General features: G+C 66.4%; 59 protein-coding genes (2 of these 59 only partly in view). 41 read left to right on the plus strand and 18 right to left on the minus strand.

Annotation, left to right across the window (positions count from 1 at the left end; genetic code table 11):
• The 17 genes from BLW48_RS23910 to BLW48_RS23990 all read left to right on the plus strand — a co-directional run.
• Positions 1–65, plus strand: partial view of a transporter substrate-binding domain-containing protein gene (locus BLW48_RS23910; protein ID WP_093177854.1) — the end only. 736 nt of this gene lie to the left of the window's left edge; the window shows 65 of its 801 coding nt (coding positions 737–801); the start codon falls outside the window, past its left edge; the stop codon is at positions 63–65.
• 15 nt (positions 66–80) lie between these two features.
• Positions 81–743 carry an amino acid ABC transporter permease gene (locus BLW48_RS23915; protein WP_093058300.1) on the plus strand — a complete coding sequence of 221 codons (663 nt, stop codon included), beginning with the start codon at positions 81–83 and terminating at the stop codon, positions 741–743.
• A gap of 24 nt (positions 744–767) precedes the next feature.
• Complete coding sequence (locus tag BLW48_RS23920; protein ID WP_093058299.1) at positions 768–1,421, plus strand: amino acid ABC transporter permease; 654 nt, start codon at positions 768–770, stop codon at positions 1,419–1,421.
• The gene (locus tag BLW48_RS23925) at positions 1,405–2,184 is read left to right on the plus strand and encodes an amino acid ABC transporter ATP-binding protein (protein ID WP_093058298.1); all 780 of its coding nucleotides are present in this window, start codon (positions 1,405–1,407) and stop codon (positions 2,182–2,184) included. The genes BLW48_RS23920 and BLW48_RS23925 overlap by 17 nt, the downstream gene beginning before the upstream one ends.
• Positions 2,185–2,234: 50 nt before the next feature.
• On the plus strand, positions 2,235–2,723 hold the full coding sequence (locus tag BLW48_RS23930; RefSeq protein ID WP_093177855.1) for a GNAT family N-acetyltransferase: 489 nt from the start codon (positions 2,235–2,237) through the stop codon (positions 2,721–2,723).
• An 18-nt stretch (positions 2,724–2,741) separates the two neighbouring features.
• Positions 2,742–3,635 carry a LysR family transcriptional regulator gene (locus tag BLW48_RS23935; RefSeq protein ID WP_093177857.1) on the plus strand — a complete coding sequence of 298 codons (894 nt, stop codon included), beginning with the start codon at positions 2,742–2,744 and terminating at the stop codon, positions 3,633–3,635.
• Positions 3,636–3,726: 91 nt separating this feature from the next.
• On the plus strand, positions 3,727–4,707 hold the full coding sequence (locus BLW48_RS23940; protein ID WP_093177858.1) for a Bug family tripartite tricarboxylate transporter substrate binding protein: 981 nt from the start codon (positions 3,727–3,729) through the stop codon (positions 4,705–4,707).
• 2 nt (positions 4,708–4,709) lie between these two features.
• Positions 4,710–5,678, plus strand: a complete 969-nt coding sequence (locus BLW48_RS23945) for a M14 family metallopeptidase (RefSeq protein WP_371127407.1) — start codon at positions 4,710–4,712, stop codon at positions 5,676–5,678.
• A gap of 59 nt (positions 5,679–5,737) precedes the next feature.
• The gene (locus BLW48_RS23950; RefSeq protein ID WP_093078789.1) at positions 5,738–6,319 is read left to right on the plus strand and encodes a DUF1439 domain-containing protein; all 582 of its coding nucleotides are present in this window, start codon (positions 5,738–5,740) and stop codon (positions 6,317–6,319) included.
• Positions 6,316–7,320 (plus strand): glycerophosphodiester phosphodiesterase, encoded by a 1,005-nt coding sequence (locus tag BLW48_RS23955; RefSeq protein WP_093177860.1) that lies wholly within the window; start codon positions 6,316–6,318, stop codon positions 7,318–7,320. Before BLW48_RS23950 ends, BLW48_RS23955 begins: the two co-directional genes overlap by 4 nt.
• Positions 7,317–7,595, plus strand: a complete 279-nt coding sequence (locus tag BLW48_RS23960) for a hypothetical protein (protein ID WP_093177862.1) — start codon at positions 7,317–7,319, stop codon at positions 7,593–7,595. Before BLW48_RS23955 ends, BLW48_RS23960 begins: the two co-directional genes overlap by 4 nt.
• Positions 7,596–7,631: 36 nt before the next feature.
• Positions 7,632–8,048, plus strand: coding sequence for a hypothetical protein (locus BLW48_RS23965; RefSeq protein WP_093078793.1), 417 nt, complete (start codon positions 7,632–7,634; stop codon positions 8,046–8,048).
• Between the two features lie 77 nt (positions 8,049–8,125).
• A complete protein-coding gene (locus BLW48_RS23970) occupies positions 8,126–9,601 on the plus strand; it encodes a TolC family protein (RefSeq protein WP_093177863.1) in 1,476 nt (491 codons plus the stop codon).
• A gap of 1 nt (position 9,602) precedes the next feature.
• A complete protein-coding gene (locus BLW48_RS23975; RefSeq protein WP_093177865.1) occupies positions 9,603–10,994 on the plus strand; it encodes a multicopper oxidase family protein in 1,392 nt (463 codons plus the stop codon).
• Between the two features lie 33 nt (positions 10,995–11,027).
• Positions 11,028–11,546 carry a cupredoxin domain-containing protein gene (locus BLW48_RS23980; RefSeq protein ID WP_093177866.1) on the plus strand — a complete coding sequence of 173 codons (519 nt, stop codon included), beginning with the start codon at positions 11,028–11,030 and terminating at the stop codon, positions 11,544–11,546.
• Positions 11,547–11,556: 10 nt separating this feature from the next.
• Positions 11,557–12,003, plus strand: coding sequence for a DUF411 domain-containing protein (locus tag BLW48_RS23985; protein ID WP_093177868.1), 447 nt, complete (start codon positions 11,557–11,559; stop codon positions 12,001–12,003).
• A 32-nt stretch (positions 12,004–12,035) separates the two neighbouring features.
• Positions 12,036–12,326 (plus strand): copper-binding protein, encoded by a 291-nt coding sequence (locus tag BLW48_RS23990; protein ID WP_093177869.1) that lies wholly within the window; start codon positions 12,036–12,038, stop codon positions 12,324–12,326.
• On the opposite strand, the gene BLW48_RS23995 is transcribed toward BLW48_RS23990, so the two are convergent.
• The gene (locus BLW48_RS23995; protein WP_218137517.1) at positions 12,295–13,284 is read right to left on the minus strand and encodes an isocitrate lyase/PEP mutase family protein; all 990 of its coding nucleotides are present in this window, start codon (positions 13,282–13,284) and stop codon (positions 12,295–12,297) included. The genes BLW48_RS23990 and BLW48_RS23995 overlap by 32 nt on opposite strands.
• Positions 13,285–13,296: 12 nt before the next feature.
• Here BLW48_RS23995 and BLW48_RS24000 point away from each other — a divergent pair, with 12 nt between their 5' ends.
• Complete coding sequence (locus tag BLW48_RS24000) at positions 13,297–14,193, plus strand: LysR family transcriptional regulator (RefSeq protein ID WP_093177872.1); 897 nt, start codon at positions 13,297–13,299, stop codon at positions 14,191–14,193.
• Here BLW48_RS24000 and BLW48_RS24005 read toward each other — a convergent pair.
• Entirely contained in the window at positions 14,190–15,491 is a 1,302-nt protein-coding gene (locus tag BLW48_RS24005; protein WP_093177993.1) for an NAD(P)/FAD-dependent oxidoreductase, read from the minus strand. The two genes, BLW48_RS24000 and BLW48_RS24005, sit on opposite strands and share 4 nt — an antisense overlap.
• Before the next feature lie 40 nt (positions 15,492–15,531).
• On the opposite strand from BLW48_RS24005, the gene BLW48_RS24010 reads away from it, so the two are divergent.
• Genes BLW48_RS24010 through BLW48_RS24030 form a run of 5 tightly spaced genes read left to right on the plus strand, consistent with a single transcriptional unit; the run spans position 15,532 to position 20,688 of the window.
• Positions 15,532–16,560: a P1 family peptidase gene (locus tag BLW48_RS24010; protein ID WP_093177874.1), complete on the plus strand. Its 1,029-nt coding sequence runs from the start codon at positions 15,532–15,534 to the stop codon at positions 16,558–16,560.
• A 16-nt stretch (positions 16,561–16,576) separates the two neighbouring features.
• Positions 16,577–17,983, plus strand: coding sequence for a TAXI family TRAP transporter solute-binding subunit (locus tag BLW48_RS24015; protein ID WP_093177875.1), 1,407 nt, complete (start codon positions 16,577–16,579; stop codon positions 17,981–17,983).
• Entirely contained in the window at positions 17,973–19,760 is a 1,788-nt protein-coding gene (gene pabB, locus BLW48_RS24020) for an aminodeoxychorismate synthase component I (protein ID WP_093177877.1), read from the plus strand. The genes BLW48_RS24015 and pabB overlap by 11 nt, the downstream gene beginning before the upstream one ends.
• Before the next feature lie 51 nt (positions 19,761–19,811).
• Positions 19,812–20,309: a MerR family transcriptional regulator gene (locus tag BLW48_RS24025; RefSeq protein WP_093058282.1), complete on the plus strand. Its 498-nt coding sequence runs from the start codon at positions 19,812–19,814 to the stop codon at positions 20,307–20,309.
• A complete protein-coding gene (locus tag BLW48_RS24030; RefSeq protein WP_093177879.1) occupies positions 20,227–20,688 on the plus strand; it encodes a carboxymuconolactone decarboxylase family protein in 462 nt (153 codons plus the stop codon). The genes BLW48_RS24025 and BLW48_RS24030 overlap by 83 nt, the downstream gene beginning before the upstream one ends.
• 3 nt (positions 20,689–20,691) lie before the next feature.
• Here BLW48_RS24030 and ettA read toward each other — a convergent pair whose 3' ends face one another.
• Genes ettA through BLW48_RS24045 form a run of 3 tightly spaced genes read right to left on the minus strand, consistent with a single transcriptional unit; the run spans position 20,692 to position 23,010 of the window.
• The gene (gene ettA / locus BLW48_RS24035) at positions 20,692–22,353 is read right to left on the minus strand and encodes an energy-dependent translational throttle protein EttA (protein WP_093058280.1); all 1,662 of its coding nucleotides are present in this window, start codon (positions 22,351–22,353) and stop codon (positions 20,692–20,694) included.
• 2 nt (positions 22,354–22,355) lie between these two features.
• On the minus strand, positions 22,356–22,787 hold the full coding sequence (locus BLW48_RS24040) for a type II toxin-antitoxin system VapC family toxin (RefSeq protein ID WP_093177881.1): 432 nt from the start codon (positions 22,785–22,787) through the stop codon (positions 22,356–22,358).
• Positions 22,774–23,010, minus strand: coding sequence for an AbrB/MazE/SpoVT family DNA-binding domain-containing protein (locus BLW48_RS24045; RefSeq protein WP_093177883.1), 237 nt, complete (start codon positions 23,008–23,010; stop codon positions 22,774–22,776). Before BLW48_RS24045 ends, BLW48_RS24040 begins: the two co-directional genes overlap by 14 nt.
• Before the next feature lie 281 nt (positions 23,011–23,291).
• Here BLW48_RS24045 and BLW48_RS24050 point away from each other — a divergent pair, with 281 nt between their 5' ends.
• The gene (locus tag BLW48_RS24050) at positions 23,292–24,554 is read left to right on the plus strand and encodes an HlyD family secretion protein (RefSeq protein WP_093177885.1); all 1,263 of its coding nucleotides are present in this window, start codon (positions 23,292–23,294) and stop codon (positions 24,552–24,554) included.
• A gap of 127 nt (positions 24,555–24,681) precedes the next feature.
• On the opposite strand, the gene BLW48_RS35470 is transcribed toward BLW48_RS24050, so the two are convergent.
• Positions 24,682–24,822 carry a hypothetical protein gene (locus BLW48_RS35470; RefSeq protein WP_177142391.1) on the minus strand — a complete coding sequence of 47 codons (141 nt, stop codon included), beginning with the start codon at positions 24,820–24,822 and terminating at the stop codon, positions 24,682–24,684.
• 1 nt (position 24,823) lies between these two features.
• On the opposite strand from BLW48_RS35470, the gene BLW48_RS24055 reads away from it, so the two are divergent.
• The 5 genes from BLW48_RS24055 to BLW48_RS24075 all read left to right on the plus strand — a co-directional run bounded on the left by BLW48_RS24055 (position 24,824) and on the right by BLW48_RS24075 (position 32,223).
• Positions 24,824–26,050, plus strand: a complete 1,227-nt coding sequence (locus BLW48_RS24055) for a JmjC domain-containing protein (RefSeq protein ID WP_093177887.1) — start codon at positions 24,824–24,826, stop codon at positions 26,048–26,050.
• A gap of 166 nt (positions 26,051–26,216) precedes the next feature.
• Positions 26,217–26,513, plus strand: coding sequence for a hypothetical protein (locus BLW48_RS35660; RefSeq protein ID WP_218137518.1), 297 nt, complete (start codon positions 26,217–26,219; stop codon positions 26,511–26,513).
• 286 nt (positions 26,514–26,799) lie between these two features.
• On the plus strand, positions 26,800–28,872 hold the full coding sequence (locus tag BLW48_RS24065) for a peptidase domain-containing ABC transporter (protein ID WP_093177889.1): 2,073 nt from the start codon (positions 26,800–26,802) through the stop codon (positions 28,870–28,872).
• A gap of 412 nt (positions 28,873–29,284) precedes the next feature.
• Positions 29,285–31,093: a DEAD/DEAH box helicase gene (locus BLW48_RS24070; protein WP_093177891.1), complete on the plus strand. Its 1,809-nt coding sequence runs from the start codon at positions 29,285–29,287 to the stop codon at positions 31,091–31,093.
• Positions 31,094–31,182: 89 nt separating this feature from the next.
• Positions 31,183–32,223, plus strand: a complete 1,041-nt coding sequence (locus tag BLW48_RS24075) for an endonuclease/exonuclease/phosphatase family protein (RefSeq protein WP_093177995.1) — start codon at positions 31,183–31,185, stop codon at positions 32,221–32,223.
• 10 nt (positions 32,224–32,233) lie between these two features.
• On the opposite strand, the gene BLW48_RS24080 is transcribed toward BLW48_RS24075, so the two are convergent.
• The 5 genes from BLW48_RS24080 to BLW48_RS24100 all read right to left on the minus strand — a co-directional run bounded on the left by BLW48_RS24080 (position 32,234) and on the right by BLW48_RS24100 (position 37,333).
• Complete coding sequence (locus BLW48_RS24080; protein ID WP_093058277.1) at positions 32,234–33,304, minus strand: ABC transporter ATP-binding protein; 1,071 nt, start codon at positions 33,302–33,304, stop codon at positions 32,234–32,236.
• Between the two features lie 19 nt (positions 33,305–33,323).
• Positions 33,324–34,175 (minus strand): carbohydrate ABC transporter permease, encoded by an 852-nt coding sequence (locus tag BLW48_RS24085; protein WP_093058276.1) that lies wholly within the window; start codon positions 34,173–34,175, stop codon positions 33,324–33,326.
• Complete coding sequence (locus BLW48_RS24090) at positions 34,172–35,053, minus strand: carbohydrate ABC transporter permease (RefSeq protein WP_093058275.1); 882 nt, start codon at positions 35,051–35,053, stop codon at positions 34,172–34,174. Before BLW48_RS24090 ends, BLW48_RS24085 begins: the two co-directional genes overlap by 4 nt.
• A gap of 42 nt (positions 35,054–35,095) precedes the next feature.
• Positions 35,096–36,478 (minus strand): ABC transporter substrate-binding protein, encoded by a 1,383-nt coding sequence (locus tag BLW48_RS24095; protein ID WP_093078812.1) that lies wholly within the window; start codon positions 36,476–36,478, stop codon positions 35,096–35,098.
• Positions 36,479–36,589: 111 nt separating this feature from the next.
• A complete protein-coding gene (locus BLW48_RS24100) occupies positions 36,590–37,333 on the minus strand; it encodes a FadR/GntR family transcriptional regulator (RefSeq protein ID WP_093058273.1) in 744 nt (247 codons plus the stop codon).
• A 149-nt stretch (positions 37,334–37,482) separates the two neighbouring features.
• Here BLW48_RS24100 and BLW48_RS24105 point away from each other — a divergent pair, with 149 nt between their 5' ends.
• The 5 genes from BLW48_RS24105 (at position 37,483) to BLW48_RS24125 (ending at position 42,065) form a co-directional block, all read left to right on the plus strand.
• Entirely contained in the window at positions 37,483–39,219 is a 1,737-nt protein-coding gene (locus tag BLW48_RS24105; RefSeq protein WP_093058272.1) for an IlvD/Edd family dehydratase, read from the plus strand.
• 1 nt (position 39,220) lies between these two features.
• Positions 39,221–40,129, plus strand: coding sequence for a 2-dehydro-3-deoxygalactonokinase (locus BLW48_RS24110; RefSeq protein WP_093177893.1), 909 nt, complete (start codon positions 39,221–39,223; stop codon positions 40,127–40,129).
• Positions 40,126–40,773 carry a 2-dehydro-3-deoxy-6-phosphogalactonate aldolase gene (locus tag BLW48_RS24115; RefSeq protein ID WP_093177894.1) on the plus strand — a complete coding sequence of 216 codons (648 nt, stop codon included), beginning with the start codon at positions 40,126–40,128 and terminating at the stop codon, positions 40,771–40,773. The genes BLW48_RS24110 and BLW48_RS24115 overlap by 4 nt, the downstream gene beginning before the upstream one ends.
• Positions 40,774–40,801: 28 nt before the next feature.
• Positions 40,802–41,554: an aldolase gene (locus tag BLW48_RS24120; RefSeq protein WP_093058269.1), complete on the plus strand. Its 753-nt coding sequence runs from the start codon at positions 40,802–40,804 to the stop codon at positions 41,552–41,554.
• 196 nt (positions 41,555–41,750) lie between these two features.
• The gene (locus BLW48_RS24125; protein ID WP_093177896.1) at positions 41,751–42,065 is read left to right on the plus strand and encodes a hypothetical protein; all 315 of its coding nucleotides are present in this window, start codon (positions 41,751–41,753) and stop codon (positions 42,063–42,065) included.
• 33 nt (positions 42,066–42,098) lie between these two features.
• Here BLW48_RS24125 and BLW48_RS24130 read toward each other — a convergent pair whose 3' ends face one another.
• The 4 genes from BLW48_RS24130 to BLW48_RS24145 form a co-directional block, all read right to left on the minus strand.
• The gene (locus tag BLW48_RS24130) at positions 42,099–42,806 is read right to left on the minus strand and encodes an SDR family oxidoreductase (RefSeq protein WP_093177897.1); all 708 of its coding nucleotides are present in this window, start codon (positions 42,804–42,806) and stop codon (positions 42,099–42,101) included.
• A gap of 39 nt (positions 42,807–42,845) precedes the next feature.
• Positions 42,846–44,267, minus strand: a complete 1,422-nt coding sequence (locus BLW48_RS24135) for an MATE family efflux transporter (RefSeq protein ID WP_093177899.1) — start codon at positions 44,265–44,267, stop codon at positions 42,846–42,848.
• Between the two features lie 19 nt (positions 44,268–44,286).
• Positions 44,287–45,603, minus strand: coding sequence for an MFS transporter (locus BLW48_RS24140; protein WP_093058265.1), 1,317 nt, complete (start codon positions 45,601–45,603; stop codon positions 44,287–44,289).
• Between the two features lie 104 nt (positions 45,604–45,707).
• Positions 45,708–46,163: a MarR family winged helix-turn-helix transcriptional regulator gene (locus tag BLW48_RS24145; protein WP_093058264.1), complete on the minus strand. Its 456-nt coding sequence runs from the start codon at positions 46,161–46,163 to the stop codon at positions 45,708–45,710.
• A gap of 75 nt (positions 46,164–46,238) precedes the next feature.
• On the opposite strand from BLW48_RS24145, the gene BLW48_RS24150 reads away from it, so the two are divergent.
• From BLW48_RS24150 to BLW48_RS24180, 7 genes are all read left to right on the plus strand, one after another.
• Positions 46,239–46,787: a PaaI family thioesterase gene (locus tag BLW48_RS24150; RefSeq protein WP_093058263.1), complete on the plus strand. Its 549-nt coding sequence runs from the start codon at positions 46,239–46,241 to the stop codon at positions 46,785–46,787.
• 232 nt (positions 46,788–47,019) lie between these two features.
• Complete coding sequence (locus tag BLW48_RS24155; RefSeq protein WP_093078822.1) at positions 47,020–48,084, plus strand: Fe(3+) ABC transporter substrate-binding protein; 1,065 nt, start codon at positions 47,020–47,022, stop codon at positions 48,082–48,084.
• Between the two features lie 34 nt (positions 48,085–48,118).
• A complete protein-coding gene (locus BLW48_RS24160) occupies positions 48,119–49,798 on the plus strand; it encodes an ABC transporter permease (RefSeq protein ID WP_093177901.1) in 1,680 nt (559 codons plus the stop codon).
• Entirely contained in the window at positions 49,795–50,478 is a 684-nt protein-coding gene (locus BLW48_RS24165; protein WP_093177903.1) for an ABC transporter ATP-binding protein, read from the plus strand. Before BLW48_RS24160 ends, BLW48_RS24165 begins: the two co-directional genes overlap by 4 nt.
• Positions 50,479–50,582: 104 nt before the next feature.
• The gene (locus BLW48_RS24170; protein ID WP_093177905.1) at positions 50,583–51,266 is read left to right on the plus strand and encodes a glutathione S-transferase family protein; all 684 of its coding nucleotides are present in this window, start codon (positions 50,583–50,585) and stop codon (positions 51,264–51,266) included.
• Between the two features lie 71 nt (positions 51,267–51,337).
• Complete coding sequence (gene gloA, locus BLW48_RS24175; RefSeq protein WP_093058258.1) at positions 51,338–51,751, plus strand: lactoylglutathione lyase; 414 nt, start codon at positions 51,338–51,340, stop codon at positions 51,749–51,751.
• Between the two features lie 18 nt (positions 51,752–51,769).
• On the plus strand, positions 51,770–52,327 hold the full coding sequence (locus tag BLW48_RS24180) for a DUF1697 domain-containing protein (RefSeq protein ID WP_093177907.1): 558 nt from the start codon (positions 51,770–51,772) through the stop codon (positions 52,325–52,327).
• Here BLW48_RS24180 and BLW48_RS24185 read toward each other — a convergent pair whose 3' ends face one another.
• The 3 genes in view from BLW48_RS24185 to edd are tightly spaced (at most 8 nt apart) and all read right to left on the minus strand, a layout consistent with a single transcriptional unit that may run on beyond the window.
• Positions 52,328–53,059, minus strand: coding sequence for a haloacid dehalogenase type II (locus tag BLW48_RS24185; RefSeq protein WP_093177909.1), 732 nt, complete (start codon positions 53,057–53,059; stop codon positions 52,328–52,330).
• Between the two features lie 8 nt (positions 53,060–53,067).
• Complete coding sequence (eda, locus tag BLW48_RS24190) at positions 53,068–53,709, minus strand: bifunctional 4-hydroxy-2-oxoglutarate aldolase/2-dehydro-3-deoxy-phosphogluconate aldolase (RefSeq protein WP_093058255.1); 642 nt, start codon at positions 53,707–53,709, stop codon at positions 53,068–53,070.
• On the minus strand, positions 53,700–55,145 hold the 3' portion of the coding sequence (gene edd, locus BLW48_RS24195; protein ID WP_093058254.1) for a phosphogluconate dehydratase. 396 nt of this gene lie beyond the right edge of the window; only the last 1,446 of its 1,842 coding nucleotides appear in the window; the start codon falls outside the window, past its right edge — the gene reads right to left on this strand; the stop codon is at positions 53,700–53,702. Before edd ends, eda begins: the two co-directional genes overlap by 10 nt.

Genomic DNA, 55,145 nt, shown 5'->3' on the forward strand with positions numbered 1-55,145 from the left:
ACGGCACGCTGGACGCGATGTCGAAGAAGTGGCTGGGCAAGGCAGCTGGCGACCTGCCCGTCTGATCGAACTGCGCGGCCATGAACATCGAGTTTGACTTTGGCGCGGTGCTCGCCGAATGGCCGCTGCTGCTGCGCGGCGTGGCGTGGACCGTCGGCCTCACCGCCGTGGGCACCGTGCTGGGCATGATCGTCGGCACCTTCTGCGCATGGGCGCGCTCGGGCGGCCCGAAGTGGCTACGCGCCATCGTGGGCACCTATGTGGAGCTGATCCGCAACACGCCCTTCATCGTGCAGCTGTTCTTCATCTTCTTCGGGCTGCCGGCAGCGGGCGTCAAGCTTTCGCCGGAGGTGGCTTCGGTGATCGCGATGGTGATGAACCTGGGCGCCTATTCCACCGAGATCATCCGCGCCGGCATCGAGGCCACGCCCAAGGGGCAGATCGAGGCGGCCGTGAGCCTGGCGCTGAGCAAGTCGCAGGTATTCCTGCGCGTGGTGCTGCCGCCGGCGCTGAAGAAGGTGTGGCCCGCGATGGTGAGCCAGATCGTCATCGTGATGCTGGGCTCCGCCGTGTGCGGGCAGATCTCGACCGAGGAGCTGAGCTACGCGGCCAACCTGATTCAGAGCCGCAACTTCCGCGCCTTCGAGGCTTTCATCATCGCCACACTGATTTACCTGGCGCTGTCGGTGGCGCTGCGGCGGCTGCTCGACTGGGCGGGTCCGAAGTTCTTCTTCGGCCGCTGACCGAATACCGAGGCCTTTTTCACCATGGCTGATTTTTCTCTCTGGGACATCCTGCGCAACCTGCTGATGGCATTGCGCTGGACCGTCGTGCTATCGCTCATCGCCTTCATCGGCGGTGGCCTCGTGGGCGCGCTGCTGCTGTTTTTGCGGATGCGCGGCGGCAAGGCGATCGGCAGGGCCGTGAGCCTTTACGTGCAGCTCTTCCAGGGCACGCCGCTGCTGATGCAGCTGTTCCTGGCCTACTTCGGCATTGCGTTGTTCGGCATCGACGTGTCTGCGTGGACGGCCGCGAGCGTGGCGCTCACGCTCTACACCAGTGCGTTTCTCACCGAGATCTGGCGCGGCTGCGTGGCCTCGATTCCGAAGGGCCAGTGGGAAGCCTCGGGCAGTCTGGCCTTGAGCTTCGGCGAGCAGATGCGCCATGTGATCCTGCCGCAGGCCGTGAAGATCGCCATTGCGCCAACGGTCGGCTTTCTGGTGCAAGTCATCAAGGGCACGGCGCTCGCGTCGGTGATCGGTTTTGTCGAACTCACCAAGGCCGGCAGCATGATTTCGAACGCCACCTTCAAGCCCTTCGTGGTGTTCAGCTGCGTGGCCCTGCTTTATTTCGTGCTGTGCTTCCCCGTGAGCCTGTACGCCAAGAATCTCGAGAGGAAAACCCATGGCCGCCGTGCTTGAACCGCAACAACCCGCCACCTCGGTGGGCGCTCCCATCGTGCGCATCACCGCGCTGCGCAAGTCGTACGGCACCAACGAAGTCCTGAAGGGCATCGACCTCGACGTGAAGCGCGGCGAAGTGATCGCCATCATCGGCAAGAGCGGCTCGGGCAAGAGCACGCTGCTGCGCTGCATCAACGGGCTCGAAGTGTTCCAGGAAGGCTCGCTCACGGTCGACGGCAAGCCCCTGCTGCACGAAAGCGCCATGGCCATGCGCGAACTGCGCCAGCGCGTGGGCATGATCTTCCAGAGCTTCAACCTGTTCCCGCACCTCACGGTCGGCAAGAACGTGATGCTCGCGCCCACGCTGGTGAAGAAGCGCGGCAGCCTCGAAGCGGCCTCGCAGGCGCGCAAGCTGCTCACGCGCGTGGGCTTGGCCGAAAAATTCGACGCCATGCCCGACCAGCTCTCTGGCGGCCAGCAGCAGCGGGTGGCCATCGCCCGCGCGCTGGCGATGGAACCGGCCGTGCTGCTGTGCGACGAAATCACATCGGCGCTCGACCCCGAACTGGTGGGCGAGGTGCTGCGCGTGGTGGAGTCGCTGGCCGACGAAGGCATGACGCTGCTGATGGTCACGCACGAGATGAGCTTTGCGCGCAAGGTCAGCGACCGCGTGATCTTCATGCACCAGGGCCGCGTGCACGAGATGGGGCCGCCGGCGGATCTGTTCGGGAATCCGCAGACGGCGGAGCTCAAGCAGTTCCTGTCGTCGCTGCATGACTGAGTGATTGAGACTGAGGGGGGTCTTGCGGTCGGCTATCCTCCGCCACCGCGATGTACATAGAGCAAGCAACACCCTCCGAAGCGGCCACAGTTGCCGCCGTTCTGAACGAAGCCGCCCAATGGCTCGCCGCCGATGGCCGGCCGCTGTGGTCGGCCGCCGACGTCGGCCTCGAGCGCGTGCAGCGCGACACCGATGCCGGGCGCTACTTCATCGCACGCGAGAACGGCGACGTGGCCGGCGTGGTGCGGCTCGACATGGAAGACCCCTTCTTCTGGCCCGAGATCGAACCGGGCAGTTCGGCGTTCGTGCACAAGCTGGCTGTTCGCCGAGCGTGGGCCGGGCGCGGCGTGTCGACCGCCCTCCTGGCCTTTGCACGAGAGCGCGCCTTCGAGCTCGGGCGCAGGCATCTGCGGCTCGATTGCGTGGCAGACAGGGCGGCCCTGCGAAGCCTCTACGAACGCTTCGGTTTCCTGCTGCACAGCGAGATTCAAAAGGGCACCTCGTCCTTTGCCCGCTACGAACTCCCCTTGGGCAACTAGCCAGCCTCGCTCCGCACCATGCAATTCAAATGGATGGAGGACTTCATCGCGCTGGCGCAGACGCGAAGCTTTACGCGCGCGGCCGAGCTTCGCCACGTCACGCACCCGGCCTTCGGGCGGCGCATCCGCGCACTCGAGTCGTGGGCCGGCGCGACGCTGATCGAACGCGGCAGCTCGCCGGTCGTGCTGACGGCGGCAGGCGAGAGCTTCCTGGACAACGCAAGCCAGGTGGTGCGCAGCGTCGAGGGCTCGCGTGAAGAGGTGCACAACGTGGCCGGCCGGCAGGCCCGCACTGTGACGCTGGTCACGGGCCGCACGATCGCGCGCACGGTGATGGCCGACTGGCTGGTGCGGCTGCAACCCGTGCTGCGCGATGGCGAGGTGCGCGTGCTGACGGGCGCGCTGGCGGAAACGGTGCGGATGCTGGAACACAACGAGGTGGATTTCTCGCTGATCTTTCATCACGCCGCGCTCACTTTCCGGCTCGATGGGCGGCAGTTTTCCCATGTGACGGTGGCGTCCGACAAGCTTGTGCCCGTGTCGCGCACCGATGCGCAAGGCCTTGCCAGGCACAGCTTCGACGGCACCGGCCAGGTGCCATTTCTGTCTTATGCCCGCACGCTCGCCATGGGCCGCATGGTGGAAGACCTGCTTGCCAACAATCCGCAGGCGCCGCGCCTCCAGCGTCGCATCGAATGCGATTCGGCCGATGCGCTCTACGAGTACGTGCTGAGAGGGCTGGGCGTGGCATGGCTGCCCTGGTCGATGGTGCAGGGCGATTGCAAGGCCGGCCGGCTGGTGCCCGTGGGCGGCCGGCGCATGGAGGTGCGCTTCGAGGTTCGGCTCTATCGGCCGAAGCGCCGGCTGGGTCCGCTTGCCGAGGATGTGTGGCGGGCAATGACGCCGCGCTAGCCCAATCGGCACGGCTTCGTGCCAGTACGGCACCACGCAGGAATGATCGGCCCCGCAGAATCCTCGGGATTACTACAACTCCGAGGCAACGATGCGTCTTCCCCGTGCTTTCTCCTCCTGTCTCGCCGTGGCCCTGTGCGGCCTTGCCTGGGCCGCCTCCGGCCCGGCCAATGCCCAGGCCTACCCGAACAAGCCCATCACGCTGGTGGTGGCCTACCCGCCGGGCGGCTCGACCGATCTCACAGGGCGTGCGCTCGGCGTCGAGTTGTCCCATTGCCTCGGCGTACCGGTGATCATCGACAACGTGGGCGGTGCCGGTGGCGCCATCGGCGCGCAGAAAGTCGCCAATGCCGCGCCCGATGGCTACACGCTGCTCGCCGGTGCCAGCAACGAAGTGGCAATCAACAGGCTGGTCAACAGCAACGTGAAGTACGAGCCCAAGGACTTCACCCCCATCGGCCTGATTGCCTCGCAGCCGCTGGTTCTGGTGGCCGCCCCTGGCGCCGGCGTGAAGAACACCGGCGAATTCCTCGCGCTGCTGAAGAAGAACCCCGGCAAGTACAGCTACGGCAGCTCCGGCGTCGGAACCTCGCTGCACCTGGCCGGAGAAATGCTCAAGCAGCAGGGCGGCGTGTTCATGACGCACGTGCCCTACCGCGGCGTGGCGCCGCTCACCAATGACCTGCTGGGCGGCAACATCGACTTCGGCGTGTTCGTCCTCTCCAGCGCCCTGCCCTACATCCGCAGCGGCAAGATGGTGGCGCTGGGCACCACCGAGGCCAGGCGCTCGGCCATCACGCCCGACCTGCCGGCGCTCAGCGAGAACCCGAGCCTCAAGGGCCTGGACATCGGCGTCTGGTTCGCGCTGCTGGGGCCGGCGAAGCTGCCGGAGCCGGTGCTGGCCCGGCTGAAGACGGCACTGAACGAGACGCTGCAGTCGCCCGACTTCCGCAAGAAGATGGAAGCCACCAGCTCGGTCGTCCCGACGTCGAACGTGGACATCGACAAATTCCTGGTCACCGAGACCGCCAAGTACAAGACCATCGTCAAATTCGCCAACATCAAGGAATGAGCTTGTCCACGCTGTTTCAACTCCCCGCCCCCGATCTTTCTGCCTGGCGCGCCGGCAACACCGGCGTCGAAGGCGTCTGGCACTTTGAAGCCGAAGCGCCCGGCCGGCACGTGATGATCAGCGCGCTCGTGCACGGCAACGAAGTTTGCGGCGCCTGGGCGCTCAAGGGCCTGCTGGAGGCCGGCGTGCGCCCGCAGCGCGGCACGCTCACGCTGGCGTTCTGCAACCTGGAAGCCTTCGACACCTTCGACGTGGCCGACCACGATGCCTCGCGCTTTGTCGACGAAGACCTCAATCGCCAGTGGCTGCCCGATCGCATCGAAGCCGGTGGCACGCGGGAGAGGCGTCGTGCCGCGGCGCTGCTGCCCTATGTGACTCAGGCCGACTGGCTGCTCGACCTGCACTCGATGCACGAGCCCTCGGCGCCGCTGACGCTCACCGGCATCCAGCCGCGCAATCTGCGGCTGGCGCAGGCAATGCGCAGCCCGGAGCACGTGGTCATCGACGCGGGCCACAAGGACGGCGTGCGCATGCGCGACTTCGGCCGGTTCGGCGCGCCCGATGCCGACGCGCAAAGCGACGCCCTCGCACTGCTGGTCGAATGCGGATTCCATGGCGACCCGGCCAGCCGCACGGTGGCGCAAGACCAGTGCGCGCGCTTCCTGCGGGCGGCCGGCACGCTGGACGATGCCGCCATCGCGCAGCAACTGCCCGGCTGGCTGCAGCCCGACGCACCCCGGCAGTGGGCGCTGGACGTGACCGGCCCCGTGGTGGCGCGCGGCGAGGACTTCCGCTTCGCGCAGCCCTTCACCGGCCTGGAAGTGATCGAACGCGCGGGCACCGTGATCGGCTGGAACGAGGGCGAGCCCGTGGTCACGCCCTACGACGACTGCGTGCTCGTCATGCCCTCGACGCGCCAGGCCAAGCCGGGTGTGACGGTGGTGCGTTACGCCCGTCGCAGGCTGCTCTGAGGCACCGCCCGAGGGGCGGCTGGCGGGAACCTTTGCGGCTGTGGCAAGCTCGGGCCGGTATGAACCTCCGCACCCCGTCCCCCACCTCCCGCCGTCGGGTACTGCGCGCGCTGCTGGGCGCCGCGGCCCTGCAGGCGCCCTTCGCGGCGCTGGCCGGCTTCAATTTCTTCACCAGCGAATACACCGCCACCCGCGACGAGCTGCAGACGCAGATCGCCAAGCGCTTTCCGGTGGCCGAGCGCTATGCCGAGATCTTCATGGTCGGGCTGCGCGATCCGCAGTTGGGCCTGGACGCACGCGGCAACCGCGCGGCCATCACGGCCACGCTGACCATCGCCAGCCCGCTGCTGGCGGCCTCGCCGGTGCAGGGCCTGGTGTCGGTCAGCAGTGCGCTGAGGTACGACCCGGCCACACGCGCGCTGCGGCTCGACCAGCCCAAGGCGGAGCGCCTCGAGCTGCAAGGCGTCGAAGGCCGCGACGCCGAGCGGCTGCAGAAGATCGGCGCGGTGGTCGCGCAGGAACTGCTGCAGGGCCAGGTGCTGCGCAGCTTCACGGCCGACGAACTCACGGTCGGGCGCAAGACCTACGAGATCGGCGACATCACGGTGCAAGACAACGGGATCAAAGTGCAGCTCAAATGAAATACGCCCTTCTCTCTGCTGCCCTTTCCGCCCTGCTCATGGCAGGCTGCGCCGCCGTCCTGCCCACGGCCAAGCAGCACTTCGACCTCGAAGCCCACCGCGGTGGACGCGGACTGGCACCCGAGAACACGCTGGCCGCGTTCTCCAATGCCGTCGACCTTGGCGTGACCACGCTTGAACTCGACATCGGGCTCACGGCCGACGGCGTTGTCGTGATCTCGCACGACACCTCGCTCAACCCCGACCACACGCGCGATGCGAGCGGCGCATGGCTGGCGCCGAACACCGGCGCGGCCATCCGCTCGCTCACGCTGGCGCAGCTGCAGACCTACGACGTGGGCCGCCTCAATCCGACGAGCAACTACGGCAAGCAGTTCGCGCTGCAGCAACCGCGCGACGGCGAGCGCATTCCGACGCTGGCCGCGCTGTTCGCGCAGGTGCAGGCACGCGGCGCCGACGCGGCCACGGTGCGCTTCAACATCGAGACCAAGATCGACCCGACAAAGCCCGAGGAAACCGCCGCGCCCGAGCCGATGGTGCGCGCGCTGCTCGCCGAGATCGACAAGGCGAAGATGGCCGACCGCGTGACGATCCAGAGCTTCGACTGGCGCACGCTGGCGCTGGTCGGCAAGCTCGCGCCGCAATTGCCGCGCGCCTACCTCACAACGCCCCGCACGCTGAAGGACAGCCGCTGGACCGCCGGAATCGATGCGGCCGGCTTCGCCTCGGTGCCGCAAATGGTCAGGGCCGCTTCGGCCAACGCGCCGGGCCCGGCGATCTGGTCGCCGGCTTTTGCCGACCTCACGCCTACCGTCATCAAGGAAGGGCAGAAGCTCGGCCTGAAGGTGCTGCCCTGGACCGTGAACCAGCGCGCCGACATGCAGCGGCTGATGGACTGGGGGGCGGACGGGATCATCACGGACTACCCGGACATCCTGCGCGACCTGATGCGCGAGCGCGGGCTGTCGCTGCCTCCGCCCGGAAAGAACACCAAGTCATGAGCGCCGCACAGCAACTCGACACCATTGCCGCGCGCATCGCTGCCCTACGCACTAATGACGGCGGCTCCGTCACCACGCTGTCGAACGAAGCCCGTGCCAGCGCCGAGCTGCTCGGCGCCCTGCCACCGCGCTACGGCGAGGTGCTGCTGAGCCTGCTCGACCGGCTGGAGTCGAGCGCGCTCTTCAGCGAGGAAAGCTGCTCCTTCAGCCAGAAAGACCTGCTCGACAACCTGCAGGTGTGGGTTGACAAGGCCCGGGGCCAGGTGGTGTCTTGAACTGATGTCTTAGGACGCAGGTTTATCATCCCGCCCATGCGCACCCTGCTGCTCGCCCTCATGATCGCCCTGCTGCCCATCCGCGGCTGGCTCGGCGATGCCATGGCGGTCGAGATGGTGCGGCATTCGCTGCCGGCGGCTGAGGCGGCCGTGTCCATGGCGACAACGGCCACCGAAGCCCACTGCCACGAGGCGATGGATGCCGGCAGCAGCATGGATATGCAGATGGACATGGCGGACCACGCCGGTTCGCATGACAACAGCAGCAACGACGGCGCCGGCCATCAAGGCTGCGGCACCTGCACCGCCTGCCAGGTCTGCCATACGGTGGCCCTTGGCGGCATGCCCCTCGTCGACATCGTGCACAGCGCGCCCCAGGCGCCGCCCGCGGCACACGCGGCCCGCTTCGCCAGCGCAGAGCCCGCACAGGGCCTGAAGCCGCCCATTTCCTGATCTCCCTGCCCGTAGTCCGTCCGCAGTGAGCCCTTTCCGGCTCGCAGCGTCCGTCGTATTGCTCATGGAGATCGAGCGTGAACCCCATTGTTCGCCGGCAGTTTGCCGGCCCCCCTTGCTATCGAAGAAGTAGCGCGCTGCTCAAACGCGCCACTGCACTCGCGAGCGTCCTGATACTGGCAGGCTGCGCCAGCCTCTCGCCCGACGGCGGCACCGCCGACGTGCAGGCGCTGGTCCACGGCAACCCGCTGATGGCGGGCACCGCAGCCCAGCGCACGCCCGACGAAGCCTCGCAAAAGAGCGTCGATGCCCTGCTCGCCAGGCCGCTGGACGTCGAAGCCGCGGTACGCATCGCGCTCATCAACGGCCCGCGCGTGCAAGACGCCTTCGCCACCCTGCAACTTAGCGATGCCGACCGTGTGCAGGCCGCGAGCCTGCCGAATCCGGTGCTTTCCTTCAGCCGGCTGGCGCAGGGCAGCGAGCGCGAGTTCGAGCGGATGCTCAGCTTCAACGTGGTGGGCCTGGTCACGCTGCCATGGCAGGCCCGATGGGCTGGCCAGCGGCACGAGGCGGCCAAGCTGCAGGCTGCGCAAAGCGTGCTGATGCTCGCCGCTGAAACTCGCCGCGCCTGGGTGCGCGCAGTGGCCGCGCAGCAAAGCGTGGTCTACCTGCACGATGCGAAGGAGGCGGCCGAAGCCGGCGCCGAGCTCGCGCATCGCATGGCCCAGGTCGGCAACTGGAGCGCGTTGCAGCGCACGCGCGAACAGTTGCTGCTGGCCGACGCGGCCGCGCAGCTCGCGCGGGCCGAACAGGCGGCTGTCGCCAGCCGCGAGCAGCTCACGCGCCTGATGGGCCTGAGCGGCGCTCGCGCCGGCTACACCCTGCCCGACCGCCTGCCACCGCTGCCGCAAGCCGCGCCCGAACTGGGCGACGTGCAGGCGCTGGCGCTGCGCGACCGCCTCGACGTGCGTTCGGCGCAAGCGCAGAACACGGCCGTGGCCGGCTCGCTGGGCCTGACGCATGCCACCAGCGTGATCAACGCGATGGAACTGGGCGTGGTGCGCAACACCACCTTCGACAACGACGCCGATCGCACGAAAAAGACCAAGCGCGGCTTCGAACTCGACCTGCCCATTCCGATCTTCGACTGGGGACAGGCCCGCAACGGCCGCGCCGAGGCGCAATACCTGCAGTCGGCCGCCCGCGTGCGCGACATGGGCGTGCTGGCCGCGAGCGAGGCGCGCGAAGCATGGCAGGGCTGGAACACCGCCTACGCCATCGCCCGCCGCTACCGCGACGAGGTGCTGCCGCTGCGCAAGAAGGTCAACGAGGAGATGGTCCTTCGCTACAACGGCATGCTCGCGAGCGTGTGGGAGCTGCTTGGCGAAACGCGCGCCAGCATGCTCGCCGTGAACGCCGGCATCGAGGCGCAGCGCGATTTCTGGCTGGCGGACACCGATCTGCAGCTGGTGCTCACGGGCAGCTCGCCCGGTGGAATGACGGCTGCGCAGACCGCGTCGGCCGGTGATGCCCCCGCAACGGGAGGCCATTGACATGAACCGTCGCAACTTCTTCGCAGGCGCAGCCACCGCTGTTGCCGCAACCACCGTCAGCCGTGTGTCCATGGCAGCGCTGCCCGAACCCGTTTCGCAAGGCTCCACCGCCACTGCGCCGCCGCTCGTTCCGCCGAACGGCCGCCCGTACAACCCCGTCGTCACGCTCAACGGCTGGACGCTGCCCTGGCGCATGAACGCCGGCGTCAAGGAATTCCACCTCGTCGCGGAGCCCGTGGTGCGCGAGATGGCGCCCGGCTTCAAGGTCAACATGTGGGGCTACAACGGCCAGTCGCCCGGCCCGACCATCGAGGTGGTCGAGGGCGACCGCGTGCGCATCTTCGTGACCAACCGGCTGCCCGAGCACACCACCGTGCACTGGCACGGCCAGCGCCTGCCCAACGGCATGGACGGCGTGGGCGGCATCACGCAGCCGCACATTCCGCCGGGCAAGACCTTCATCTACGAGTTCACCGCGCGCCGGCCCGGCACCTTCATGTACCACCCGCACGCCGACGAGATGGTGCAGATGGCGATGGGGATGATGGGCTTCTGGGTCACGCACCCGAAGGAGAGCCATCCGCTGATCGAGCCCGTGCAGCGCGACTTCTGCTTCCTGCTCGGCAGCTTCGACGTGGAGCCCGGCAGCGCCACGCCCAAGGTCAACACCATGACCGACTTCAACATCTGGAGCTTCAACAGCCGCGTGTTCCCGGCCATCGACACGCTGAACGTGCGCAAGGGCGACCGGGTGCGCATCCGCGTGGGCAACCTCACGATGACCAACCACCCCATTCACATCCACGGCCACGAGTTCGAGGTGACCGGCACCGACGGCGGCCCCGTGCCGCGCACCGCGCGCTGGCCCGAGGTGTCGGTTGACATCGCGGTGGGCCAGATGCGGCAGATGGAATTCATAGCCGACGAAGAGGGCGACTGGTCGCTGCACTGCCACAAGGCGCACCACACCATGGGGCCGATGGGCCACGACGTGCCCACCATGATCGGCGTGGACCACAAGGGCGTGGCCGAGAAGATCCGCAAGCTCGTGCCCGACTACATGGTGATGGGAGACAAGGGCATGGCGGACATGGGCGAAATGGAGATGCCCATCCCCGACAACACCGTGCCGATGATGACCGGCACCGGCCCCTTCGGATCGGCCGAGATGGGCGGCATGTTCACGCTGCTGAAGGTGCGGCGCGACCAGAAGCCCGGCGACTATCGCGATCCGGGTTGGTTCAAGCACCCGCCCGGCACCGTCGCGCGCGAAGTACCGAACGCGAACGTGCCGCCGGCCACGCGCAAGGAAACGCCCACACCGTCGATGAAGAACGCCACCCCCGATGCAACCGTGCGCAAGCCCTCCGGGTCTGGCGCACACAACCACTGATTCCTTTACCCCTTCCTCTCTGGAGCTCAAATCATGAACAAGACACTCATCAAGTCCATCGCCGCGGGCCTCGTGCTCGCGGCTGCCACTACTGCTTCGTTGGCCCACGAGGCCCACAACGGCCCCAAGCCCAAAGGCGCCGCCACGCTCGCGCCCGAGCAGAAGGCCTGGGGCATCGCAGGCAAGGCCAATGCGGTGAAGCGAACCATCGACATCGCGATGGCCGACGACATGACCTTCACGCCCTCGGTCATCGAAGTGCGCGAAGGCGACACCATCCGCCTGCGCCTGAAGAACCGCGGCAAGGAACTGCACGAACTCGTGCTCGGCACCACCGCCGAGATCGAGGCTCACGCGGCCATGATGAAGAAATTCCCGGAAATGGAACACGACGATCCGTGGATGGTGCATGTGCCCGCCGGCAAGACCGGCGACATGGTCTGGACCTTCAACCGCGCCGGCGACTTCGACTTCGCCTGCCTCGTGAAAGACCACTACGAACTCGGCATGGCCGGCCGCATCCGCGTGCTGGCTGCCGCTGGCAAATCCTGAAGGAGAAACCATGCAACGAAGAAACCTGCTGCTGGCACTGGCTTCCACTGCCGTGCCTTTCACAGCGATGGCCGCGGCACCGATGGTCGAGATCTGGAAAGACCCGAACTGCGGCTGCTGCCAGGACTGGGTCAAGCATCTCAACAAGAGCGGCCTCGCCACGCGCGTGCACGACGAAGGCAACGCAGCCGCGCGCACCCGCCTTGGCGTGCCCGCCAAGCTGGGCTCGTGCCACACGGGCCTCGTCGGCGGCTACGCCATCGAAGGCCACGTGCCCGCACGCGAAGTGCAACGGCTGCTCAAGGAAAAGCCCAAGGCCGTCGGCCTCGCCGTGCCCGGCATGCCGATCGGCTCGCCGGGCATGGACGGCCCTGCCTACGGCGACCAGCGCGATCCCTACGACGTGCTGCTGGTGCTGGCCGATGGCAGCACGCGCATCTATCAAAGCTATCGCTGAATCAACCGACAACCGAGGAAAGCAAACTCATCATGAAGAAACTGTTCACCGCACTCTGTGCCGCCCTGCTCGCTGCAGCCGCCTTCGCGCAAGCTGCATTGCCGTCCGTCGAAGGCGAGGTCCGCAAGATCGACACCGACGCGAAGAAGATCACGCTGAAGCACGGCGACATTCCCAACCTCGAGATGACGGGCATGACGATGGTCTTCCGCGTGAGCGATCCCGCGCTGCTCACGAAGGTGAAGCCCGGCGACAAGGTGCAGTTCACGGCCGACAAGGTCGACGGCGCGCTCACTGTGCTGTCGATAGCTCCGGCAAACTGAGCTTCGCCCGCAGTGCCCCTTCGAACAGGGCATTGAGTTCGTGCTGGGGAATCTGGCTGCCCGCGTAAGAGACCGTTCCGTGCGCGTGCAGTTCCCGCGCGCTGCGCCTCACGAGCGCCATGACCGAGCGTGCGATCGATCCCCCCACGCTGATCCGCGCGGCCCCGGCATCGATCAGTTCGAAAGCGCTGGCGGACGCCTCGTTCAACCCCACCACGATGTTGAGGGGGCCCGCGATTTCGCGCGCCAGCGTCGCAACCCGAGACAGGTCAGTGACCCCGGGCACGAACACGCAGTGCGCCCCCGCCTCCATGAAGTGGTTGGCGCGCCGGATCGCGACGTTCAGTGCATCGTCGCCGGGAAGCAGGAACGCATCGGTGCGTGCGTTCAGCACGAAGCCGCCACCCGCGGCATCGATGGCGGCACGGGCGGCGGCGATGCGGGCGACGGCCAGCCCCTCGTCGAACAGGCGCCCATGCTCGGCATCGGTGTCCTCGATGTTGCCGCCCGCCGCACCCGCGTCGATGGCCATGCGAACGGTGTCGGCGACTTGCTCCGGCGCGTCCCCGTAGCCCGCTTCCAGATCGGCATTCACGGGAATGGCCACCGCCTCGGCGATCTTCCTGACCACGGCGAGCATCTCCTCGCGGCTGACTGAGAGGCGGGCATCCCTGACGTTGTAGTCCGGCTTTCCCAGCGAGAACGCGATGCCGGCGCTGGTGGTGCCGATTGCCTTGAAGCCCTCTGACGCGAGCAGCACCGCGCTGCCCGGATCCCAGGCGTTGGGCATGATGAATCCACGCTTCGCCCGATGCAGTTCGAGGAAGGTGCGGCCGCGCGCAACGCGTGTCTCCTGGTCCATTTCAACTCCGCCGTGATGGATGAAGGCGCGATGGTGATGTGGAGGCAGATGCGCGTCAAACGCATAATATTTCTTTGATCTATCGATCTCTTGCATGGGTGGCGTCACATGGATTCAGAAGCTCTTGCCACGTTTCTCATGGTGCATCGGCGAGGCGGCGTGTCTGCAGCTGCGTCTGCGCTTGCACGCACGCAATCGGCAATCAGTCGCCGCATCGCGCTGCTGGAGGAGGAGTTGGGCGCGCCGCTGTTCGAGCGCATCGGTCGCGGGCTCCGGCTGAGCCAGGCGGGCCAGGCCCTGCTGCCCCACGCCGAGAAGGTTGCCGCTGCGCTCGGCGACGCTGCCGCCGCGGTGGAGGCCGCCAAGTCCGGCGCGGCAGGCACGGTGCACATCGCAGCCGTCGGAACGCTCGCAAGCTCCGGCCTCGCTGCCGTGCTCGCCACACTCAAGTCCTCGCTTCCCGACCTCGACATCCGCCTGCAGACGGCAACCAGCGCCGAGGTCAGCGAGAAGGTCCGTGCCGGCGATACGGCCGTGGGGTTGCGCTACTACGAAGATCCGTCGCCGGACCTCCTGTGCAAGATCATTCACCACGAGCGACTTGTGATCGCATGCGCGCCGGCCCATCCGCTCGCGGGCAAGCGGTTGAAGTCGCTCGTCCGTCTTTCGAGGGAACGGTGGCTGGCTTTTCCGCAGCAGCCGCGGCGCGCAGAGCCCTACGCGGAGGCGATCTTTTCGCAGTTCCTCGTGCGGGGCGTGGAGCGGATCGACTGGACCGCCATCGACAGCCTGACCGCTCAGAAGCGCCTGGTCGAAGCGGGATTCGGCCTGGCGCTCCTCCAGGAAAGCGCCATTGCCGAGGAAGTCGGACAAGGCAATCTCGCGCTGATCCGAGTCGCGGATCTCGATGTGAGCGTTCCCGTAGCTTGCGTCGTGCGCCGGTCGGCATTTCTCAGCCGCGCGACGCGCGCACTACTCACGGAGCTGGAGCGCGGCGAACTCTAGGACTTGAAGCGCCCCGGGTCGAAAGGCGCCAACGGTATCTCCGCAGCAACGCCCGCGAGCAACTGAGCCGCCAGCCGCCCCGTGCGCGCCGAGCCGCACAGGCCGACATGGCCATGCCCGAAGGCCAGCACGATGTCGGCGCTGCCGCCTGACGGGCCGATGCAGGGCAGCCCGTCGGGCAGGCTCGGGCGGTGTCCGAGCCAGTGCTTCACTGAAGGCGCGCCGGGCGCGGGTCGTGCAAGCGACGGAAACATCGATTGCAGATGCTCGTGCAGGATTTCGGCGCGGCGCCAGTCGGGCGCCGCTTCGAGGCCCGCGATCTCGACCTGCCCTGCCGCGCGCAGGCCGCCGTCCATCCAGTGCGCGATGAGCTTGCCGTCGGCCACCATGGTCGGTGTGCGCGGGCCGGCCGTGGCGTCTTCGACGACCACGTGGTAGCCGCGCTCCGACTCCAGCGGCACCGGGGAGCCGGCGGCTGCGGCCAGCGGGCCCGAGCGGGCACCGGCGCAGATGGCGGCGCCGTCGCAGGCGATTTCGCCGGCCTCAGTGCGCACGGCACGCAGACGGCGGCCCTCGATGCGAAAACCCGTCGCGCGGGCGGCGACACGTTCGGCGCCCGCATCGAGTGCACGCTGCGCCAGGGCCGCCACGTAGGCGCCCGGATTGCGGCAGTGGCCGGCTTCGGGCACGAAGATGCCGAGCGTGTAGCGCGCCGCCAGATCGGGCTCGCGGCGGCGCAGTTCGTCTTCCGGCCATTCCTCCCACTGGACGCCGACGCGCTGGCGCACGCGCCAGCCCAGCGCATCGCCGTCGAACTCGGCGCGCGAACGGTAGGCGTGCAGCAGCCCGCGCCGCTCGATGAGCTGCGGCACGCCAGCCTCGGCGGCCAGTTGCGCATGCAGCGCGGGCGCGTCGGCCAGCAGCTTGCGCAGTGCGTCGGCCGTGCGCTGCACACGCGCCTCGGTCCAGCCCGAGGCCAGGTAGCGCAGCAGCCATGGCAGGGCGCGCGGCAGGTAGCGCCAGCGCAGGGCGAGCGGCCCGAGCGGGTCGGCCAGCCAGCCCGGCACCTTGCGCCAGGCACCCGGCAGCGCGGGCGGCACCACGGAGTGCGACGACAGCCAGCCGGCATTGCCGTAGCTCGTGGCCTGCGGACCACCCGGTTCGCCGGGCTCCACCACCGTCACGCGCAGGCCCGCGCGCAGGGCTTCGATGGCGGTGGCGCTGCCCACCGCGCCCGCGCCGATCACCACGACATGACGGCGGCCGCCGTCTGGGGAGAAACTTCTTGCAACTGTCATGGCGGGGATCGTAGAGGGTGCGGTCTCATAATCGGCCGCCATGTCTGCCCCGTCTTCCACCCCCACTCATTCCGCCGGTTCCATCACCGACGTCTCCGGCATCGAGGTCGGTCACTTCTCCGACACCCGCCGCCCCACCGGCTGCACCGTCGTCATGGCGCGCGACGGCGCCGTGGCCGGCGTGGACGTTCGCGGCGCCGCACCCGGCACGCGCGAGACCGACCTGCTCGCGCCCGGCAACCTCGTGCAGCAGGTGCACGCAGTGATGCTCGCGGGCGGCAGCGCCTGGGGCCTGGCGGCGGCCGACGGCGCGATGCGCTGGATGGAAGAACGCAACATCGGCATGGACGTGCGCTTCGGCACCCTGCCTATCGTGCCGGCCGCCGTGCTGTTCGACCTGCCCATGGGCGACGCGCGCATCCGCCCCGACGCCGCGGCCGGCTATGCCGCCTGCGAGGCCGCGAGCACCGCTGCCCCCGCCGAAGGCAACGTGGGCGCCGGCACCGGAGCGCTGGTGGGCAAGCTCTTCGGCGTGCAGCGCGCGATGAAGGGCGGCATCGGCACCGCATCGGTCACGGTCGGCGGCGTCACGGTGGGTGCGCTGATCGCGGTGAACTCGCTGGGCGACGTGATCGATCACAACACCGGCCAGCCCGTGGCCGGCGCGCGCACCGAAGACGGCAAGGCGCTGCTCGACACCCGCCGTGCCCTGCTGCGCGGCGACAGCCCCAAGCCCCTGCTGGCGGGCACCAACACCACCATCGGCGTGATCGCCACCGACGCGGTGCTGACCAAGGTACAGGCCAACCGGCTCGCCATGGTCGCGCACGACGGGCTCGCGCGTTCCATCAACCCGGTGCACACCATGAGCGACGGCGACACGCTGTTCGCGCTGGCCACCGGCCGCGTGCCGCTGGAAGGCAACGCTCCCGGCATGACGGTGCTCAGCACCATGGCCGCCGAGGCGGTGGCCATCGCCACGCTGCGCGCGGTGCATGCGGCGCGCACGGTGACGGTGGGCGAGCTGCACATTCCCTGCGCGGCGGATCTCGCTGCAGCGCGCGGCTGAACACGAGAAGACCACCATGGCGTTCCCCAGAACCTTGAAGCTGATCCTGCTGTCGCTCCGCGACCTCATCGCCTCGGCGGGGCCGATCATTTTCATCGTCATCGGCCTGCTGATCGCCGCCTACTGGTGGCTGCAGCCGCAGCCGCCCAAGCACGTGACGCTGGCCACCGGCCCCACGGGCAGCGCCTATGCGCAGTTCGGCAAACGCTATGCCGAAGCGCTCAAGCACAGCGGCATCGAAGTGGAGCTCAAGCCCACCTCGGGCTCGACCGAGAACCTGCAGCTGCTGCGCACCGGCGGGGCCGACGTGGCCTTCGTGCGCGGCGGCAGCGCCGACCCGGTAGCCGACGAAGAGGCCGGCCTCACTTCGCTCGGCAGCCTGTTCTACGAGCCGATCTGGCTCTTCTACCGTGCCGACTCGGCCCAGAAGATCGATCGCAAGACCGGCACGCTGACCACGCTCGCCCAATTGCGCGGCCTGCGCGTGAACATCGACCTTCCGGGCAGCGGGCTGCCAGACATCATGGAGCGCCTGCTCAAGGCCAACAGGCTGGGCCCCGAAGACCTGCTGCTGTCGAACCTCGAACAGGCGTCGGCCGCCGAGGCGCTGCAGGCCGGCCTTCTCGACGCCATCGTGCTGTCTTCCGCGCCGCAATCGCCGCAGGTGCAACGGCTGCTGCGTTCGGACGACATCAAGCTCATGGACTTCGGCCAGGCCGACGCCTACTCGCGGCGCTTTCCGTTCCTCTCGGCGGTGACGCTGCCGCGCGGCGTGGTCGACCTGTCGAAAGACCTGCCGCCGCACGACGTGGCGCTGCTCGCAGCCACCACCTCGCTGCTGTCGCGTGACGAAACCCACCCCGCGCTGCGCCAGCTGTTCGCGCAGGCGGCGCAATCGGTGCACAGCGGCGCCGGCTGGTTCAACCGGGCGCGCGACTTTCCCAACACCCGCACCAGCGAACTGCCGGTGAGCCCCGAGGGCGACCGCGCCATCAACGGCACGCCGCCGATCTGGCAGCGCTACCTGCCCTTCTGGGCCAGCAACCTGGTCGAGCGCATGTGGCTGGTGCTGGGCGGCCTGCTGGTGCTGATGCTGCCGCTGAGCCGCGTGGTGCCGCCGCTGTACCAGTTCCGCGTGCGCCGGCGCGTGTTCCGCTGGTATGCGCGGCTGCGCGACATCGAGGCGAAGGTCGATGCAAAGACGGAAGTGAAAGAGGCCGAACAGAAGTCCCTGCTCGAAGACCTCGACCAGCTCGACCGTACGGTCAACAAGGTGGCGGTGCCGCTGTCGTATGCCGACGAGCTCTATGCGCTGCGCAACAACATCTATGCGGTGCGCAAGCGGGTGCTGGCCCGTGCGTCGCAAGTCAGCAGTGCGGGCGGTGGGGCAGGACCGACGACCGCGGCGAACGATGCCGCCTGATGGTGCCCTGCATTCGACCTTGCGCACGCTGATCGATTTCGCACAGCCGCACGGCGATGGTGCGAGCCGGCTGCGCCTGTCTTTCGGTGCGCCTTCGCGCGTGCTGGTGGCGCGGACGGCCGCAGAGGTGCTGCCTGTGCTCGAAACCGTCGAGGCGATGGCGCGTGAGGGGCACTGGTGCGTGGGGTATCTGCGCTACGAGGCTGCAGCGGCCTTCGACCTCGCGTTCGCGGTGCATGCGGCGGACGGGCCGTTGGCCTGGTTCGGCGTGCACGACGAAGCCCTGCCATGGCCGGAAGTCCAGAACAACGCTTCGCCGGTGCCCACTGTCGATTGGCAAGACAGCCTCTCACGCGCCGACTTCGACCAGCGCATGCAGGCCATCCACCGCGCGATTGCGAACGGCGAGCTCTACCAGCTCAACTACACCGCCCCATCGCATGCCGGCTTTCATGGCGATGCACAAGACTGGTTTCTTGCGCTGCGGCAGGCGCAGCCCGACGGCTACACCGCCTTCATCGACACCGGCGAAGAGCAGGTGCTGTCGGTGTCACCCGAACTCTTCTTCGACTGGCACGACGACCGCATCCTCACGCGTCCCATGAAGGGCACAGCCCCGCGCGGCGCCACGCCCGCCGAAGACGAAGCGCTGGCGCAGCGGCTGCGCACTGTGCCGAAGGAGCGGGCCGAGAACGTCATGATCGTGGACCTGATCCGCAACGACCTCTCGCGCGTGGCCCGGCCTTTCTCGGTGCGTGTGCCGCGGCTCTTTCACACCGAGGCGCTGCCGACCGTGTGGCAGATGACGTCGGATGTCGAGGCACTAGTGCGCGAAGGCACCACACTGGTCGATGTGTTCGGTGCGCTGTTTCCGTGCGGCTCGATCACCGGAGCGCCCAAGGTCAGCGCGACGCGCATGATCCGCGAACTGGAGCCCGAGGCGCGCGGTGTGTATTGCGGCGCCGTGGGCGTGGTGCAGCCCGGCGGGCATGCGACTTTCAATGTGCCGATCCGTACCGTGACGCTGCGCGGCAACGAGGCACGCTGCGGCATCGGAAGCGGGATCACGGCCGATGCGCAAGCCGACGCCGAGTGGGAAGAGTGGCGGCACAAGCGTGCCTTCCTGTCGCACGCAAAGCGTCCCGTGAATCCGCCTTTCGAGCTGCTCGAAACACTGGCGCTGGCAGCCGGCGAATTGCGCGATGCACCGGCGCACCTGGCGCGCATGGCAAACGCCGCCCGGCATTTCGGCTATGCGTGGAACGAAGCGCTCGCCGCCGCCTGCCTGCATCGTCTTCAGGCACAGCACACGGCCGGCATGTGGCGCGTGCGCCTGCTGCTCGATGCGCAAGGCACGCCCCGCGCCGAGGCGTTCGCGATGGAAGCGCCGCCCGCGCGCGTGCAGCTGCAGCTCGCGGACCGCGCGTTCAACGAATCGGGCAGCGACTTCACCCGCTTCAAGACCACCCGCCGCGCCCACTACGAAGCCTTCGCGCCCACCGCTGCGGGCGCGTTCGACACCCTGCTGTGGAACCGCGACGGCGAGATCACCGAATGCACGCGCGGCAACATTGCCCTGCTGCTCGACGGCCGCTGGGTCACGCCGCCCTTGCGCTGTGGTTTGCTGAACGGCATCGGCCGCGCCAACCGCGTGCGCAGCGGCCAGCTTGCCGAAGCGGTCGTGCGGGTGGACGATCTGCCCCGGGTGCAGGCGTTGGCCTTCGTGAACAGCCTGCGCGGCTGGCTGGATGCCGATCTGAATGTCCCGCAAAAATAGTTCGACAAAGCGCTTGACTTAGAGCGCGCTCTAATTTCGAGAATCAACGCCATGGAAACCAGTCTGACCATTGCGGAAGTCGCAGAGCGAACCGGCCTGACGGCCTACACGCTGCGCTACTACGAACGCATCGGGCTGATTGCCGCGGTGCCGCGTGCACCGGGCGGTCAGCGGCGCTATGCGAGCGCCGACATGGACTTGCTGGATTTCCTGTTGCGCCTGCGCGAGACCGGCATGTCCATCCAGGGCATGCAGGCCTTCGTCAGGCTTCGAAGCCAGGGGGACGCCAGCGTCGGCGAACGGCGCGAGATGCTCGAACAGCACCTTGCCGAAGTTCAGGCCCGGGTGGCGACGCTGCAGCAATCCATGCAGGCGCTGTCGCTCAAGATCGACCACTACCGCGAGGTCGAGAAGACGAAGAAGCGTCCTCCTCTATCGGGCAAAGCCCGGGAAGGAAAGACGAGCAATGACGAACACACAGAACCAGGGCCACAACGACAACCTGCGCTACACGCGTGGCCTGGCCAAGCTCCACGAGATCGACGGTGAAGGCGGCGTCAAGGTGGTCGAGAGCCTGGCCGACATCGCGCCCGACTTTGGCCGTCTGGTGATCGAGTTTCCGTTCGGCGACATCTACTCGCGCCCCGGCCTCGACCTGCGCTCCCGCGAGGTCGCCACGGTAGCCGCGCTCACCGCCATGGGCAATGCCGCGCCGCAACTGAAGGTGCACATCCAGGCCGCGCTGAACGTCGGCGTGACGCGCGACGAAGTGATCGAGATCATCATGCAGATGGCGGTATACGCGGGCTTTCCGGCGGCATTGAACGGACTCTTCGCCGCACGCGATGTGTTTGCGGCGGACGATGAAAAAAGCGCGCGGCCCCTTGCGGAACCGCGCGCTCTTGCTGAAGCGGCCGAAGCCGCCTGAGCCTTATTTCAGCGCCTTGTAACGCATGCGCTTGGGCTTGGCGCCTTCTTCACCAAGGCGCTTCTTCTTGTCTGCTTCGTACTCCTGGTAGTTGCCGTCGAAGAAGGTCCACTGGCTGTCGCCTTCGGCGGCCAGGATGTGCGTGGCGATACGGTCGAGGAACCAGCGGTCATGGCTGATCACCATGACCGTGCCGGCGAATTCGAGCAGCGCATCTTCGAGCGCGCGCAGCGTTTCCACGTCGAGGTCGTTCGAGGGTTCGTCAAGCAGCAGCACGTTGCCGCCCGCGATCAGCGTCTTGGCCAGGTGCAGGCGGCCGCGTTCACCGCCCGACAGCGTGCCGACCTTCTTCTGCTGGTCGGCGCCGTTGAAGTTGAAGCGGCCCGCATACGCGCGGCTGGCCATCTGGAACTTGCCGACGTTGATGATGTCGAGGCCGTTCGAGATGTCTTCCCACACGGTCTTCTGGTTGGCCAGTTCGTCGCGATGCTGGTCGACGAAAGCCATCTTCACGGTCTGGCCGATGACGACCTCGCCCGAATCCGGCTTTTCCTTGCCCGCGAGCAGCTTGAACAGCGTCGACTTGCCGGCGCCGTTCGGGCCGATGATGCCGACGATGGCTCCTGGCGGCACGGTGAAGCTCAGGTTGTCGATCAGCATGCGGTCGCCGAAGGACTTGCTGACGCCGTGGAACTCGAACACCTGCTGACCCAGCCGCTCCGCCACCGGAATGAAGATTTCCTGCGTCTCGTTGCGCTTCTGGTATTCCATGTCGCTCAGCTCTTCGAAGCGGGCCAGGCGGGATTTGCTCTTGGCCTGGCGTGCCTTCGGGTTCTGGCGCGACCACTCCAGCTCCTTCTTCAGCGCCTTGGCGTGGGCTTCTTCGCTCTTCTGCTCCTGCGCCAGGCGTTCGCCCTTCTGCTCGAGCCAGGTGCTGTAGTTGCCCTTCCAGGGAATGCCGCGACCACGGTCCATTTCCAGGATCCACTCGGCCGCGTTGTCGAGGAAGTAGCGATCGTGGGTGATGGCCACCACGGTGCCCGTGAAGCGCTGCAGGAACACTTCGAGCCATTCGACAGATTCGGCGTCCAAATGGTTGGTCGGTTCGTCGAGCAGCAGCATGTCGGGCTTGCTCAGTAGCAGGCGACACAGTGCCACGCGGCGCTTTTCGCCGCCCGACAGCACGCCGATCTTGGCGTCCCAGGCCGGCAGGCGCAGGGCGTCGGCGGCAATTTCGAGCTGGTGTTCGGAATCGGTGCCGGCGGTGGCGATGATGGCTTCAAGCTGGGCCTGCTCGGCCGCCAGCGCGTCGAAGTCGGCGTCTTCGGCACCATAGGCGATGTACACCTCTTCGAGGCGCGCCTTGGCCGCAAACACCGCGCCCATGGACTCTTCGACCGACTCGCGCACCGTGTGCTCGGTGTTGAGCTTGGGTTCCTGCTCCAGATAGCCGATCGTCATCCCCGGCATGGGCAGCGCCTCGCCCTCGAATTCCTTGTCCACACCCGCCATGATCTTGAGCAGCGTGGACTTGCCCGAGCCGTTCAGGCCGAGCACGCCGATCTTGGCGCCGGGGAAGAAAGAGAGCGAAATGTCTTTCAAGAGCTGCCGCTTGGGCGGTACGGTCTTGCTGACACGGTTCATCGAATAGACGTATTGAGCCATGGTTATCTTTGCTTGGGTGAAATCAGTTTGAGCTTTGGAAAATAGGCCTTGTAGTGCGCCCTGTCGCGCGATACGAGGGTGCAACCCAGCAGTTGCGCATGCGCGCCGATGTAGAAATCCGGCAGCAGCGAAGGACACGTTCCACCGGCCTTCCGATACTTGTGAAACGCCACTGTCGCGCCCCGGGTGGCTGCGTAGGGCAGATCCAGCCGCTCGTACAGCCGCGCAGGTAGTGCCGCGTCGGCATCGCGGTCCGAATTGAAGTATGCCGAAACCTCGGCATAGATCAGCGGATTGATCGCCAGCTTACCCCGGTTCAGGCAATCGGAAATAGCCGCGACAGACCAATCCATCCATTTCGGATCTTCATGGATCACGTCGATCAGAACATTGCTGTCGATCAGGAAAGTTTCGGAACGTTCAACGCTCGCCACGCGTCATCTCCAGCCAGTCGTCGGCCGACAGGTCGAGCTTAGAGGTGGCACTGCCGCGCAGCAACGCAATCGCCTCTTCGGCAGGCGTATTCGTGCGCTTGATGGGCTTCACCACGATCTGCTTGTTGCGGTATTCGAACTCCACTTCGTCGTATGGCTTGAGGCCGGCAAGTTCGCGGATGTTCTGGGGGATGGTTACCTGACCTTTGGATGTGAGTCGCATGTTGCGCTGTAGTAATACCGGCAGGGTAAGAGTTTAACGCATGGTCGCGAACCGACCGTTCGACCAGTGACACGGCCGTGGCATTCGGCGCTGCTATATTCGCGCCCATAGAGGTCGCCGCTCAACAAAGTGGCCGATAGACCCGCCGGCAATTCCGGCGCGCTAATCGCTCATCAGGGAAGAGAAAAATGAAATTTACTTACGCTTTGACGCGCTTGCGGCTTTCGCCGCGGCGCCAGTCCCGCCCTCACTCGATTTCCGCACGCCCGTAGGCCAACGCCATGAGCCTGTTCCGCGCCGAGGCGCTGAACGTGGGGTCGTGCGCGTCTTACGGACCCATCGTGCTGGCGCGGCCTTGGCCGAGTTTGGTTTTGGTGCTGGCTGCCGGCCTGACGGCGCTGCTGATCTGCAGCTACCTGACGCTTGGCAGCTATACCAAGCGTGCGACTGCGGCAGGCCTGCTCGTGCCGACGAAGGGCACCATCCGCCTGCTTGCCGCGACGCCTGGCATCGTCACGCAAAAGCGCGTCGAAGAAGGCCAGCGCGTGCGACAGGGCGAGTTGCTCTTCGTACTCTCCGACGATCGCCGCGCTGCAGGCGCGTCCGAGCACGCGAGACTTTCGGACGCGCAGGCAGCATCACTGACGCAGCGCCGCGACAGCCTGCTGCGGGCCGTCGGCACTCTGCGGCTACTGCGCGAGCAAACGCAGCAGGGACTGCGCAACCGCCTCGAGACATTGCGGGAGCAAGGCCGCCGCGTCCAGCAGGAGATCGAACTGCACGGGCGTCGCATCGAAGCCGCCACAAGGATGCTCGAACGCCATCGAACCCTCGCGCGCGAGCGCTTCATCTCCGAAGTGGCGCTGCAGGATAAGGAAGATCAAGTCGAAACGTTGCGCGCGCAATGGGTTGCCGCCCATCGCCAGAAGGCCGAGTTGACGAGCACGACCGTCTCGGTCCAAAGCGAGCTCAACCAGACCGCCGCACGCGCAGAAGCCCAGATCGCCGAGCTGGAACGCGACCTGGCCGCATTGGGCCAGGAAGTCGCCGAGGCGCGCACGCGAGACCAACTCGCCGTAACTGCGCCAATGGACGGCGTCATCACAGCGATCACCGCGCAGGTTGGCCAGCCGGCAGGCAGCCAAGCCCTTGCCACCCTTCTCCCGGCAGATGCGGAACTGGTTGCACAGCTCTTCGCGCCTTCTCGCGCCGTAGGGTTTGTCGAAGCCGGACAGCGGGTTCGCATCCGCTATCAGGCCTTTCCGTACCAGAAGTTCGGACAGTACGCCGGCGTCGTCACCGAAGTGTCGCGCAGTCCGCTTCAGCCCGGCGAACTGAGCGCCGCATCGCCGCTCGCATCGGCAAGCCAGGAAGGCCTGTACCGAGTGACCGTGAAGCTCGAATCGCAAAGCGTCCTGGCCTACGGCAAGGCGCTGCCGCTGATGCCAGGCATGGCACTCGAAGCGGATATCGAACAGGAGCGCAGACGGCTTATCGAGTGGGTGCTCGAGCCGTTGATCGGCTTGCGCAAGTACACCTTCTAGGCAGCACCAATGAAAAAGCAACTTCCGCTCTTTGTACCACCAGCCCGCCACGCGATCGACGCATCTTCGCCGCCGCCCGCCGCGCCGGAAGACGTTCAACGGCTTCAGAAGCCGCGATCGTTCGGGTTCACCGACCCGGGGAGAGCGAAGTCTCGACGATGAATGGCGACGTGCTCTCCAAAAAGCGGTTGCCCCAGTTCATCCGCTGCATCGCCGACACCGGCTGCTGAAGCGATCGCCGTTTTTTTCTTTCAAGCAGGAGTTTCAAGATGATCGATTTCGGGGTTTCGACAGAGCGGTTCATCGAGGAGTACTACGAGAAACAGTTCTTCGTTCGCAAAGGCGCGCTGGCACACCGCCCAGTGACATGGAAGGACATCAACTCCGCCCTGTTCGCCTGGGATCCTCGTGATGGGTTGCTGCAGCTTTTCAAGGACGGCCCGATCCCCGTCGAGCACTACACCGAAACCTTTGTTGATCTCGCAATGCAGCGATCGAAGATTGTCAAGGACACTTTCTACGAACTCCTGCAAGAGGGTGCGACGCTGGTATTGAACCGGCTGGAGACGAAGTCGGAGCCCGTTCATGACCTCGCCATGGAGATTGCGCGCTTCGTCGGCGAGAAGGCGGTCGCCAACGGCTACGCCGCCTTCGGCGGCAGAGGCACCTTCGCGCAGCACTGGGACACGCATGACGTCTTCGCCGTCCAGTTGATCGGCCGCAAGCGCTGGCGCGTGTTCGCGCCGACCTTTGCGCTTCCGCTGCCGCATCAGAAGAGCAAGGAACACAAGCAAGAATGCCCGGCGGAGCCCGTGTTCGACGGGTATCTGGAAGCCGGTGACGTGCTCTACATACCGCGCGGCTGGTGGCACGAGGCGGTTCCACTCGCCAGCGAAGAGACCTTCCATATCGCGGTCGGCATCCATCCGATGCTGATCAGGGACTACGTTGCGTGGTCGTGCTTCAAGACACTGCCTTCCGACATCGCACTGCGCCAGTCGATCAAGGCCGAACGAGACAACCTCGACGGCCTTGCGCTGGCGGCACAGGCTGCAGAAGAACTCTTGGTCAGCAAGACAAATCTTGCGGAGTTCAAGCGCGAGGTCTTCTCGAACGAGAGAGTGGTATCGCGATTCGCGATCGAAACATTGGGCAAACCCGGCGCATCGGGCGAACCTCAAGGTCAGTTCAGATTGAACTCGGTCTACCGGACGGCTTCGCCCGCGTCGACAAATGTGTACGTCAACGGCCAAGCCATTCGAATGGATGCGGCGAGCCAAAGGCACATCGCGAGCCTGTTCTCGCGACCACGAGCCTCGCTGGAGGAAATCTCGAAGTCCCCGGACCAACGCGAAAAGACCTCGGCGCTCTTGCAGCAGCTGGCGGACAAGGACGTCATTTCGCCGGTCCCGGACTATCGAGTGGCAATGCGTTCAATTTTTCAACAACAATTTAAGGAAAATTCACATCAGAACCCAAAATACCAAGAAATATGAAAGATTATTCCCATCGCATTTACACGATTAATATTCCGTCACTATTTCTTCAATGATTTGCCATTGGAGCAGCAGTACAAATATCGATATTAAGCGTGTTATTGGCTGCAAATTTCAATTGGATTTTTGCGAAATTATTTGCCCAATGGGCTTTAAAAAATAATTCTTGCAATTATACCCGCAGCAGTCATTACAGGAATTAGCGGCTTATTTTTCCGAAAATTTTCAAGTTCAACAAAGGAGTGATATGAGAGAACTCGTTATTGAAGACATGTCCTTGGTGAGCGGTGGCATGACAGAAAATCAGTGCATAGCCGGATTTGCTGCAGTTGGATTCCTTATAGGTGCTGCGGCAGGTCGGAGCTTTGTGACAGGAATCAATGGGGCAGCATTTGGAACGATTGTTGGAGGGCTGATGTGCAACGACATAATTGGGAAAGATTTGGACGGCGATGGTTATTAATGCTTTATCCATCACAATTCTCACTCTCGCATTAATTGCCTTTCTCTTCAAAGGCATATGGGTGAAAATTGCAGGAATCGGAATAATCGCCGTATGCATTCTCGCGATTTCTGGGCTATGGGATAAATTGCTCAGCTAATTCCTTGCAGCAGAAGACGCCCTGTGAAACGGAGCGCTCTTCTGCTTTTGAGGATTTATCGCCCTGTCTCCATCTGTTGCCCCGACCACAAAATTTGCCTCTGAGCCAGCCCTTATTCCAAGCATTCGATGAATTCGAATGTGAATCATGCCCTCCTACCTCCAATCCACCGCTACCGAATGCGCCGCCGCCTGCCTCGGCTATATCGCCGCTCACCATGGCCGCGTCTACGAAATGAGTGAGCTGCGCGCCAAATTCGCCGTCTCGATGCGCGGGATGGACCTGGGCGATCTCATGCAACTCTCCGGCACACTCGGTCTTCGCGCGCGGCCGCTGAGGCTGGAACTGGACGAAGTGCCACAACTGGCCTTGCCCTGCATCCTTCATTGGGACATGAGTCACTTTGTCGTACTGGTCCGATGCTCTCGCGGCAAACTGACGATCCACGATCCGGCTTGGGGCGAGCTCTGCATGACGCTCAAGGAAGCCAGCCCTCATTTCACCGGCGTCGCGCTCGAGCTCACACCCGCCCCCGAATTCGAGCGCAACGAACCCAAGACACCCATCAGCTGGCGTCAACTCGTCGGCAAGCTCCACGGCCTCAAGCGCAGCTTGGGTCAGCTCTTTGTGATGGCCGCAAGCCTGCAAGTGGTGCTGCTGGTCGCCCCACTGTTCACGCAATGGATCGTGGACGGCGCCGTTGTTTCCGGCGATGTCGAACTGCTATGGCTGCTGGTCATCGGCTTCGGCCTGGTCACGCTGATCAAGGTAGGGCTCGAAGCGGCGCGGGGATGGCTGAGCATCGTCGCCTCGGTGCAGTTCGGCACGCAGTGGGCCGCACGGATCATGGGCCATCTCATGCACCTTCCTGCGCAATGGTTCGAGCTCAGGCACACGGGCGACGTAGTGTCGCGCTTCCAGTCGATGCAGAGCATCCAGCAGGCAGTCACGGGCAGGCTGGTGGAGATCCTGCTCGACGGCCTGTTCGCCGTCGTGACCCTGCTGGTGATGCTGCTCTACAGCGCCAAGCTTGCTGCCGTCGTCATCGCCGGCGTGCTCGCCTACGCGGCGATCCGCGTGCTGCCCCATGGCGCCTTTCATCGCGCGAGCGACGAGGTGCTGACGCACGACGCCAAGGCGCAAACCCATTTCCTGGAAAGCCTGCGCGCCATCCAGACGATCAAGATCGCGGGTCTCGAAGACCAGCGCGCTGCGCGCTGGACGAACATAGTCGTCCAGGCAACCAATCGACGGACGAGCACACAGAAGATGACGCTGGCTTTCGGCGCGGGCTACAGCCTGGTGTTCGGCATTGAGAGCATCACAGTGCTCGGCCTGGGCGCGGCAATGGCGATCGGTGGCACGCTCACCGTGGGTATGCTGATGGCGTTCATTTCGTACAAGGACGAGTTCTCCTCGCGCATGCAGCGCTTCGTCGACAACCTCATGGCCATTCGAATGCTGCGATTGCACGTCGAGCGGCTGTCCGACATCGTGCTTGCCGAGCCGGAGCAACTGCAAGGCGGAGTACCACGCTTGGCAAGTGCAGAGGGTTTTCACCCGACCATCACACTCGACAACGTCAGCTTTCGCTATGGGAGTGGCGCACCGTGGGTGCTTCGTCATGTGCAACTCGAAATCCGGGCCGGCGAACACGTTGCCGTCGTGGGCGCCACAGGCTGCGGCAAGACCACACTCGCCAAGATCATCCTGGGCCTTCTGACGCCGACGGAGGGCACAGTCCGGATCGATGGCGTACCTCTCGACCGATTCGGCATCGGTCATTGGCGCAGACAGATTGCGGCTGTCATGCAGGACGATCAGTTGTTTTCCGCCAGCCTGCAGGACAACATCGCCGCCTTTGACGAAACGATCGACCTGGCGCGTGTCCAGGTCTCGGCGACGCTTGCAGCAATCGACGCTGAGGTGACAGCCATGCCGATGGGCTATCACACGCTGAACGGCGACATGGGGAGCAGCCTGTCGGGCGGACAGAAGCAGCGCATCCTTCTGGCTCGCGCCCTGTATCGACAGCCTCGTGTATTGGTGCTTGACGAGGCGACCAGCCACCTCGATGTGGGCAAGGAAAGACAGGTGAACGAGGCCATCCGCGCCCTTCTCATAACACGCATCACAATCGCGCACCGCCCTGAGACGATCGCGATGGCCGATCGCGTGATCGATCTCACGGCGCTGCCGGCGTTGCCGCAAATCGCCTGAGAGACGCGACCGACGAGCGCAGCGCTCTTGAACCGCTGCCTAGCCTGCTCGATGTCCGTCGGAACGATGCCTGCGTGCGTTGGCCAGGCAGCACGGCGTCGACCTCGGCCAACCGATCCGAGCGCCGACAGGTGAAGCTCAGCGCGAGCCCATCCACGGCATGTTCATTTACCTGAGTCGGGCTTGGAGACAGGAAAACCCGACTCATGCGACAATAGCCACCGTTGCCGGGTCCAGTTGCCCGCAACACCGGCTCTCTGCCGGGGACGAAGAAAGCTCCATTTCAACCCTTTTGCGAGGGCGGACTTTCCGGCTCCCACCCCTGACCTTCATCTGCCTTGACTGGCTCGGCGTCAACAAGACGCCTGGCGGGCCGATGCCACTGCGCCGTGTATGGCGCTTATTGTTTCCAATGAATTTTGACGAACTGAAGCTGGCCCCCGCCATCTTGAAGGCTGTGCACGAGCACGGCTACGACACTCCCACCCCCATCCAGGCGCAAGCCATTCCCGCGGTTCTCGAAGGCCATGACCTGCTGGGCGGCGCCCAGACCGGCACCGGCAAGACGGCCGCCTTCACGCTGCCGATGCTGCACAAGCTCAGCATGAGCCGCAGCGCCACCAACAAGTTCGGCGGCACCGGCATCCGCGCCCTCGTGCTGACCCCCACGCGCGAACTCGCGGCCCAGGTCGAAGAGTCGGTGCGCACCTACGGCAAGTACCTGCAGCTCGACTCCACCGTGATCTTCGGCGGTGTCGGCATGAACCCGCAGATCAGCAAGCTCAAGAAGGGCGTCGACATCCTCGTGGCCACCCCCGGCCGCCTGCTCGACCTGCAGCAGCAAGGCATGCTCGACCTGAGCCAGGTCCAGATGCTGATCCTGGACGAAGCCGACCGCATGCTGGACATGGGCTTCATCCATGACGTGAAGAAGATCCTGGCCCTGGTGCCCAGGGAAAAGCAGAGCCTGCTGTTCTCGGCCACCTTCAGCGACGAGATCCGCGACCTCGCGGCCACGCTGCTGAAGAATCCGCAAAGCATCCAGGTCACGCCTCGCAACACCACCGTGCAGCGCATCACCCAGGTGATCCACCCCGTGGGCCGCGGCAAGAAGAAGGCGCTGCTCGCGCACATCATCAACGAGAACAAGTGGAGCCAGGTGCTCGTGTTCACGCGCACCAAGTTCGGCGCCAACAGCGTGGCCGAATTCCTCACCAAGAACGGCATCGAGGCGATGGCGCTGCACGGCAACAAGAGCCAGAGCGCGCGCACGCAGGCGCTGGCCGGCTTCAAGAGCGGCGACATCCGCGCGCTGGTGGCCACCGACATCGCGGCCCGCGGCATCGACATCGACGAGCTGCCGCACGTCGTGAACTACGAGATTCCGAACGTCAGCGAAGACTACGTTCACCGCATCGGCCGCACCGGCCGTGCCGGTTCGAGCGGCGAGGCCGTGAGCTTCGTGTGCCTGGACGAAGAAGGCTTCATGCAGGAAATCGAACGCTTCACCAAGCAGACGATTCCCGTGCAGATCGTCGACGGCTTCGGTCCTGAAGAAGGCGAACGCGCCGAGCCCATCGCCATGGGCCGCCAGACCATCTGGGGCGGCGCTGGTCGTCCCCCGAGCCGCGACGTGATGCAGGCAGCCGCCAAGGCTGCCCGCACCGAGATGCTGCAGCGCATCCGCGAGAACAAGGCCGGCCAGGGTGCTGGCGGTGGTGGCGGCAATGGCGGCGGCCAGCGCCGCGGTGGCGGCCAGGGCGGTGGCGGTCAAGGCCGCAACGCCAACAACGGCGGCGGACAGGGCCAAGGCCAGGGTCCGCGCGGCCAGGGCGCTCGCCCGCCGCAAGGCCGCGGCCCGCAAGGTCCGGCACGCACGCCGCACCATGCCCCGCAGCACCAACAAGGCCATCTGCCGCATGACGAGCGCCAACCGCGCCATCACGGCAACAGCCACAGCCCGACGCAAGCCAACCAGGTCGCGCACCTGCGCGCCGAAGCGGTCGCAGGCGGCGCCGGCCAGCCGGATCCGTTGCGCACGAGCGTTGACCACATGGGTGGCGGCCGCGGACGCGGTCGCCCGGGTGGCGGCGGCGGTGGTGGCTACGGCGGCAATCGTTCGGGCGGCGGTGGCCGTTCGGGCGGTGGTGGCGGCTACGGTGGCGGCGGTGGTGGCAACCGCTCGGGTGGCGGTGGCGGCGGACGTTCGTTCGGTCGCTGATATCCACGGGCAGAGCACCTGCCCCGGAACATGAAGAAAGGGCACCTCGGTGCCCTTTTTCTTTGGTGCATCGGCACAATCGTTCCGCCATGCAATACATCCCACCCAACTACGCCACCCTCTTCGTAGCCACCTGCAACCTCCTCAATCTCGCGGCCCCGAACCGCGTGTACTACGAGAACCAGGACGCCTACACCGAGCGCGAGTACGAGCGAAAGATCGACTGGACCGGCGAGCGCTTTCACGCGCTCAACGCCGACGTGCTGGCGGTGCAGGAGGTGTGGGACGAATCGGCGCTGAAGGCGGCCATCGCGCGCAGCGGCCTGCGCTACGACTTTGTCTCGGTGCCCGGCGCCGAGAACACGCCACCGCCCGGCAGCCCCGAGGGCACGCCTGCGAGAACTGGCGCACAAGGCACGCCGCGCGTAGGCATCGTCACGCGCCTGATGGTGGACGAGGTCCGCTCCTTCGTCGACTTTCCGCCGGGCATCGGCGTCGATGTGCCCGGCCTCGGTCCACACACACGCTTCGAGCGGCCTCCCCTGCTGGTCACGGTGCGCATGAAGCACGGCCAGCAGGTGCATGTGCTCACGGTGCATCTGAAATCCAAGCGCCCGAAGTTCCTGCAGGACGCACAAGGCAACCACCTCGAGGACCGCGACGACCGCAAGATCGGCGTGATGGCGTCGCTGCGCTCGCTGCTGATGCGCGGCGCGGAGGCCGCGGCCCTGCGCTGCATCGTCATCGATCTGCTGCAGGGCACGAACGTGCCGCTCGTGGTGATGGGCGACTTCAACGACAACCCGCACAGCGTGACGACGCAGCTCGTGGCGGCCACCTCCGAAGTGGCCTACGACAAGGCCGCGCGCGACGTGGCGCTGTTCAACGCTTACGAGATGCAAGGCGAGTCGGCGCTCAAGAAGGACGTGGCGTACTCGCACATCCACCAGGGCTTTCCGGATGTGCTCGACCAGATTCTCGTGAGCGAGGAGTTCGTCGCCAGCAGCCGGCACAGCCTTGGCGACGTGCGGCGTGTCGACTACTTCAACGACCACCTGCACGAAGGGCGCGACCGCTCGCGCTCCGACCACGGCTTCGTGCGCGCCCTGCTGCGGCTGCGCACGGCCTGACCCAGGCGACTCAGCCCATGCGCCGGCCGGTCTGCCGGTCGAACATGTGCACGCTCTCGGCCTCGATGGCCAGCCGCACCGTGTCGTCGGGTCCGGCATCGACGCGGCCATGCACTGCGAGCACCAGCTTGGCTTCGCCGACCTGCACCAGCAGTTCGGTCTCCGCGCCCGTGGGCTCGACCACGATCACCCTGGCCTCCACGCCGTGCGAGCCACCGCCGAGCGTCATGTCGCCGGGACGGATGCCGTAGTGCACCGGCTGGCCATCTGGCGCCGATGTGCCGATGGGAACCGGCCAGCGCGCGCCCTGCGATTCGACCCAGCAGTCGCCGCCCGAACGCCGCACCGTGCCTTCGATGACGTTCATCGACGGCGAGCCGATGAACTGCGCGACGAACAGGTTGTCGGGCCGGTCGTACAAATCCAGCGGGGTGCCGATCTGCTCGACGATGCCGTCGTGCATCACGACGATGCGGTCGGCCATGGTCATGGCCTCGATCTGGTCGTGCGTCACGTAGACGGTGGTGGTCTTCAGCCGCTGGTGCAGCGCCTTGATCTCGGCGCGCATTGCCACACGCAGCTTGGCGTCGAGGTTCGACAGCGGCTCGTCGAACAGGAAAACCTTCGGGTCGCGCACGATGGCGCGGCCCATGGCCACACGCTGGCGCTGGCCGCCCGAGAGCTCGCGCGGGTAGCGGCCCAGCAGCGCGTCGAGGTTGAGAATTTTTGCGGCCCTGGCCACGCGCTCGTCGGTCACCGACTTCTCGGCGTTGCGCAGCCGCAGGCTGAAGCCCATGTTCTCGCCCACCGTCATGTGCGGGTACAGCGCGTAGCTCTGGAACACCATCGCGATGTCGCGGTCCTTCGACTCGAGGTCGTTGACCACGCGGCCGTCGATGACGATCTCGCCGCCGCTGATGTCTTCCAGGCCCGCGAGCATGCGCAGCAGCGTCGACTTGCCGCAGCCCGAAGGGCCGACCAGCACGACGAACTCGCCGTCGGTGATGTCGAAGCCCAGGCCCTTGATGATCTGGACCTTGCCGAAGGATTTCTCGATATTGCGAAAGGATACGGATGCCATGTGTTGTCCCTGAAATCGTTCAGCTCTTGACGGCGCCGGCGGTCAGGCCGCCGACCATGTAGCGCTTGAATGCGTAATAGATGGCCGCGGGCGGCAGTGCGTAGATGAGGCCGGTGGCCATCAGCAGCTCCCACGGCGAATCATCGGCCGACAGGAAATTGCCCAGCGCCACCGCCAGCGTCACGCTCTTGTCGTTCGACAGCAGCAGGAAGGCATAGAGGTACTCGTTCCAGGCCAGCAGCAGCGAATACGTGCCCACGGCCACCAGGGACGGCACCATCAGCGGCAGGTACACGAGGCGGAACAGTTGCAGCGGCGAGGCGCCGTCCATGCGCGCGGCTTCGTCGAGCTCGTAGGGCAGCTTGTCCGACGCCTGCTTCAGCACCCAGATGCAGTACGGCGAGGCGATGGTCACCATCGCCAGGATGAGCGCCCACTGGCTGTTGAGCAGCCCGTAGTTGCCCATGGTCTTGTACATGGGCACGGCCAGGAACGCCGCCGGAATGAAGTACGTGAACAGCGCCAGGTTCATCACCGTGCGCCCGCCGCGCACACGCAGCCGGCTGATCGCGAAGGCTGCCGTGGTTGCCACGAAGAGCGTGATCGCGCCGACCGACACCGCGATCAGCAGCGAGTTCCACAGCTGCAGCCAGAAGTGGTCGAGGTAGAAGTGCTTCTGCTGGAACACGATGCGGAAGTTGTCCAGCGTCGGGTTCTTGGGCCACAGGTGGCCCGAGGTCGCGGAGTCTTTCGACGAGATCGCGAACAGCACCATGTGATAGACCGGGATCAGCGTCCACAGCAGCACCGGAATGCCGATGAGCAGCAGCTTGGCCTCTGTCGCCACGGCCTTGGGGGTCCAGCGCTTCATTTCGAGAGCCTCTTCATCATGAAGTACACGAGCGGCAGCACGAGTGGCAAGGCCACCACGATGGATGCCATCGACAGGTCGACCTGGTCGAGCCGCAGGTAGCGGATGCCCAGCGTGGCGAGCACGTGCGTCAGGTCGGCGGGGCCACCACCGGTGAGCAGATAGACGCTGTTGAAGTCGCCCAGCGTCCAGATCATCGAGAGGATCAGCGAGGTGATGTAGAGCGTCTTGAGCGCAGGCCAGCTCACGAAGCGGAACTTCTGCCACGACGAGGCTCCGTCGACCGAAGCCGCTTCATATTGCTCGGTGGGAATGGCCAGCCGCCCCGCCACGAGGATGAGCGTCCAGAACGGCAGCGACTTCCACACGTGCACCACCATCGCGAAGCTCAGCGCCAGCGCAGGGTCGTTGAGCCAGTTGGGACCATCGGCGCCGGTCAGGCGAAAGATGGTGCTGTTGATCACGCCCCACTCCGGGTTCAGCATGAAGCGGATCGACAGGATGGTCGGAATCGAGGGCATCGCCCACGGGAGGATGAAGATCGCCGAAATGATCTTGATCCACCAGCGAGACGTTACGAAGAAGCCCGAGAGCACCAGCGCCACGAGCATCTTGAGGTTGATCGCCACGACCAGGAAGATGGCGGTGTTGATCACGGAGCGGAAGAAGATCGGGTCTTCGACCAGCTTCACGTAGCTTTGCGGATGGCGGGCGAGCCAAAGCCCGTAGCCCACCGGGTACAGCACGAACACCACGAACACCAGCAGGTAGGGCACGACCATGACCGCGCCCCAGAACTGCCAGCGCGCATGCCGCGCCCCGAGATTGACGACAGGCGCCGGTGTGGTCGACGCGGCGGCGGTGGCAGTGGCGCTCATGGCATGCAGCTGCTGTTGTGACGGGTGCCGTGCGTGCGCGGCTTACTGCCCCGCCACCGTCTTGATGCGCGCGATCATCTCGTCCACGGCCTTGTCCACAGGCACCTTGTCGGTCACGACGCGGCTCATGGCCTTGGCCCAGACGTTCTCGTTGTTCAGCACGGTGAACTTGTAGTTCTTGGTGAATTCGAAGGTCACGGTGCCGGCGGCGTACTGGTTGTAGACCGACAGGCGGTGCGGGTCGGCCTTCCAGAAGTCACGCTGCTGCGCGGTCTTGGTCACGGGGAACCAGCGGCCCAGCGAACCCTCGACGTACGGCGTCAGGTTTTCTTCCTGCAGCAGGAAGGTGACGAACTCCTTGGCACGGGCCTTGTTCTTCGCGTCCTTGAACACCACGCCGGTCTTCACGGCCGTGCGGTAGACCATCTTGCTGCCGTCGGGCTTGCTCGGGAAGCCGGCCGTGCGGATGCGCTCGGTGTAGTTCTTGCGCGCTTCCTCACGCTGCTCGGGCGTGAGCGAGGCGTTGTTCGAATCGTCGAGCCACTTGGCGGCAATGGAGATGGTCGCGTTGTGCGTCATCACGGTCGTCTTGTTGTGGAACGCGACGTTGTTGTCCGGGTCCTTCCAGCTGGTGGAAGAAGGCGGCGTGCAGCCCTTGGTGTAGGGCGTGGTGTAGTCGGTCATGGCGCCGATCAGGCCGGTGCGCACCTTCGGGTCGTCGACCAGCAACTTGCCGTTGTCGTCCACCAGCTTGACGTTGTAGGCGTCCATGAAGGTCAGGAACGAATAGAAGGCGTCGCTCGAATCAACGCCCATCGGCATGCCGATGCCGAAGTTGCGCTTGCCGCTTTCCTTGCGGCTGGCGGGCTGCACCTTGTCGCACCAGAACGACCAATACTCCTTCCAGGTGGTCGGGATGTCCGACTCCTTGAAGCCCGCCTCGGCCAGCATGTCGCGCCAATACTCGATATGCATCGTCTGCTGCTTGATCGGGAAGGCGTAGTAGGCCTTGGTCTTGGTCTGGTCGTTGTAGAGGTAGGTGGTCTCCAGCGTGTTGGGCGCGAAGCGGTCCTTCATGGGCGTGAGCACGCTGCTGATGTCTTCGAGCTTGCCGTCGTAGGCCCACTTGCCGGTGACCTGGAAGTCGTACACGTCGGCGTACGCCACATCAGGAGGGCTGCCCGAGTCGAGCGCGGACACGGTCTTGGGGATCATGTCCTGGATCGGGTACTGCGACAGTTCGATCTTCACGTTCTTGTTCTTCTCCTCGAACTTCTTGATGGCGGCGAACAGCGCGTCGTCCTCCGCCTTGTAGAAGCCCTTGACCCACCATACGGTGAGTTTTTCCTGCGCGGCAGCGTGGCCTGCCGACAGCAGGCCCAGCGCGACCAGCGTCGGTGCAATCAGCGACTTGACGAGTTTCATGGTTGGTGTCTCCTTCTTCTCTTGGGTGGAATTTGCTCGGGGCGCGAGCGTAGGGTGAAAGAACCGGATGCGAACTGCGGACAAACGCGTAGACGGCGCCGATACGACCAGCTAACTGGCCTTGAGCCTGGGCGGTGGTCTGCTCAGGCGCGGCAATCGTCGGCGCGAGCCCAGCACGTCCTCGATGTCCTGGCGCGCGCCGTCGATGAGACGGATGATCGCGAGCTCCGCCCTGGCCGGGTCGTGCGCGATCACCGCGTCGAGCACCGCGCGATGCAGCGGCAGCGAAAGCGTGGGGCCGTCGGGCTTGGTGGTCGAAATCTCGAAGCTGGTGCGCAGCAGCGCGTTGAGCACCTTGCTCATCTGCGACAGCATGCGGTTGCCCGCGGCACTCAGCAGGCCGTTGTGAAAGCGCAGGTCGAAGGTGACGTAGTCGCCGCCGTTCTCCACGGCTTCCTTCATGCCCGCGAAGGCGCTTTCTATTTCCTCGATGTCGGTGGCCGTGGCCCGTTCGGCCGCGAGCCTTACTGCCGCCGGCTCCACCACGCGGCGCAAGTCCTGCAGGTCGCGCAGGAACTCGGGCGTGAGCCCCGCGCGCGCCTGCCAGGTAATGACGTCGGGATCGAACCAGTTCCACTTGTCCTTGGGCAGCACGCGCGTGCCGACCTTCGGCCCCGTGACGATCAGGCCCTTGGCCGCCAGCGACTTGATGGCCTCGCGCACCACGGTCCGGCTAACGCCGAGTTCCTCGCCGAGCACGGGCTCGGAGGGGATCGACGCGCCGATCGCATAGCGCCCCGCCACCACGGCTTCACCGAGGAGTTCGAGCGTGCGACCGTGGATGTTCTTGATCATGTGCGATGTGAAATCTGGTATCTCGCCGCTCGAAAACACTAAGGCTCCGGCGCATTGTTCACGCTTATCATATGATGATTGAAACGCTGGATCGGCAGGACAAACCCTGAGGGTCGAGCCCACGCATCGACAACAAAGAGAGACATTTCATGAGCACCGCCCCAAAGAAAAAACCCGGTGAACTTCGCAGCCAGCAATGGTTCGGCCGTCATGACCGCGACGGCTTCATCTACCGCAGCTGGATGAAGGGCAAGGGTGTGCCGCACGACCAGTTCGACGGTCGCCCGGTCATCGGCATCTGCAACACCTTCAGCGAACTCACGCCTTGCAATTCGCACTTCCGCACGCTCGCGGAGCAGGTGAAGATCGGCGTGTACGAAGCGGGCGGCTTCCCGCTCGAATTCCCCGTGATGTCGCTCGGCGAAACGCTGCTGCGCCCCACCGCCATGCTGTATCGCAACCTCGCGAGCATGGACGTGGAAGAAAGCATTCGCGGCAATCCGCTCGACGGCGTGGTGCTGCTCATGGGCTGCGACAAGACCACGCCCGCGCTCATGATGGGCGCGGCCAGCGTCGACCTGCCGACCATCGGCGTGTCGGGCGGCCCGATGCTCTCGGGCAAGTGGCGCGGGCAAGAGCTCGGCTCGGGCACCGGCGTGTGGCAGATGAGCGAGCAGGTGCGCGCCGGCACACTCAAGCTGCAGGAATTCTTCGAGGCCGAGAGCTGCATGCATCGCAGCCACGGCCACTGCATGACGATGGGCACCGCGAGCACCATGGCCAGCATGGTCGAGTCGCTGGGCATCGGCCTGCCGGGCAACGCGGCCTACCCCGCCGTGGACGGCCGCCGCAACGTGCTGGCACGCCAGGCGGGCAGGCGCATCGTCGACATGGTTCATGAAGACATGAACATGTCGAAGATCCTCACGCGCCAGGCCATCGAGAACGCGATCAAGGTCAACGCGGCCATCGGCGGCTCGACCAACCTCGTGATCCACCTGCTGGCCATTGCGGGCCGCATCGGTGTCGACCTCTCGCTCGACGACTTCGACCGTCTCGCCTCCGATCTGCCCTGCCTCGTGAACCTGCAACCCTCGGGCCAGTACCTGATGGAAGACTTCTGCTACGCAGGCGGCCTGCCGGTAGTCATCAAGGAAATCGCCGAGCACCTGCACAAGGACATCCTCACCGTCACCGGCCAGAGCCTGTGGGAGAACGTGAAGGACGCCGAGAACTACGGCCCGCAAGTCATCCGCACACTGGCGGAGCCCTTCAAGGAAAAGGCCGGCATCTGCGTGCTGCGCGGCAACCTCGCGCCCAACGGCGCCATCATCAAGCCCAGCGCGGCCACGCCCGAGCTGCTGGTGCACAAGGGCCGCGCGGTGGTGTTCGAAAGCGCCGAAGACCTGCACAAGCGCATCGACGACGAGAACCTCGACATCGACGAGCACTGCATCATGGTGCTCAAGAACTGCGGCCCCAAGGGCTACCCCGGCATGGCCGAAGCGGGCAACATGCCGCTGCCGCCGAAGGTGCTGCGCAAGGGCATCACCGACATGGTCCGCATCAGCGATGCACGCATGAGCGGCACGGCCTACGGCACGGTGGTTCTGCACACCGCGCCCGAAGCGGCCGCGGGCGGCCCGCTGGCGCTGGTGCAGGACGGCGACATCGTCGAGCTCGACGTGCCGAACCGCAAATTGCATCTGCATGTGAGCGACGAAGAACTGGCCGAGCGCCGTGCGAAGTGGGTGGCACCGAAGGCGCCGCTCGACTCTGGTTACTGGAAGTTGTACGTCGATACAGTTTTGCAGGCTGACCAAGGGGCTGACCTGGCCTTCCTGCGTGGTCGCCGCGGGGCATTCGTGCCGCGCGACAATCACTGAGATGACAAGACTGGTAGCAATCGACTGGGGCACGAGTTCACTGCGCGGCGCACTGCTGGATGCCGGCGGCAAGGTGCTGGAAGAACGCAGCGATGCGCGCGGCATCCTCACGGTGCCCGAAGGCGGTTTCCCCGCCGTCTTCGAGACGCTGTTCGGTGACTGGATGCGCCTTGAGGGCACGCGCTGCCTGATCTCCGGCATGGCCGGCAGCAAGCAGGGCTGGGTGGAAGCGCCCTACTGCGCCTGCCCTGCGGGCCGTGTCGAAGTGGGCCGCAAGATCATCGACATCGATGCCATTCCCGGAGCCCGCATCGCGATCGTGCCGGGCCTGAGCGACGAGCACGCCGGCGTGCCCGACGTGATGCGCGGCGAAGAGGTGCAGATCTTCGGCGCGATGGAGCTCACCGGCCTGAGCGAAGGCGTCTTCGTGCTGCCCGGCACGCACAACAAATGGGCCACGGTAAAAAAGGGCCGCGTTGCGGGCTTTCGCACCTACATGACGGGCGAGTTCTATGCGCTGTTGAGCCAGCACTCGATCCTGGCGCGCACGCTCGATGCATCGGCACCGCTCGACGAAGCCTCGTTCCTCGAGGGCGTGACCCGCTCCGAAAACGGACACGGCCTGCTGCACAACGCCTTCGGCACGCGCACGCTCGCGCTGTTCGAGCGCATGCCGAAGGAAGAACTCGCGAGCTACCTCTCGGGCCTGCTGATCGGCGAAGAGTTGCGCACGCAGTCGCTGCAGGCGGCCGGCGAGGTGATCCTGATCGGTTCGTCTGCCCTCACCCAGCGCTACACACTGGCCCTGCGCGCCACCGGCGTCGCCACGCGCACGCTGGGGGCCGAAGCCACCTGGGCCGGGCTGCATGCGCTGTCCGGCTTTCTCGATTCCGACAGAATTCCCGCATGAGCACCCCCACACCCCTCGACAAATTCGGCGCCGCGATGCGCGAGCTGCCTCTGGTGGCGATCCTGCGCGGCCTCACGCCCGCCGAGGCAGCCGATGTCGGCGACGCCATCGTCGAGCCCGGCTTCCGGCTGCTCGAAGTGCCGCTCAATTCGCCTCAGCCGCTGGAAAGCATCGCGCTGATGCGCAAGCGCTTTCCGCAGGCGCTGGTCGGCGCCGGCACGGTGCTTGGCGCGCAGCAGGTGCGCGAGGTTCATGCGGCCGGCGGCGAGCTGATCGTTTCGCCCAACTTCAACGCCGAAGTCATCGCCGAAGCCGTGCGGCTCGGCATGGTCTGCCTGCCGGGCGTGATGACGCCGACCGAGGCCTTCGGCGCGCTCGCGGCCGGTGCCACCGGGCTCAAGCTGTTCCCGGCCGAACTGGCTTCGCCCGCTGTGGTGAAGGCGCTATTGGCCGTGCTGCCGGCCGGCACGCCGGTGATGCCCGTGGGCGGCATCACGCCCGCGAACATGGCCGAATGGCGCGCGGCTGGCGCGGCCGGCTTCGGCATCGGCTCAGCGCTCTACAAGCCCGGCAAGCAAGCCGCGGCGGTGCGCGACGATGCGAAGAAATTCATCGCGGCCTGGACGGGCACAACCCTCGCCTGATCTACGCCCTTCCTCCGCAACAAGAAAAATGGAGAGCCCCTCGATGTCCGCCGATGCCACCTACGCCAGCCCTGCCGTCCGCAAGCTGCGCGAAGACCTCGCCCTGGCCCTGCGCGCCGCCGCCCATCACGGGCTGTCCGAAGGCGTCTGCAACCACTTCAGCGTGATGCTGCCGGGCGCGCAAGACCGCTACCTCATCAACCCGCGCGGGCTGCACTGGAGCGAGATCGGCCCCGACGACATCGTGCTGATCGACGTGCATGGCGAGGTGCTCGCCGGGCGCCATCGCGTGGAGCCCACAGCCCTCTTCATCCACGGCGCGGTGCATCGCATCACGGGTCATGCGGTCGTGCTGCACTGCCACATGCCGTACGCCACGGCGCTCACGATCACGGTCGACCGCGCGCTGGACCCGACCGCGAGCCAGAACGCCATGCGCTACATGAACCGCATCGCCGTCGACGCCGAATACAACGGCCTCGCGCTCGACGACGCGGAGGGTGAACGCATCGCCCGCGCCATGGCGGGCAAGGACGTGGCCTTTCTCGCGAACCACGGCGTGATCGTGGCCGGCGGCAACATCGCCCACGCCTACGACGACCTTTACTACCTGGAGCGCGCCTGTCTGCACCAGGTGATCGCGCAGTCGACCGGGCGCCCGCTGGTGCCGGTCAACGCGAAGCTGGCCGCGCACGTGGCGGCGCAGATCCAGGGCGAGCGCGAGCAGTCGGACCTGTTCTTCGAAGCCCTGCGCCGCATGCTGCCCGCCCCGCGCGGCTGAACTTCCGGCCGATACGGCCAATGGCCTATCCGCGGGACATGTTCCGCGGTGCAAACTCCATTCACAATTGTGTCTTGGCCTTGCTACGTCCTGCGCGCAAGGCGCTTACAGCTCTTCATCCGATTTCGCTCCAGCCTTACACCAACTTCACACAAGGCCGCGAGGATGGGGCTTCCAACCACAACCGGGGGATCACATGAAACAGCTTTCTTTTGCATTCGGCGCCGCGGCCCTTCTGTCGCTGGCCACGCTCACCGTTCCGGCCCAGGCCCATGCGAGCGGAAACTTCATCCAGGCGCAGGTGTATGTCGTGCCCGCACCGCCGCCTCCGCGCCGCTACTACGCACCGCCGCCTCCGCCGCGTCACTACTACGGCCCCGGCTATCGCCGCGACGGCTACTACGACCGCCGCTGGGATGACCGCCGCCGCCATGGTGGCCGTCGGGACAACGACGGTGACGGTGTACCCAACCGTTACGACCGCCGGCCCAACAACCCCTATCGCTATTGATGAAGACCCGGGCCGCTTGCCCGGGTTTTTCGTTCAGGTTGCGGAACCCGCATAGGGCGGCGTCGCGCTCGACAGGGTCTGCTTGAGCTGCCGCGAGACTTCGTCCGCCAGCACCTCGGGCCGCCCCGCCTCAATGCCCGCCAGCGCCTGGCGCGCCACGTCGTCCGGCGAGGACTTGTCGCCCTGCACGTGCGCTGCCATGTCGGTGTCCATGTAGCCCACGTGCAGGCTCGTGACCTGCGTGCCCTGCCCGGCCAGTTCGTTGCGCAGGCCGTTGCTCAGCGACCAGGCCGCCGACTTGGTTGCGCTGTAGGTCGCCACGCTCGGGAAGGTGGTCCAGCTCAGGGCCGACAGCACGTTGATCACACCTCCGCCGCCGTTGGCCGCGAGCACGGGCGCGAAGGCCTGCGTCAGCGCCCAGGGGCCGAAGAAGTTGGTTTCGAATTCGGCGCGAGCTGCAGCCAGCGCATCGGGCGAGCCGAGGAAGCTGGAGCCGCGCGAGATGCCCGCGTTGTTGACGAGCAGCGTGACGTCGCCGCAGGCACGCACGGCCGCTTCGATCTGCGCGGGCTGCGTCACATCGAGCGCCACCGGCGTCACGCCGGGCAAGGTGACGCTCTTGGGGTCGCGCGCCGCGCCATAGACCTTGCGTGCGCCTGCTGCCAGCGCTGCCTTCGCAAAGGCGAGACCGAGGCCGCGATTGGCGCCAGTGATGAAGACCACGGAGTCCTTGATTTTCATGATGAGTCTTTCGTTGATGGAAATCGTTGAAAACTGTTCTCAAGCCTGCGCCACGCGCCGCAGCAGGCCGCTGGTGGTGCGCGGCCAGCCCACGCGGCCGAACCAGGCGCCGCCCGCGATGGCCGATGCGATCACGATGCCGTACACCACGAGTGCCACGCCCTGCGCCGCGAACACGCCGGTGAGCCCGCCGCCCCAGCGCAGCGCCAGCCAGCCGCCCGTGCCGGCAACCGCCAGGCGCGCGATGTTGCCCAGCACCGGCCACAGCAGCCGCCCCGCGCCCTGCGACGCGAAATACAGCACCAGCCCGACACCGAAGAAGCCATACAGCGGCCCCACCACGCGCAGGTAGTGCGCGCCGGTTTCGAGCATGGCCGGGTCGTTGCCGAACAGCAGCAGCCATGGGCGCGGGAACAGCGCGGCCGCAATGCCGATGGTCTCGGTCAGCGCAAAAGCCAGCGCCGCGCCGGCCCAGGTGGCACGCAGCGCACGCTCGCGCTGCCCGGCGCCCATGCAGGTGCCGACCATCGCCACCAGCGGCGCGCCCAGCCCGAACACCAGGGGCACCAGCAGGTATTCGAGCCGCGAGGCCGTGCCGTAGCCAGCCAGCGCGCCCGAACCGAAGTGCCCCGTCAGCGCAGTGGCAATGCCGATCGACAGGTTGGTCGCCACCGTCGACACCGCGCCCACCAGCCCGATGCGCAGGATGTCGCGGAACAGCGGCCAGCGCAGCTTGAGCGCGGCCAGCGTGGGCCGCAGCAAACTGCGCGGCGAGCGCAGGTAGACGATGAGCGCGATGGAGCCCAGCAGGTAGTACAGCAGCAGCGCCATCGCGCCGCCCGCGATGCCCATGCCCGGCAGCGGCCCGACGCCGAAGATCAGCAGCGGCGACGCCGGAATGAGGAACACCACGCCCACCACCGTCACGTTGGCCGGCACCGACATGTTGCCGGTGCCGCGGATGATGGCCGAGAGCGAGTTGAAGAGCCACACCAGCGTCGCGCCCGCGAACACCCAGTTCGAGTACGTGAGCGCCGCGTCGAGCGCGGGCCCGGTGCCGCCCATGATTCCGTACAACCAGCGCCCGCCCAGCAGCAGCGCCAGCGTGAAGCACAGGCCGAAGCCCAGTGCGATGACGATGGCGTGCCACACCAGCGCGTCGGCATCGGCGCGGCGGCGTGCGCCGAGCGCACGGGCGATCGACGAAGCGATGCCGCCTCCCATCGCGCCGCTCGATGTCATCTGCATCAGCATGACGATGGGGAACACCAGTGCCATGCCCGCGAGCGCATTGGTGCCGAGCTTGCCGACGAAGTAGGTTTCGATGAGGCCGACAGAGGCCTGCGCCACCATCACCAGCACGTTGGGTGCAGCAAGGCGCAGCAGCGTGGGAACGATGGGGGCTTCGAGCAGGCGGCGCGTGCGCGGGTCGAGTTCAGTGGCGCTGTTTGGAGCGGTCATGGCGGGAACCTTGGTGCGTTCAGGCACGGGCCGCGGCGGAAGGCGTGACCGGCGAGCCGGCCTTCGCCGCCGGGCGGCGGATCATCATCACGATCAGCGCCGCCACCAGGCAGGCCGCGCCAGCCGCGTAGAGCGCCGGTGTGTAGGTCAGCAGCAGCGTGCGAGCAAAGCCGGCGCCGTAGGCAGCCGTGGCGGCGCCCAGCTGGTGCGCGGCAAAGACCCAGCCGAACACCAGGCCCACCTTGGCGGGGCCGAAGGCGGCGCCCGCGAGCTTGACGGTCGGCGGCACGGTAGCGATCCAGTCGAGGCCGTAGAACATCGCGAAGATGCCCAGGCCGTAGATGGTGAATTCCGAATGCGGCAGCCAGAACAGCGACAGCCCGCGCAGGCCGTAGTACCAGAACAGCAGCTTGCGGTTGTCATAGCGGTCCGACAGCCAGCCCGAGAGGATGGTGCCGACGAAGTCGAAGGCGCCCATCATCGCGAGCACCGAGGCAGCGGGCACCGCGCCCATGCCGTTGTCGCCGCACAGCGAGATGAAGTGCGTCTGCACGAGTCCGTTGGTGCTCAGTCCGCAGATGAAGAAGGTGCCGGCCAGGATCCAGAAGGTGCGGTTGGTCGACACCTCCTTCAGCACGCGGAACGGCGTGGCGAAATTCATCGCCGGCGCTGCTGCGGCGGGCGCTGCCGGCTGCGTGCCGGGCAGTTCGCCGTAAGGCAGCAGGCCGATGTCCGAAGGCCGGTTGCGCATGAGGCACAGCGCCAGCACGCCGATGAGGATGCTGCCGATCACGATCGGCACGATGGCCGAGCGCCAGCCCCAGTGTTCGATCATCCAGGCCGCGAACGGCAGGAAGGCCAGCTGCCCGGTCGCCGAACTCGCAGTGAGCATGCCGATCACCAGCCCGCGCCGCGCGACGAACCACCGGTTCGCCACCACCGCGCCGAGCACCAGCGCCGTCATGCCGGTGCCCAGGCCCAGCATCAGGCTCCACAGCACGAACAGCTGCCACAGCTGCGAGGCCATGGTGACCAGCGCCATGCCCATGCCTACGAGCGCCAGGCCGGTGCAGATCACCGCGCGCAGGCCGTAGCGTTCCATCAGCACCGCGGCGAATGGGCCCATGAGGCCGAACAGCGCGAAGCGCAGCGCAAGCGCCGACGAAATCTGCTCGGTGCTCCAGCCGAACTCCTTGCCCAGCGGCTGCAGCATGGCGCCCGGCAGGCCCAGCGCGGCCGACATGGTCAGCATGGTCAGGAAGGTGATGGCGGCGACGATCCATCCGTAGTGGATGCCGCGGCGCTGGAGCCATGCGGAAACGGGGGTGGCGAACATGGGACCTCTGCTGTTGGAATGAGATGTGGAGGAGAAGAAAAAACGGGAGCCGCGCGCGACGGAACGCGTGATGGGATGGGGTCGGGAAAGCGGTTGGAGGCGGGTCAGTCGTCGCCGTCGGGCACGTCTTCGGCGCCCAGCAGTTCCATCGACTCGTCGATCAGCAGGTGCAGCGCCAGCACGCGCTCCACACCCAGCAGCGCATTGAGCTTTTGCTGCGCGGTCTTCCAGTGGGCCAGCGCCTCGCGCCGTTTTTCTTCGCCCTCGGGCGTGACATGCACCAGCCGGCTGCGCGCATCGGCGCCGGCGGTCTGCGCAACCAGGCCTGCGACGATCAGCGGCTGCAGGTTGCGGCTCAGGGTCGAAGCGGTCATCTTGAGTTCGCCCGCCAGGTCGACCGGCCGCGAAGGGCCGAGCCGCGCGAGGTTCGACAGCAGCGAGTACTGCGTAGTCTTCAAGCCGCTCTTCGACACCTCGGCGTCGTAGAACTGCGAAAGACGGCGCGAAAGCTGGCGCACCTTGAAGCTGGTGCAGCCGCGTGGCTTGGTGGGGGTGTCCATGGGATATTATTGTATGTGCAACTATTGCATATGCAACTACCACCCTCCGCCAAAGCCCCCAGAAGGAACACAGGCATGACACAAAACCCCAACCAGCTCGAAACCTGGATCGCCGAAGAACGCCGTATCGCCGAGCGCCTTGATGCCGGCCCAGGCCCCGGCCTAGCCCGCCCCGAACAGATCGCGGGCAAGACCGGCCTCGAAGTGATGCAGGCGATGCTGAACGGCGACATTCCCTACGCAGCCATCGCCAAGACGCTGGACTTCACGATCCTCGAAGTGCGCCAGGGCGTGGCCATCTTCCAGGGCACGCCGCTGCCGCAGCACCTCAACCCGCTGGGCACCATCCACGGCGGCTGGGTCGCGACGATGCTCGATTCGGCCCTGGGCTGCTCAGTGCACACGATGATGCCGCCCGGGCGCGCCTACACCACCGCCGAGCTGAGCGTGAACTACGTGAAGGGCCTTACGCCCAAGGTGCAGCGCGTGCGCGCCGAAGGAAAGGTGATCCATTGCGGCAAGCAGCTCGCCACCGCCGAAGCTCGCCTCTACGGACCCGACGGCACGCTGTTCGCGCACGCCACGACCACCTGCCTGGTGTTCGAGGTGCTGCCGGCGCGCTGAGCCCCTGCGCCCGGATTGCCATCGGGTTGGGCGGGAGGGCGTCAGCAGGAGGAAGCGGTCGCCATCACATGCTGCTGAGCAGCGCAGGCACCGCACTTTGCAACGAGGCAGTAGGCCTTCGACCTGTAAGTCCAAAGGCGTCGCAACTCACACCTCCAGTGATAATTATTCTCATCCGAGACCTGCAACAGGCCTCGGTGCTTTCCAGAACACCCGCCCCCGGAGGATCCTCATGACCGAACGCTCAAGCGTCCAAGGCCGCGCCGCGCGCGCATTGTTCGCCACCAGCGCCGCCTGGCTTGCCGTCGCCGCCCTGCCCGCACAGGCTGCCGCAGCCGACGAACTCACGCTCTACACGACGCGCGAGCCCGCGCTGATCCAGCCGCTGATCTCGGCTTTCAGTGCGCAGAGCAACATCAAGGTCAACACCGTGTTCGTGAAAGACGGCCTGCTGGAGCGCGTCAAGGCCGAAGGCGCACGCTCGCCGGCCGACGTGCTGATGACGGTGGACATCGGCAACCTCATGGACCTGGTCGACGGCGGAGTGACGCAGCCGGTGAAATCGGCCGCGCTCGAATCGGCCATTCCGGCCAACCTGCGCGGCGCCGACGGCCAGTGGTTCTCGCTCTCGCTGCGCGCGCGTGTGCTGTATGCCGACAAGAGCCTGCCCCTCACGAGCTTCCGCTACGAAGACCTGGCCAACCCGAAGTACAAGGGCAAGGTCTGCATCCGAGCCGGGCAGCACCCCTACAACACCGCGCTGGTCGCCTCGCTGATCGCGCACGACGGCGAAGCCAAGGCCGAGCAGTGGCTGCGCGGCGTCAAGGCCAACCTGGCACGCAAGGCCACGGGCGGCGACCGCGACGTGGCGCGCGACATCCTCGGTGGCATCTGCGACGTGGGCCTGGCCAACTCGTACTACGTCGGCCAGATGAAGAGCGCCAAGGAAGGCACTGACGCGCGCAAGTGGGGCGACGCCATCAAGGTCGTGCGCCCGACCTTCGCCAATGCAAAAAGCGGCGGCACACACGTCAACATCAGCGGCGCGGCCGTGGCAAAGAACGCGCCGCAGCGCGCCAACGCGGTCAAGCTGCTCGAGTTCCTGGTGTCGGAACCGGCGCAGTCGCTGTACGCGCAGACCAACTATGAATACCCGGTGCGCAAGGGAGTGGCACTCGACCCGATCATCGGCCAGACCATCGGCGAGCTGAAGGTCGATCCGCTGCCGCTGACCGAGATCGCGAAGTACCGCAAGCAGGCCAGCGCCCTGGTGGACAAGGTCGGCTTCGACCAGTGACATGGATGGCCGGGCACGCCTTGCCGGCGACTGAATGCTGACAGCGCGGCGCCAGCCGCCGGGCCTGCGCGCCGCGGGCCCGGCGTGGCGCTGCGCGTCGTTCCTGATCGCCATCGGCGTGCTCGCGCCAGTGCTCACGCTGGCTTGGCTCGCGTTCGGTTCGGGCGTCAGCCATTGGGGTCCGCTGTTCGCACATGTACTACCGCAGGCGGCGCTCAACACGGCCTTGCTGCTTACGGGGGTGGGCGCACTGGTGCTGGTGATCGGCACCGGCTGCGCGTGGCTGGTAACGGCGCACGACTTTCCAGGGCGCGGCGTGCTGCACTGGGCGCTGCTGCTGCCGCTGGCGATGCCGACCTACATCGTCGCCTTCGCGTACCTCGACCTGCTGCACCCCATCGGCCCTGTGCAGGGCGCGATCCGCTGGGTGCTCGGCTTCGACAGCCCGCGCCAGTTCCGCCTGCCCGACCTGCGCTCGATGCCCGGCGCGATCTTCGTGCTGGGCTTCGTGCTCTACCCGTACGTCTACATGACGGCACGCGCGATGTTCATGACGCAGCCGGCGCACCTGATGGAAGCGGCGCGCATGCTCGGCGAGAGCCGGCGCGGCGCGTTCTTTCGCGTGGCGCTGCCGCTGGCGCGACCGGCGCTGGCCGTGGGGCTCAGCCTGGCGCTGCTCGAAACGCTCAACGACATCGGCGCTTCTGAATTCCTGGGCGTGAACACGTTGACGGTGGCGGTCTACACCACGTGGATCACGCGCTCCGACCTGGCCGGAGCAGCGCAGATTGCGTGCGCAATGCTGTTCGTGGTGGTGGCGCTGGTCTGGCTCGAACGCAACGGCCGGCAGCACCAGCGCTTCGGTTCGGCACAACGCATGCGCGCGGTGCAGCCACGGCGCCTGCATGGCGGCGCGGCCTGGGCTGCGACTATGACGGCAGCGACGCCCGTGCTGATCGGCTTCGTGGCCCCTGCGCTCTACCTCGTCTGGGAAAGCGCCAAGCGGCTGCAACAGGGCGGTGGCGTTTCCCGGGGTCTGATCGCGAGCCTCGGCAACACGCTGGCACTGGCTTCAGGCGTCACCGTGGTCGCGGTGGCGGCGGGGCTGGTCGTCGCCTGGGCTTCGCGCAGCCAGGGCTCAAGCCTCAACCGTGCGCGCTGGCAGGCGCGTGTAGCAACTCTGGGCTATGCCGTGCCGGGCACAGTGCTGGCCATCGGGCTGCTCACGCCTGCGCTGGCCTTCGATGCCGCCCTGGCCACCGCGCTCGGCTGGCAGGGCCTGCCGCTGATGGGCGCCGGCGTCGTGCTGGTCGTGGCCTGCGCGATCCGATTTCTCGCGATGCCCGTGGGCGGCATCGAGGCCGGCCTCGCGCGCATTCCCCCCGCCATCGAGCAGGCCTCGCGCCTGCTCGGCGAAACCACCGCCGGCACGCTGCGCCGCGTGCACCTGCCGTTGCTGCGCCCCGCCATGGCTGCAGCCGCGCTGCTGGTGTTCGTCGACGCGATGAAGGAGCTGCCGGCCACGCTGCTGCTGCGGCCCGCCAACTTCGACACCCTCGCCACCTGGCTCTATGCCGAGGCCGCGCGCGGCACGTATGAAGAAGGCGCAATTGCCGCGCTCGCGATCGTGCTGGCCGGCCTGCTGCCCGTCGTGCTGCTTGCGCGCAACCAGCTGGGCACGTCCTCGCTCACACCCGGCCCCGACAAGACATGAGTTCCCCTCTGCACATCGATGCGATCACGCTCGCCTACGACACGCCGCGCGGCCTGCACACGGTCGTCGATGGCTTCTCGCTGGCATTGAACGCGGGCGACATCGGCTGCCTGTTCGGCCCCTCGGGCTGCGGCAAGACGACGGTGCTGCGCGCCATCGCGGGCTTCGAGCCCGTGCGCGCCGGCACGGTCCGGCTCGGAGACGTGCTGCTGTCGTCCGCGCAGAAGCACCTGCCGCCCGAGCAGCGGCGCGTGGGCATGATGTTCCAGGAGTACGCGCTGTTTCCGCATCTGTCGGCCGCGAAGAACGTGGCGTTCGGGCTGCGTCGCCTGGACCGTGCGGCGCAGCAATCGCGCGTCGCGGGAATGCTTGCGCTGGTCGGCCTGGCCGACGCGGGCGAACGCTACCCTCACGAACTCTCCGGCGGCCAGCAGCAACGCATTGCGCTGGCCCGCGCGCTCGCGCCCTCGCCCGCGCTGCTGCTGCTCGACGAGCCCTTCTCCAACCTCGACGGCGGCACGCGCGAGCGACTGACGGCAGAAGTGCGCGGCATCCTGAAGCAGGCCGGCCAGACCGCGATTCTCGTTACGCACAACGAGGCCGAGGCGCACGCCATGGCCGACCGCATCGGCGTGATGCACGGGGGGCGCATCACGCACTGGCTCGACACGGCGGCCTAGCACACAGGGGCCTTTTCTCGAATGGGCTTATCGGGAAAAGGTTGTTCGGGATCGCAAGAATCGCGGCGTTCCAGACACACCCATCCCAAAGAACGGAAAGCCCCATGACGCGACAAGCCCTCACCCTCGTCAGCCACCTGCTGTGCCCGTACGTGCAGCGCGCCGCGATTGCGCTGAATGAAAAAGACGTGCCCTTCGAGCGCGTCGTCATCGACCTCGCCAACAAGCCCCAGTGGTTCCTCGACATCTCGCCGCTCGGCAAGGTGCCGCTGCTGAAGGTGCAGCGCCCCGATGGCAGCGAGGCCGTGCTGTTCGAAAGCAACGTGATCTGCGAGTACCTCGAAGAAACGCAGCCCGGCGCGCGCCTGCACCCCGAAGACCCGCTCACCCGCGCCGAGCACCGCGCCTGGATGGAGTTCGGCTCGGCCATCCTCGCCGACCTCTGGGGCTACGAGACCACGCAGGACGCAGCCGTGTTCGAGCAGAAGCGCCTCGCGCTCATCGCAAAGTTCGGGCGCGTCGAGGCTGCGCTGGGCGAAGGCCCCTACTTCGCAGGCCGCAGCTTCAGCCTCGTCGATGCTGTCTTCGCACCGGTGTTCCGCTACTTCGAGGTGTTCGACGCGATCAGCGACTCGCACGTCTTCGATGCCCTGCCCAAGGTCGATGCCTGGCGCAAGGCGCTGGCCGCCCGTCCCAGCGTGCGCAACGCCGTGGTGCCTGAGTACCCGCAGCACCTGATGGAATTCCTGCAGCGCCACCAGGCCCATCTGCTGAACCTGGCAGCTTGATCGCCGCGCCGGGAGGCAGACAATAGCGGCCTCCCTTTCCGATCTTTCCCATAACTACACGGCACCACGAGATGCGACTCCTCCACACCATGCTGCGCGTTGGCAACCTCCAGCGCTCCATCGACTTCTACACCAAGGTGCTCGGCATGAACCTGCTGCGCACGTCCGAAAACCCCGAGTACAAATACAGCCTCGCCTTCATAGGCTACGGCAAGGGCAACCCCGACCAGGCCGAGATCGAGCTCACCTACAACTGGGGCACCGAAAGCTACGAACTCGGCTCCGCCTACGGCCACATCGCACTGGGCGTACCCGATGCATACGCGGCCTGCGAGAAGATCAAGGCCGCGGGCGGCAACGTGACGCGCGAGGCGGGGCCGGTCAAGGGTGGCACCACGGTGATCGCGTTCGTCACGGACCCTGACGGCTACAAGATCGAGCTGATCCAGCGAGACGAAGGCGCCGCTGGCGGCGGCCTGCGCTGAACCACGGCGGGGCTGCCCATGGCAAGCACGAAGAAGCAGGCCACGACAACCCGCCATGTCGCGCTGCTGCGCGGCGTGAACGTCAACGGCATCACGATCAAGAGCGCCGATCTGAAGGCGCTCTTCGTCGAACTGGGCTTCGGCGCGGTGCGCACCGTGCTCGCCAGCGGCAACGTGCTGTTCGACACCAGCGAGAGCGACGCCGCCGCGCTGCGCACGCGCATCGAGCAGGCCTTGCGCAAGCGATTCGGCTACGACGCATGGATCGTGCTGCTCACGCAGAAGACCGTGGCCGAGATGGCGGCGGGCTACCCCTTCGAGCGCATCGACGAAGAGCGCCATCCCTACATCGTGTTCGGCTCCGACGCCGCGATGCTCGATGAAATCGTGGAGAAGGCCGGCACCGTCGATGCTGACGTTGAACAGCTGAAGCGCGGCAAGGGCGTGCTGTACTGGCAATGCCCGCGCGGCGAGAGCCTCGATACACCGGTGGCCAAGCTGCTCGCCAAGACCCGCTACAAGTCGAGCACAACCACGCGCAACCTGCGCACGGTAGAGAAGCTGCTCACCGACTGATCAGCAGCCCAGCAGGTCGGCCAACTCGTTGATGTCGCGCGCATGCAGGTTGTTGTCCACCTGCGGCGACACATCCTTCGGCCTGGCGCGGCCGAATTCATGCGGGCGCTCGATGTACGCGGTCTTCAGGCCGCAGGTGCGCGCGGCGGCCAGGTCGTCGTGGTGCGCGGCGGCCAGCATCACCTGCCCGGGCGTTGCGTCGAACACGCCCGCCACGCCGAGGTAGGTTCGCGGGTCGGGCTTGTAGGCCTTGAACACTTCGGCCGACAGCACGCAGTCCCAGGGCAGGCCGGCGCGCTTGGCCATTTCGGTGAGCAGGCCGATGTTGCCGTTCGACAGCGTGCAGATGGTGAACTTCTTCTTGAGCCGCGTGAGCCCGGCCACCGAATCGGGCCAGGCTGGCAGTCGATGCCAGGCGCGGCTCAGGTCGCGCTTGGCGGCGGTGTCGAGGCGGTCGGCCAAGCTGAAGTCGTGCAGCACCTGTTCGAGCATGCTCAGGTGCAGTTCGTCGAGCAGCGTGAAGCCGCCCTCACCCGCGGCGATGCGCTCCATCACTGCCTTCATCGCGGGCTGGTAGCCGGCACGCCATGCCAGCGCAAAGGCTGCGCCGTCCACGCCCGGCAGTGCGCTCTCGGCCTCGGCGGCAATGCCGCTGTGCCAGTCGACCACCGTGCCGAAAACGTCGAACGCGATGACCTTGAGGTCGCTCGCGTCGAAATCAACGCCGCTCATGGCGATGCTCAGCGCGGCAGCTGGCTCGCGGCGCGTGCCAGTTGCTCGATGCGCGCCCAGTCGCCGTCACGGATCGCGTCGGTCGGCACGATCCACGAACCGCCCACGCAGGCCACGTTCGACAGCGCAAGAAACTCGGCTGCGTTGCCCGCATGGATGCCGCCCGTCGGGCAGAAGGTGACGTCGCCGAACGGACCCTGCCAGGCCTTGAGCATCGGCAGGCCGCCGGCCTGCAGCGCGGGGAAGAATTTCAGCTGCGTGTAGCCGTCTTCCTGCGCCGTCATGATTTCGCTGCCGGTGGCCACGCCGGGCAGCAGCGGCAGGCCAAGGTCGTGGCAGGCCTTGCCAACCGCGCGCGTGTAGCCCGGGCTCACGCCGAACTTGGCACCGGCCAGCGCCGAGGCTTGCGCATCGGCTGCGCTGCGGATGGTGCCGGCGCCGGCCACGGCTTCGGGCACGTCCTTGGCGATGGCCTCGATGCATTGCAGCGCCTGCGGCGTGCGCAGCGTGACTTCGAGCATGCGGATACCGCCGGCCACCAGCGCGCGCGCCAGCGGCACGGCGTCTTTCACGTCGTTCAGCACGATGACCGGAATGACCGGGGCGTCGCGCATCACGTCCAGCGCGGTGAGTTTTTCGTTCATAGCCATGAGCAGGCTCCTTCTTCTGCGGTCAATGCATTGCGGCGCATGCCGGCGAACAGTTCACGGCCGAGGCCGTGTCCGTCGGCGATGCGCTGCGCTTCGGGTTGCGTTGCGGTCTCGCGCGCTGCCCATTCGTCTTCGGGCAGCAACACGGCGAGCGTACCCGCGACGGAGTCGAGGCGGATCAGGTCGCCGTCGCGCACCTTGGCGAGCGGGCCGCCCGCTGCCGCTTCGGGCGAGACGTGGATCGCGGCCGGAATCTTGCCCGACGCGCCGCTCATGCGGCCATCGGTGACCAGCGCCACGCGGAACCCCTTGCCCTGCAGCACCGACAGCGGCGGCGTGAGCTTGTGCAGCTCGGGCATGCCGTTGGCCTGCGGGCCCTGCCAGCGCACCACGCAGACCACGTCGCGCTCCAGCTCACCGGCGGTGAATGCCTTTTGCAGCGCGGCCTGCGAGTCGAACACGCGCGCAGGGGCCTCGATGACGTGGCGGTCGTCGGGCACCGAGGACACCTTGATGACGCTGCGGCCGAGGTTGCCACTCAGCAACTTCAGGCCGCCAGTGGCGCTGAACGGGCTCGCGACCGTGCGCGTGACGGCTTCGTTCTTCAGGGGCGCGGCGGGGGTCCATTGCAGGCGGTGCTCGCCCGCATCGCCTGCCAGCGCCGGAATGTTCGCGAATTCACGGATGCCGCCCGAGCGCACCGTCAGCACGTCGGCATGCATGAGGCCGGCATCGACCAGTTCGCCGATCACGAAGCCGGGGCCGCCCGAGGCCTGGAACTCGTTCACGTCGGCGCTGCCGTTGGGGTACACGCGGCTCAGCAGCGGCACCACGTCGGAGAGCTTGGAGAAGTCGTCCCAGTCGATCAGGATGCCGGCGGCGCGCGCCACGGCCACCCAGTGGATCAGGTGGTTGGTGGAGCCGCCCGTGGCGAGCAGGGCGACCATGGCGTTGACGATGCAGCGCTCGTCGACCATCTCGCCGATGGGCGGGCAATTGAATGCTGCCTCGCCCGCCTTGCCCAGCACCGTGCGCACGGCCTCGCGCGTGAGCGTTTCGCGCATCGCGTCGCCGGGCTGGATGAAGGCCGTGCCGGGCACGTGCAGGCCCATGGCTTCGAGCAGCATCTGGTTGCTGTTGGCGGTGCCGTAGAAGGTGCAGGTGCCCACCGTGTGATAGGCGGCCATCTCGGCGTCGAGCAGGCCCTGGCGGCCCACGAGGCCCTGCGCCGCCTGTTCGCGCACCTTCGACTTGGCGCCGTTCGACAGGCCCGAGGGCATCGGGCCGGCTGGCACGAACACGGTCGGCAAGTGGCCGAAGTGCAGCGCGCCGATCAGGAGGCCCGGCACGATCTTGTCGCACACGCCGAGCAGCAGTGCCGCATCGAACATGTCGTGCGTGAGCGCGACCGCGGTGCTCATGGCGATCAGGTCGCG

The organism is Variovorax sp. YR266 (assembly GCF_900107295.1).
In the GTDB taxonomy this organism is placed as follows: Bacteria; Pseudomonadota; Gammaproteobacteria; order Burkholderiales; family Burkholderiaceae_C; genus Variovorax.

Coding starts and splice junctions, on each gene's coding strand:
- BLW48_RS24025 (WP_093058282.1), top strand. CDS start 19,812: ATGGAAACCAGTCTGACCATTGCGGAAGTCGCAGAGCGAACCGGCCTG.
- BLW48_RS23925 (WP_093058298.1), top strand. CDS start 1,405: ATGGCCGCCGTGCTTGAACCGCAACAACCCGCCACCTCGGTGGGCGCT.
- BLW48_RS23950 (WP_093078789.1), top strand. CDS start 5,738: ATGAACCTCCGCACCCCGTCCCCCACCTCCCGCCGTCGGGTACTGCGC.
- BLW48_RS24000 (WP_093177872.1), top strand. CDS start 13,297: ATGGATTCAGAAGCTCTTGCCACGTTTCTCATGGTGCATCGGCGAGGC.
- BLW48_RS24125 (WP_093177896.1), top strand. CDS start 41,751: ATGAAACAGCTTTCTTTTGCATTCGGCGCCGCGGCCCTTCTGTCGCTG.
- BLW48_RS24090 (WP_093058275.1), bottom strand. CDS start 35,053: ATGAGCGCCACTGCCACCGCCGCCGCGTCGACCACACCGGCGCCTGTC.
- BLW48_RS24080 (WP_093058277.1), bottom strand. CDS start 33,304: ATGGCATCCGTATCCTTTCGCAATATCGAGAAATCCTTCGGCAAGGTC.
- BLW48_RS24055 (WP_093177887.1), top strand. CDS start 24,824: ATGATCGATTTCGGGGTTTCGACAGAGCGGTTCATCGAGGAGTACTAC.
- BLW48_RS24075 (WP_093177995.1), top strand. CDS start 31,183: ATGCAATACATCCCACCCAACTACGCCACCCTCTTCGTAGCCACCTGC.
- BLW48_RS23915 (WP_093058300.1), top strand. CDS start 81: ATGAACATCGAGTTTGACTTTGGCGCGGTGCTCGCCGAATGGCCGCTG.
- BLW48_RS23955 (WP_093177860.1), top strand. CDS start 6,316: ATGAAATACGCCCTTCTCTCTGCTGCCCTTTCCGCCCTGCTCATGGCA.
- BLW48_RS24045 (WP_093177883.1), bottom strand. CDS start 23,010: ATGCGACTCACATCCAAAGGTCAGGTAACCATCCCCCAGAACATCCGC.
- BLW48_RS24185 (WP_093177909.1), bottom strand. CDS start 53,059: ATGAGCGGCGTTGATTTCGACGCGAGCGACCTCAAGGTCATCGCGTTC.
- BLW48_RS24165 (WP_093177903.1), top strand. CDS start 49,795: ATGAGTTCCCCTCTGCACATCGATGCGATCACGCTCGCCTACGACACG.
- BLW48_RS24105 (WP_093058272.1), top strand. CDS start 37,483: ATGAGCACCGCCCCAAAGAAAAAACCCGGTGAACTTCGCAGCCAGCAA.
- BLW48_RS24140 (WP_093058265.1), bottom strand. CDS start 45,603: ATGTTCGCCACCCCCGTTTCCGCATGGCTCCAGCGCCGCGGCATCCAC.
- BLW48_RS24145 (WP_093058264.1), bottom strand. CDS start 46,163: ATGGACACCCCCACCAAGCCACGCGGCTGCACCAGCTTCAAGGTGCGC.
- BLW48_RS24070 (WP_093177891.1), top strand. CDS start 29,285: ATGAATTTTGACGAACTGAAGCTGGCCCCCGCCATCTTGAAGGCTGTG.
- BLW48_RS24050 (WP_093177885.1), top strand. CDS start 23,292: ATGAGCCTGTTCCGCGCCGAGGCGCTGAACGTGGGGTCGTGCGCGTCT.
- BLW48_RS24030 (WP_093177879.1), top strand. CDS start 20,227: ATGACGAACACACAGAACCAGGGCCACAACGACAACCTGCGCTACACG.
- BLW48_RS24005 (WP_093177993.1), bottom strand. CDS start 15,491: ATGACAGTTGCAAGAAGTTTCTCCCCAGACGGCGGCCGCCGTCATGTC.
- BLW48_RS23935 (WP_093177857.1), top strand. CDS start 2,742: ATGCAATTCAAATGGATGGAGGACTTCATCGCGCTGGCGCAGACGCGA.
- gloA (WP_093058258.1), top strand. CDS start 51,338: ATGCGACTCCTCCACACCATGCTGCGCGTTGGCAACCTCCAGCGCTCC.
- BLW48_RS24130 (WP_093177897.1), bottom strand. CDS start 42,806: ATGAAAATCAAGGACTCCGTGGTCTTCATCACTGGCGCCAATCGCGGC.
- pabB (WP_093177877.1), top strand. CDS start 17,973: ATGCCGCCTGATGGTGCCCTGCATTCGACCTTGCGCACGCTGATCGAT.
- BLW48_RS24115 (WP_093177894.1), top strand. CDS start 40,126: ATGAGCACCCCCACACCCCTCGACAAATTCGGCGCCGCGATGCGCGAG.
- BLW48_RS24110 (WP_093177893.1), top strand. CDS start 39,221: ATGACAAGACTGGTAGCAATCGACTGGGGCACGAGTTCACTGCGCGGC.
- BLW48_RS23995 (WP_218137517.1), bottom strand. CDS start 13,284: ATGCAAGAGATCGATAGATCAAAGAAATATTATGCGTTTGACGCGCAT.
- BLW48_RS24100 (WP_093058273.1), bottom strand. CDS start 37,333: ATGATCAAGAACATCCACGGTCGCACGCTCGAACTCCTCGGTGAAGCC.
- BLW48_RS24135 (WP_093177899.1), bottom strand. CDS start 44,267: ATGACCGCTCCAAACAGCGCCACTGAACTCGACCCGCGCACGCGCCGC.
- BLW48_RS24180 (WP_093177907.1), top strand. CDS start 51,770: ATGGCAAGCACGAAGAAGCAGGCCACGACAACCCGCCATGTCGCGCTG.
- BLW48_RS24120 (WP_093058269.1), top strand. CDS start 40,802: ATGGAGAGCCCCTCGATGTCCGCCGATGCCACCTACGCCAGCCCTGCC.
- BLW48_RS23985 (WP_093177868.1), top strand. CDS start 11,557: ATGCAACGAAGAAACCTGCTGCTGGCACTGGCTTCCACTGCCGTGCCT.
- BLW48_RS23990 (WP_093177869.1), top strand. CDS start 12,036: ATGAAGAAACTGTTCACCGCACTCTGTGCCGCCCTGCTCGCTGCAGCC.
- BLW48_RS24010 (WP_093177874.1), top strand. CDS start 15,532: ATGTCTGCCCCGTCTTCCACCCCCACTCATTCCGCCGGTTCCATCACC.
- BLW48_RS23960 (WP_093177862.1), top strand. CDS start 7,317: ATGAGCGCCGCACAGCAACTCGACACCATTGCCGCGCGCATCGCTGCC.
- BLW48_RS24160 (WP_093177901.1), top strand. CDS start 48,119: ATGCTGACAGCGCGGCGCCAGCCGCCGGGCCTGCGCGCCGCGGGCCCG.
- BLW48_RS24015 (WP_093177875.1), top strand. CDS start 16,577: ATGGCGTTCCCCAGAACCTTGAAGCTGATCCTGCTGTCGCTCCGCGAC.
- BLW48_RS23965 (WP_093078793.1), top strand. CDS start 7,632: ATGCGCACCCTGCTGCTCGCCCTCATGATCGCCCTGCTGCCCATCCGC.
- BLW48_RS24170 (WP_093177905.1), top strand. CDS start 50,583: ATGACGCGACAAGCCCTCACCCTCGTCAGCCACCTGCTGTGCCCGTAC.
- BLW48_RS23975 (WP_093177865.1), top strand. CDS start 9,603: ATGAACCGTCGCAACTTCTTCGCAGGCGCAGCCACCGCTGTTGCCGCA.
- ettA (WP_093058280.1), bottom strand. CDS start 22,353: ATGGCTCAATACGTCTATTCGATGAACCGTGTCAGCAAGACCGTACCG.
- BLW48_RS23930 (WP_093177855.1), top strand. CDS start 2,235: ATGTACATAGAGCAAGCAACACCCTCCGAAGCGGCCACAGTTGCCGCC.
- BLW48_RS23920 (WP_093058299.1), top strand. CDS start 768: ATGGCTGATTTTTCTCTCTGGGACATCCTGCGCAACCTGCTGATGGCA.
- BLW48_RS24065 (WP_093177889.1), top strand. CDS start 26,800: ATGCCCTCCTACCTCCAATCCACCGCTACCGAATGCGCCGCCGCCTGC.
- eda (WP_093058255.1), bottom strand. CDS start 53,709: ATGGCTATGAACGAAAAACTCACCGCGCTGGACGTGATGCGCGACGCC.
- BLW48_RS24155 (WP_093078822.1), top strand. CDS start 47,020: ATGACCGAACGCTCAAGCGTCCAAGGCCGCGCCGCGCGCGCATTGTTC.
- BLW48_RS23940 (WP_093177858.1), top strand. CDS start 3,727: ATGCGTCTTCCCCGTGCTTTCTCCTCCTGTCTCGCCGTGGCCCTGTGC.
- BLW48_RS24085 (WP_093058276.1), bottom strand. CDS start 34,175: ATGAAGCGCTGGACCCCCAAGGCCGTGGCGACAGAGGCCAAGCTGCTG.
- BLW48_RS23980 (WP_093177866.1), top strand. CDS start 11,028: ATGAACAAGACACTCATCAAGTCCATCGCCGCGGGCCTCGTGCTCGCG.
- BLW48_RS24150 (WP_093058263.1), top strand. CDS start 46,239: ATGACACAAAACCCCAACCAGCTCGAAACCTGGATCGCCGAAGAACGC.
- BLW48_RS24095 (WP_093078812.1), bottom strand. CDS start 36,478: ATGAAACTCGTCAAGTCGCTGATTGCACCGACGCTGGTCGCGCTGGGC.